The 55389-nt window shown below is 69.4% G+C and carries 55 protein-coding genes (1 of these 55 only partly in view); 30 read left to right on the forward strand and 25 right to left on the reverse strand.

Going from position 1 to position 55389, the window contains the following annotated elements:
* Positions 1–1161: 1161 nt before the first annotated feature.
* The 5 genes from C5E07_RS00005 to C5E07_RS00025 form a co-directional block, all read right to left on the reverse strand.
* Positions 1162–2025 (reverse strand): Cof-type HAD-IIB family hydrolase, encoded by an 864-nt coding sequence (locus C5E07_RS00005; protein WP_104297943.1) that lies wholly within the window; start codon positions 2023–2025, stop codon positions 1162–1164.
* A 10-nt stretch (positions 2026–2035) separates the two neighbouring features.
* Positions 2036–2248 carry a DUF2945 domain-containing protein gene (locus C5E07_RS00010; protein WP_104297944.1) on the reverse strand — a complete coding sequence of 71 codons (213 nt, stop codon included), beginning with the start codon at positions 2246–2248 and terminating at the stop codon, positions 2036–2038.
* A complete protein-coding gene (locus C5E07_RS00015) occupies positions 2245–2439 on the reverse strand; it encodes a hypothetical protein (RefSeq protein ID WP_146080456.1) in 195 nt (64 codons plus the stop codon). The genes C5E07_RS00010 and C5E07_RS00015 overlap by 4 nt, the downstream gene beginning before the upstream one ends.
* A 69-nt stretch (positions 2440–2508) precedes the next feature.
* The gene (locus tag C5E07_RS00020) at positions 2509–3954 is read right to left on the reverse strand and encodes an amino acid permease (protein ID WP_104297946.1); all 1446 of its coding nucleotides are present in this window, start codon (positions 3952–3954) and stop codon (positions 2509–2511) included.
* Between the two features lie 78 nt (positions 3955–4032).
* Complete coding sequence (locus C5E07_RS00025) at positions 4033–5580, reverse strand: aminotransferase class I/II-fold pyridoxal phosphate-dependent enzyme (RefSeq protein ID WP_104297947.1); 1548 nt, start codon at positions 5578–5580, stop codon at positions 4033–4035.
* Positions 5581–5655: 75 nt separating this feature from the next.
* Here C5E07_RS00025 and C5E07_RS00030 point away from each other — a divergent pair, with 75 nt between their 5' ends.
* On the forward strand, positions 5656–6561 hold the full coding sequence (locus tag C5E07_RS00030; RefSeq protein ID WP_104297948.1) for a LysR family transcriptional regulator: 906 nt from the start codon (positions 5656–5658) through the stop codon (positions 6559–6561).
* Here the strand turns inward: C5E07_RS00030 and C5E07_RS00035 are convergent.
* From C5E07_RS00035 to C5E07_RS00050, 4 genes are all read right to left on the reverse strand, one after another.
* Positions 6527–7033 carry a GNAT family N-acetyltransferase gene (locus C5E07_RS00035; RefSeq protein ID WP_104297949.1) on the reverse strand — a complete coding sequence of 169 codons (507 nt, stop codon included), beginning with the start codon at positions 7031–7033 and terminating at the stop codon, positions 6527–6529. The two genes, C5E07_RS00030 and C5E07_RS00035, sit on opposite strands and share 35 nt — an antisense overlap.
* 28 nt (positions 7034–7061) lie before the next feature.
* Positions 7062–8087 (reverse strand): beta-propeller fold lactonase family protein, encoded by a 1026-nt coding sequence (locus C5E07_RS00040; RefSeq protein ID WP_104297950.1) that lies wholly within the window; start codon positions 8085–8087, stop codon positions 7062–7064.
* Entirely contained in the window at positions 8084–9049 is a 966-nt protein-coding gene (locus C5E07_RS00045) for a Gfo/Idh/MocA family protein (RefSeq protein WP_104297951.1), read from the reverse strand. The genes C5E07_RS00040 and C5E07_RS00045 overlap by 4 nt, the downstream gene beginning before the upstream one ends.
* 121 nt (positions 9050–9170) lie before the next feature.
* A complete protein-coding gene (locus C5E07_RS00050; RefSeq protein WP_104297952.1) occupies positions 9171–10085 on the reverse strand; it encodes a helix-turn-helix transcriptional regulator in 915 nt (304 codons plus the stop codon).
* Between the two features lie 140 nt (positions 10086–10225).
* Here C5E07_RS00050 and C5E07_RS00055 point away from each other — a divergent pair, with 140 nt between their 5' ends.
* The 4 genes from C5E07_RS00055 (at position 10226) to C5E07_RS00070 (ending at position 13122) form a co-directional block, all read left to right on the forward strand.
* Positions 10226–10780, forward strand: a complete 555-nt coding sequence (locus C5E07_RS00055) for a cyclophilin-like fold protein (RefSeq protein ID WP_104297953.1) — start codon at positions 10226–10228, stop codon at positions 10778–10780.
* Positions 10777–12012 (forward strand): MFS transporter, encoded by a 1236-nt coding sequence (locus C5E07_RS00060; protein WP_181057659.1) that lies wholly within the window; start codon positions 10777–10779, stop codon positions 12010–12012. The genes C5E07_RS00055 and C5E07_RS00060 overlap by 4 nt, the downstream gene beginning before the upstream one ends.
* The gene (locus tag C5E07_RS00065) at positions 12009–12662 is read left to right on the forward strand and encodes a GNAT family N-acetyltransferase (protein WP_104297954.1); all 654 of its coding nucleotides are present in this window, start codon (positions 12009–12011) and stop codon (positions 12660–12662) included. Before C5E07_RS00060 ends, C5E07_RS00065 begins: the two co-directional genes overlap by 4 nt.
* Before the next feature lie 235 nt (positions 12663–12897).
* Positions 12898–13122, forward strand: coding sequence for a hypothetical protein (locus C5E07_RS00070; RefSeq protein WP_104244826.1), 225 nt, complete (start codon positions 12898–12900; stop codon positions 13120–13122).
* 1017 nt (positions 13123–14139) lie between these two features.
* Here the strand turns inward: C5E07_RS00070 and C5E07_RS00075 are convergent.
* On the reverse strand, positions 14140–15636 hold the full coding sequence (locus C5E07_RS00075; RefSeq protein ID WP_104297955.1) for an RNB domain-containing ribonuclease: 1497 nt from the start codon (positions 15634–15636) through the stop codon (positions 14140–14142).
* Between the two features lie 61 nt (positions 15637–15697).
* The gene (locus C5E07_RS00080) at positions 15698–16306 is read right to left on the reverse strand and encodes a hypothetical protein (protein WP_104297956.1); all 609 of its coding nucleotides are present in this window, start codon (positions 16304–16306) and stop codon (positions 15698–15700) included.
* Positions 16307–16475: 169 nt separating this feature from the next.
* On the opposite strand from C5E07_RS00080, the gene C5E07_RS00085 reads away from it, so the two are divergent.
* On the forward strand, positions 16476–17513 hold the full coding sequence (locus C5E07_RS00085) for a hypothetical protein (protein ID WP_104297957.1): 1038 nt from the start codon (positions 16476–16478) through the stop codon (positions 17511–17513).
* 51 nt (positions 17514–17564) lie between these two features.
* Here the strand turns inward: C5E07_RS00085 and C5E07_RS00090 are convergent, their stop codons facing one another.
* Positions 17565–18317: an IclR family transcriptional regulator gene (locus tag C5E07_RS00090; protein WP_219820040.1), complete on the reverse strand. Its 753-nt coding sequence runs from the start codon at positions 18315–18317 to the stop codon at positions 17565–17567.
* 165 nt (positions 18318–18482) lie between these two features.
* Here C5E07_RS00090 and C5E07_RS00095 point away from each other — a divergent pair, with 165 nt between their 5' ends.
* The 7 genes from C5E07_RS00095 (at position 18483) to C5E07_RS00125 (ending at position 25012) form a co-directional block, all read left to right on the forward strand.
* A complete protein-coding gene (locus C5E07_RS00095; RefSeq protein ID WP_104298244.1) occupies positions 18483–19838 on the forward strand; it encodes an NAD(P)-binding domain-containing protein in 1356 nt (451 codons plus the stop codon).
* Positions 19839–19925: 87 nt separating this feature from the next.
* Positions 19926–21275, forward strand: a complete 1350-nt coding sequence (locus C5E07_RS00100) for a TRAP transporter large permease subunit (RefSeq protein ID WP_104297959.1) — start codon at positions 19926–19928, stop codon at positions 21273–21275.
* A 12-nt stretch (positions 21276–21287) separates the two neighbouring features.
* Positions 21288–21551: a hypothetical protein gene (locus C5E07_RS00105; RefSeq protein WP_104244816.1), complete on the forward strand. Its 264-nt coding sequence runs from the start codon at positions 21288–21290 to the stop codon at positions 21549–21551.
* Positions 21552–21630: 79 nt separating this feature from the next.
* On the forward strand, positions 21631–22716 hold the full coding sequence (locus C5E07_RS00110) for a DUF4870 domain-containing protein (RefSeq protein WP_104308679.1): 1086 nt from the start codon (positions 21631–21633) through the stop codon (positions 22714–22716).
* A 145-nt stretch (positions 22717–22861) separates the two neighbouring features.
* Positions 22862–23653, forward strand: coding sequence for a FadR/GntR family transcriptional regulator (locus tag C5E07_RS00115; protein ID WP_181057661.1), 792 nt, complete (start codon positions 22862–22864; stop codon positions 23651–23653).
* Positions 23654–23715: 62 nt separating this feature from the next.
* A complete protein-coding gene (locus C5E07_RS00120) occupies positions 23716–24219 on the forward strand; it encodes a DUF5956 family protein (RefSeq protein ID WP_104297962.1) in 504 nt (167 codons plus the stop codon).
* Positions 24220–24316: 97 nt separating this feature from the next.
* The gene (locus tag C5E07_RS00125) at positions 24317–25012 is read left to right on the forward strand and encodes a cache domain-containing protein (RefSeq protein ID WP_104297963.1); all 696 of its coding nucleotides are present in this window, start codon (positions 24317–24319) and stop codon (positions 25010–25012) included.
* Between the two features lie 68 nt (positions 25013–25080).
* Here the strand turns inward: C5E07_RS00125 and C5E07_RS00130 are convergent, their stop codons facing one another.
* A complete protein-coding gene (locus C5E07_RS00130) occupies positions 25081–25263 on the reverse strand; it encodes a hypothetical protein (RefSeq protein WP_104297964.1) in 183 nt (60 codons plus the stop codon).
* Positions 25264–25385: 122 nt separating this feature from the next.
* Here C5E07_RS00130 and C5E07_RS00135 point away from each other — a divergent pair, with 122 nt between their 5' ends.
* Positions 25386–25826 (forward strand): VOC family protein, encoded by a 441-nt coding sequence (locus tag C5E07_RS00135; protein ID WP_104298245.1) that lies wholly within the window; start codon positions 25386–25388, stop codon positions 25824–25826.
* Here C5E07_RS00135 and C5E07_RS00140 read toward each other — a convergent pair.
* The 4 genes from C5E07_RS00140 to C5E07_RS00155 all read right to left on the reverse strand — a co-directional run bounded on the left by C5E07_RS00140 (position 25823) and on the right by C5E07_RS00155 (position 28656).
* Positions 25823–26206: a hypothetical protein gene (locus tag C5E07_RS00140; protein ID WP_104244804.1), complete on the reverse strand. Its 384-nt coding sequence runs from the start codon at positions 26204–26206 to the stop codon at positions 25823–25825. The genes C5E07_RS00135 and C5E07_RS00140 overlap by 4 nt on opposite strands.
* Positions 26207–26381: 175 nt before the next feature.
* On the reverse strand, positions 26382–26639 hold the full coding sequence (locus C5E07_RS00145; protein WP_104244802.1) for a hypothetical protein: 258 nt from the start codon (positions 26637–26639) through the stop codon (positions 26382–26384).
* 97 nt (positions 26640–26736) lie between these two features.
* Positions 26737–27549 carry a 3-oxoacyl-ACP reductase FabG gene (fabG, locus tag C5E07_RS00150; protein ID WP_219819681.1) on the reverse strand — a complete coding sequence of 271 codons (813 nt, stop codon included), beginning with the start codon at positions 27547–27549 and terminating at the stop codon, positions 26737–26739.
* Between the two features lie 138 nt (positions 27550–27687).
* A complete protein-coding gene (locus tag C5E07_RS00155; protein ID WP_104297965.1) occupies positions 27688–28656 on the reverse strand; it encodes an aldo/keto reductase in 969 nt (322 codons plus the stop codon).
* A gap of 949 nt (positions 28657–29605) precedes the next feature.
* Between C5E07_RS00155 and C5E07_RS00160 the strand changes: the two genes are divergently transcribed.
* From C5E07_RS00160 to C5E07_RS00175, 4 genes are read left to right on the forward strand one after another with little or no spacing between them, the layout of a single operon-like run.
* Positions 29606–31078 carry a type III glutamate--ammonia ligase gene (locus C5E07_RS00160; RefSeq protein WP_258063713.1) on the forward strand — a complete coding sequence of 491 codons (1473 nt, stop codon included), beginning with the start codon at positions 29606–29608 and terminating at the stop codon, positions 31076–31078.
* 51 nt (positions 31079–31129) lie between these two features.
* On the forward strand, positions 31130–32038 hold the full coding sequence (locus C5E07_RS00165; protein ID WP_104244798.1) for a glutamine amidotransferase: 909 nt from the start codon (positions 31130–31132) through the stop codon (positions 32036–32038).
* The gene (locus C5E07_RS00170) at positions 32026–32808 is read left to right on the forward strand and encodes a protein glxC (RefSeq protein WP_104297966.1); all 783 of its coding nucleotides are present in this window, start codon (positions 32026–32028) and stop codon (positions 32806–32808) included. The genes C5E07_RS00165 and C5E07_RS00170 overlap by 13 nt, the downstream gene beginning before the upstream one ends.
* A 21-nt stretch (positions 32809–32829) precedes the next feature.
* A complete protein-coding gene (locus C5E07_RS00175) occupies positions 32830–34200 on the forward strand; it encodes an FMN-binding glutamate synthase family protein (protein WP_219820041.1) in 1371 nt (456 codons plus the stop codon).
* A gap of 109 nt (positions 34201–34309) precedes the next feature.
* Here the strand turns inward: C5E07_RS00175 and C5E07_RS00180 are convergent, their stop codons facing one another.
* A complete protein-coding gene (locus tag C5E07_RS00180) occupies positions 34310–34852 on the reverse strand; it encodes an AAA family ATPase (protein ID WP_104297967.1) in 543 nt (180 codons plus the stop codon).
* A gap of 321 nt (positions 34853–35173) precedes the next feature.
* On the opposite strand from C5E07_RS00180, the gene C5E07_RS00185 reads away from it, so the two are divergent.
* The 3 genes from C5E07_RS00185 (at position 35174) to C5E07_RS00195 (ending at position 39876) form a co-directional block, all read left to right on the forward strand.
* On the forward strand, positions 35174–36418 hold the full coding sequence (locus C5E07_RS00185) for an FAD-binding protein (RefSeq protein WP_219820042.1): 1245 nt from the start codon (positions 35174–35176) through the stop codon (positions 36416–36418).
* Positions 36419–36694: 276 nt separating this feature from the next.
* Positions 36695–37381 (forward strand): TetR/AcrR family transcriptional regulator, encoded by a 687-nt coding sequence (locus tag C5E07_RS00190; protein ID WP_104297969.1) that lies wholly within the window; start codon positions 36695–36697, stop codon positions 37379–37381.
* Between the two features lie 14 nt (positions 37382–37395).
* On the forward strand, positions 37396–39876 hold the full coding sequence (locus tag C5E07_RS00195) for a YhgE/Pip domain-containing protein (RefSeq protein ID WP_104297970.1): 2481 nt from the start codon (positions 37396–37398) through the stop codon (positions 39874–39876).
* 644 nt (positions 39877–40520) lie between these two features.
* Here C5E07_RS00195 and C5E07_RS00200 read toward each other — a convergent pair.
* Together C5E07_RS00200 and C5E07_RS00205 are read right to left on the reverse strand one after the other, a co-directional pair.
* Positions 40521–41246, reverse strand: a complete 726-nt coding sequence (locus tag C5E07_RS00200; RefSeq protein ID WP_104297971.1) for a GPP34 family phosphoprotein — start codon at positions 41244–41246, stop codon at positions 40521–40523.
* A gap of 56 nt (positions 41247–41302) precedes the next feature.
* Positions 41303–41962, reverse strand: a complete 660-nt coding sequence (locus C5E07_RS00205) for an XRE family transcriptional regulator (protein WP_104239973.1) — start codon at positions 41960–41962, stop codon at positions 41303–41305.
* A gap of 93 nt (positions 41963–42055) precedes the next feature.
* On the opposite strand from C5E07_RS00205, the gene C5E07_RS00210 reads away from it, so the two are divergent.
* Positions 42056–42610, forward strand: coding sequence for a hypothetical protein (locus tag C5E07_RS00210; protein WP_104297972.1), 555 nt, complete (start codon positions 42056–42058; stop codon positions 42608–42610).
* Positions 42607–43140: a ferritin gene (locus tag C5E07_RS00215; RefSeq protein WP_104239975.1), complete on the forward strand. Its 534-nt coding sequence runs from the start codon at positions 42607–42609 to the stop codon at positions 43138–43140. The genes C5E07_RS00210 and C5E07_RS00215 overlap by 4 nt, the downstream gene beginning before the upstream one ends.
* Before the next feature lie 18 nt (positions 43141–43158).
* On the opposite strand, the gene C5E07_RS00220 is transcribed toward C5E07_RS00215, so the two are convergent.
* Positions 43159–43812: a class II aldolase/adducin family protein gene (locus C5E07_RS00220; RefSeq protein ID WP_104239976.1), complete on the reverse strand. Its 654-nt coding sequence runs from the start codon at positions 43810–43812 to the stop codon at positions 43159–43161.
* On the reverse strand, positions 43809–45062 hold the full coding sequence (gene otnK, locus C5E07_RS00225; RefSeq protein ID WP_219820043.1) for a 3-oxo-tetronate kinase: 1254 nt from the start codon (positions 45060–45062) through the stop codon (positions 43809–43811). Before otnK ends, C5E07_RS00220 begins: the two co-directional genes overlap by 4 nt.
* Positions 45063–45202: 140 nt before the next feature.
* Between otnK and C5E07_RS00230 the strand changes: the two genes are divergently transcribed.
* From C5E07_RS00230 to C5E07_RS00245, 4 genes are read left to right on the forward strand one after another with little or no spacing between them, the layout of a single operon-like run.
* The gene (locus tag C5E07_RS00230) at positions 45203–46591 is read left to right on the forward strand and encodes a homoserine dehydrogenase (protein WP_104297974.1); all 1389 of its coding nucleotides are present in this window, start codon (positions 45203–45205) and stop codon (positions 46589–46591) included.
* On the forward strand, positions 46584–48014 hold the full coding sequence (locus C5E07_RS00235; protein ID WP_104298248.1) for a GntP family permease: 1431 nt from the start codon (positions 46584–46586) through the stop codon (positions 48012–48014). The genes C5E07_RS00230 and C5E07_RS00235 overlap by 8 nt, the downstream gene beginning before the upstream one ends.
* 7 nt (positions 48015–48021) lie before the next feature.
* On the forward strand, positions 48022–48822 hold the full coding sequence (locus C5E07_RS00240; RefSeq protein ID WP_104297975.1) for a DeoR/GlpR family DNA-binding transcription regulator: 801 nt from the start codon (positions 48022–48024) through the stop codon (positions 48820–48822).
* 28 nt (positions 48823–48850) lie between these two features.
* Positions 48851–49570 (forward strand): CoA pyrophosphatase, encoded by a 720-nt coding sequence (locus C5E07_RS00245; RefSeq protein WP_104297976.1) that lies wholly within the window; start codon positions 48851–48853, stop codon positions 49568–49570.
* Between the two features lie 57 nt (positions 49571–49627).
* On the opposite strand, the gene C5E07_RS00250 is transcribed toward C5E07_RS00245, so the two are convergent.
* Both C5E07_RS00250 and C5E07_RS00255 read right to left on the reverse strand, forming a co-directional pair.
* On the reverse strand, positions 49628–50608 hold the full coding sequence (locus C5E07_RS00250) for a LacI family DNA-binding transcriptional regulator (protein WP_104297977.1): 981 nt from the start codon (positions 50606–50608) through the stop codon (positions 49628–49630).
* Between the two features lie 86 nt (positions 50609–50694).
* Positions 50695–51930 (reverse strand): Gfo/Idh/MocA family protein, encoded by a 1236-nt coding sequence (locus C5E07_RS00255; RefSeq protein WP_104239983.1) that lies wholly within the window; start codon positions 51928–51930, stop codon positions 50695–50697.
* A gap of 225 nt (positions 51931–52155) precedes the next feature.
* Here C5E07_RS00255 and C5E07_RS00260 point away from each other — a divergent pair, with 225 nt between their 5' ends.
* The 3 genes from C5E07_RS00260 (at position 52156) to C5E07_RS00270 (ending at position 55319) form a co-directional block, all read left to right on the forward strand.
* Positions 52156–53412 (forward strand): ABC transporter substrate-binding protein, encoded by a 1257-nt coding sequence (locus tag C5E07_RS00260; protein ID WP_181057668.1) that lies wholly within the window; start codon positions 52156–52158, stop codon positions 53410–53412.
* 129 nt (positions 53413–53541) lie between these two features.
* A complete protein-coding gene (locus C5E07_RS00265) occupies positions 53542–54393 on the forward strand; it encodes a carbohydrate ABC transporter permease (protein ID WP_201297692.1) in 852 nt (283 codons plus the stop codon).
* A complete protein-coding gene (locus tag C5E07_RS00270; RefSeq protein ID WP_104239986.1) occupies positions 54390–55319 on the forward strand; it encodes a carbohydrate ABC transporter permease in 930 nt (309 codons plus the stop codon). The genes C5E07_RS00265 and C5E07_RS00270 overlap by 4 nt, the downstream gene beginning before the upstream one ends.
* A gap of 24 nt (positions 55320–55343) precedes the next feature.
* Here the strand turns inward: C5E07_RS00270 and C5E07_RS00275 are convergent, their stop codons facing one another.
* A protein-coding gene (locus C5E07_RS00275) for an exodeoxyribonuclease III (protein ID WP_104297979.1) crosses the window boundary here: on the reverse strand, positions 55344–55389 show its end. Its footprint extends 791 nt past the window's final position; only the last 46 of its 837 coding nucleotides appear in the window; the start codon falls outside the window, past its right edge; its stop codon occupies positions 55344–55346.

Below are 55389 nucleotides of genomic sequence, written 5' to 3' on the forward strand. Positions count from 1 at the left end.
TGCTCGGTGCTCACTCGCTTGAGGAGCTGAACCCGTCGCACGTCACGCAGCTGAAGCGCTACGTGCCGACGACGTTCATCGAAGCGGCCCCCGACCGCGTGTAGCCCGCGCGGGTCTGCCCCGCCAGGCTGCGCGTGCTCACGCCCGCGCCCGCGCCCGCGCCCGCGAGGGCTGAGGCTGGCGGGGCCTCGCGCGGCCGGCGGATGCGCCCGCCGGCCGCGCGCATCCACGCGGCAGAGTTGTGGCCTGCTGCCGTTCCCTCTCCGTGGAACAGCACTAGGCCACAACTGTCTGCGGCAGCGTCGGCCCACGCGGCAGTGTCAGCCCACCACTCCGCGCGACACTGTCGGCCCACGACTTCGCGCGACAGTGCCAGCCCACCACTCCGCGGCAGAGTTGTGGCCTGATGCCGTTCCCTCTCCGTGGAACAGCGTCAGCCCACAACTGTCCGCGACTCCACGAGCCCACTTCTCCGCGCGACACTGCCGGCCCACGACTTCGCGCGACAGCCCCGGCCCACTCCTCCGCGGCAGAGTTGTGGCCTGGTGCCGTTCCCCCTCCGTGGAATAGCGTCAGCCCACAACTGTCCGCGACTCCACGAGCCCACTTCTCCGCGCGACACTGCCGGCCCACGACTTTGCGCGGCAGTGCCAGCCCACCACTCCGCGGCAGAGTTGTGGCCTGATGTCGTTCCCTCTCCGTGGAACAGCGTCAGCCCACAACTGTCTGCGACAGCGTCGGCCCGCCACCGCGCGGCAGCACCAGCCCACCACTCACCGGCAGAGTTGTGGCCTGATGTCGTTCCCTCTCCGTGGAACAGCGTCAGCCCACAACTGTCCGCGGCAGCGTCGGCCCGCGCGGCAGCGTCGGCCCGCCACCGCGCGGCAGCGTCGGCCCACAACTGTCTGTGGCGCCGACCTTGCCTGTGGAGCCCCTCGCGCGGGCCCTTGGGTGCTCTGCCGGTGCCCCGAGCGGTGGCCGTGATGGGTTTCGGTGACCGTGATGGGAATTAACCCATCACCAGTCACGAAAACCCATCACGAGCCCGCGCGAAAACCCATCTCGGTCACGGAAACCCATCACGGTCACGGAAACCCATCTCGGTCGCCGAAACCCGGCCCAGACGCATCCCGCGGCTCGGGGAACGACTGGTCCGGAGCGCTACGCCTGCGCGTCGAGGAGCGCGCTCACGACGGTGACGACGCCCTGCTCCTGGTTGGAGGGGGCGAGGTACTTTGCGAGTTCCTTGACCTCGGGATGCGCGCCAACCATCGCGTAGGAGCGCTCGGCCTCGGCGAACATCTCGACGTCGTTGAAGAAGTCGCCGAAGACCGCTGTCTGCGCCGCAGTCACTCCGAGGCGCTCCTGCAGCTGTCGCACAGCGAGGCCCTTGTTGGCCTCAGGCGGCATGATGTCCATCCAGTGGTGGCCCGACACGACGACCCGGTGGGACTCGCGCAGCTCGTCCACCTCGGCGGCCGCCCCAGTCTCGACCTCGGCGAAGTCGTAGACGGCGATCTTCACGTACTCGTCATCGGTGTCGAGCATGTCGTCGACGACCGTGAGCGCCTCGTAGTAGTTGCGGGCCTCGGCGATGAACACGTCGTCGCCGCGTTCGATGTACGCCGACTTCTTGCCGCACAACACGACCCCGAGGTCGTGACCTCTCTCGATGAGGCCGCGCAGCAGCGCGATCGCCTGCCGGATGAACGACTCATCGAGCGTCAGCGAGCTGACCTCCTGGCCATCGCGGACCACGAACGTGCCGTTCTCGGCGATGAACGACATGCCGTCGGAGTCGCGTTCGAAGAGCTTCGCGAGGGTCGCGTACTGTCGGCCGCTCGCGGGGGTGAACTCGACGCCGGCCTCGCGCATCCGCTGCAGGAGAGCCCAGAACGCGTCGGGAACCGTGTGGTCGTCGAGCAGCAGCGTGCCGTCCATGTCGGCGACGACGAGGCGCACGTCGTTGCCCTCGAGCGAGGACTCGTAGTGGCGGTCGGCGGTCTCGAGAACGGTATCTGCCATGCGCTCCAGCCTACGAGAGCTTGCGCAGCGCTGATCCCTTGTGCGCGGCCCTCGCCCCAGACTTGTCCGACTCGATGATGTACGCCGGCTCGTCCTCTGAGGCGGTGAACTTCTGCTTGTCGAACTGGAAGTCCTTCGTCTTCTTCTCGACGACCTCGCCCTGCGTGCGGCCCTGCGGGGTGTTCCAGCTCACGCGGTCGCCCTTGCTCAGATCTGCGGTCACGGTCTCTCCTCCTGCTCGGCGGTCTCGGGGTGAGGCTCGGCCTTCGGCCTCCGGAAGGCGATGATCGTGAACACCACGCCGAGGGCGAACCAGACGATCCAGATGCTGCCGTCGTTCGCGAGATCGGCGAGGGCGACGACGTAGAAGGCGACCGCCACCCACAGGTACGTGTTCAGCATCAGCTTCCTCATGCGCAGAGCATGCCCGGCCGTCCTGGGCGGAGGGTGGAGGTGCGACGCGCATGCCGCACCTCCACCCGGTCAGTCCCGCTCGTCGAGCGGATGCGGGATGGTCGGGATCGGGGCGGTCAGCGGACGCCCCTCCTGCTGCAGCTTCCGCTTCCGCAGCTGCCACAGGACGGTGAGGATGATGAACCAGACCGGGGCCGCGAGGAACGGCAGCCGGGTGTCGTCGCCGTACAGCAGCGTGCCGGCGATGAAGACGAAGAAGGCGAGCACGAGCCAGGGGGCGACGCGCGCCATCGGCATCTTGAACTTCGACGCTCGGTGCTTCTCGGGGAAGCGGCGCAGGTACACGATGTAGCTGACCACGATGGAGCCCCAGGTGAAGAGGATGAGGGTCGCGCACATCGAGGAGACGAACGTGAAGGCGGCGATGACCTCGTCGCCCGCGAAGAGCAGCGGGATGGCGGAGAACAGGAAGACGCAGGTGAAGAAGACGGCCTTCGTCGGCACGCCCTGGCTGCTGGTCATCGCGAACGCCTTCGGGGCGTGGCCGTCCTTCGAGAGCCCGAACAGCATCCGCGTGCCCGAGTACAGGCCGGAGTTGGCGCTCGACGCGGCCGAGCTGAGCACCACCAGCTGGATCGCGAACGCGGCAAGGCCGAACCCGGCGATCGCGAGCGTCGACACGAACGGGCTCTTGCCGGGCTCGATCTTGTCCCACGGCGTGACGCTCATGATGACGATGAGGGCGCCCACGTAGAAGATGAGGATGCGAGCGACGATCGAGTTGATGGCCTTCGGCAGGGTCTTGCGCGGGTTCTCGGTCTCTGCGGCGGCCGTGCCGACGAGCTCGACGCCGATGAACGAGAAGATGCCCATCTGGAAGCCGAGCACGAACCCGCTCGCGCCCATGGGGAACATCCCGCCGTGCTCCCAGAGGTTCGCGAGTGTGGCGGTGTCACCGTCTGGGCTCTGGAACCGGGTGAGGATGAGCACGATGCCCACGGCGATGAGGCCGAGGATGGCGACGATCTTGATGATCGCGAACCAGAACTCGGTCTCCCCGAACCACTTCACGGGCTGGAGGTTCAGGACGGTGAGCACGACGACCGCGATGAGCGCGGGCAGCCAGTTGGGGATGTCGGCGTTGAACCACTGCACGTAGGCGGTGATGGCGACGATGTCGGCGACGCACGCGATCACCCACGAGAACCAGTAGTTCCAGGAGACGAAGAAGCCCGCCCACGGCCCGAGCATGTCCTTCGCGATGTCGCCGAAGGTCTTGTAGTGCAGGTTCGAGAGCAGCAGCTCGCCGAGGGCGCGCATGATGAAGAAGACGAAGAACCCGATCACCATGTAGACGAAGATGATCGACGGCCCGGCGACGCTGATGAGCTTGCCGGAGCCGAGGAACAGCCCCGTTCCGATGGCGCCGCCGATGGCGATGAGCTGCAGGTGGCGGTTCTTGAGGCCGCGCTGCATCTCGCCTTGAGGCGGATGCGCGGTGGTTGTCGTGGACATGACACTCCCTTGTGCTGATGTCGTGGTGCTGAGGCGGGGCGCCGCGTGCGCGCTGGTGGTTGTGGGCAGAACTGAGGGTCAGGCGACGACGCGGAACGTGGAGAGCTCTGGGTCGTTCGCGCCGCGCACGTAGCCGGACGGCGCTGCGCCCGTGTGCCGCAGGAAGTCGACGACCTCCTGGCTGAGCACCTCGCCTGGCAGCACGTTGGGCACACCCGGCGGGTAGGCGGCGAGCGAGTCGGCGGAGATGCGGCCAACCGCCTCCGTGTGCGGCACCGTCTCGACGGGGCTGAAGAACGCGTCCGAGAGGCCCATCGCGCGCTCGCAGCTCGCTGGGAGCGAGACGGGGCGAATCGGCTCGACCTCCGCCTCGGGCAGCGCCTGCAGTGCGCCCCACAGGCGCTCGACGTCCACCCGAGCCGTCGCGCCGACCAGCACCAGCAACGCGGAGGGGGTCGACAGCTCGCAGTAGACACGATGGTCGCGGAGCAGCTGGTAGTGCGCATCCGTGCCGGTGATGCCGGCGCCTCGAGTGTCGATGGCGATCTTGAAGGGGTCGTTCGCGATGGCATCGGGGCTGGCGAGGATGTCGGGAGTCGCGTCGCGGTACCTGCGGTCGTCGTGCACGAGTCGGCGGATGCGCTGCGCTGATGCCAGGGCCTCTTCGACCGCGTCTGGCCGCGTCACGAGATGCCTCCTCGCCTCGTCGAGCGAGGCGAGCAACAGGGCGCTGCAGCTCGTCGACTGGTAGGAGCGGACGACCCGGTCGACGAGCGACTCCAGGTGCCGGGCGTGGGGCCCGTGGCCGAGTTGCAGCATGGCCGACTGCGTGAGCGAGCCCGCGCCCTTGTGGGTGCTGGAGATGACGAGGTCTGCGCCGAGGCGTGCCGCGTTCGTGGGGAGCGCCGGGTGCATCCCGAAGTGCGAACCCCACGCCTCGTCGACGATGAGCGGCACCCCGTGCCCGTGGGCGACGGCCGCGATCGCCGCGACATCGGCCACCGCCCCGAAGTAGCTCGGCGAGACGATGTAGACGGCAGCGGACCGGGGATGCTCGGCGAGGGTCGCCGCGACCTGCTCCGCAGTCACCCCGTGCGCGGCACCCAGGCCGGAGTCGACGGCGCCGTGCACGAAGTGCGGGGTCAGGTTGGCGTGCGTGATGCCGTCGATGACGCTCGAGTGCACGCTGCGCTGCACGGCGAACTCGGTGCCGAGGCCACGCACGACGGTCGTCGCGACGTGGTTGCCGCCGGAGGCTCCGTTGGTCGTGAACCAGACGCGGCTCGCTCCCCACGCGTCGGCGGCGAGGTCCTGCGCCCGCATGAGCGGGGTGACTCGGCCCGGCGTCGTGAGGCGCCACGTTTCCTGGTCGACGCCGCTGAACAGCATCGGGAAGTCGAGGCTCAGCGCGTCGGCCCCGACGATGCTCGCGACGCCGGGCGCATTCACCGCCTTCGCGTGATGTGCCGGCACGTGCATCCGCTGCCAGTCGTGGGTGGCGAGGGAGCGGAGAGCGTCGGCGTACGGGGTCTCGAACTGTGCTCGCGGGATGCGGTGCCCGGCGGGGGTCGTGATGCCGTCGACCTGAGCTGCGCTGCTCGGGACGGGTGCGTGGAGGATGGACATGCGTTCAGGTTAGGAACGAACTGACGACGGCGATATAGCAGGATCCTGCCGTCAGTGACATACGGTCTAGGGGTGATGAACCTCCAGCAGTTCCGCGTGCTCCTCGCCGTCCAGGAGCACGGAAGCCTCACGGGGGCTGCGAAGGCGCTGCAGTACGGGGTGCCGACGGTGACGCACCATCTGCGCAGCCTCGAGTCGCACCTCGGCGCCCGCCTCGTCGACCGCGGGCGGCGGGGCACGTCGCTGACCCCGCTCGGAGTGTCGTTCGCCGCCGAGATCGAGCAGGCGATCGCGCGTGTCGACCGGGCCGAGCAGCTGGTCGCCGATCAGCGCGACGCGGGCGTTGTCACCCTGCGCGTGGGCACGTTCGCCTCGATGGGCTCACGCTTGCTTCCCTCGGCGATCGCCAGCCTGCAGAAGCGCACGTCGGTGCGGGTCGAGGTGGTCGAAGGGGAGCCGACGGAGATCGTGCGGATGCTCAGGAGCGGCGAGGTGCACGCGGGGCTCATCTTCGACGTGTCCGTCGAGCCCGCCTTCGCCGTCCCGGACCTCATGCTGCAGCGTCTCCTCACCGAGCCATACGGCGTGATGGTCGCGCGCGACAGCGAATGGGCGAGCCGCGACAGCATCGACTTCGCCGACCTGCGGGAGGTGCCGTGGGTCTTCAGCCGCAGCAACGACGAGGCCTCAGACCGCGTGCTGCGCCGCGTCGGCCAATCGCTCGGCTACCCGGTGCGTGAGCTCATGCGCACGGACGACCTCTACATGATCCACGGCCTCGTCGCCGAGGGGCTCGGCTTCGCCCTCTCGACGGGCGCCGCCATCGACCACGACTTCGACGTCGTGCTTCGGCCTGCCGTGCAGGATCTGGGGGAGCGGCACGTGTCGTATGTCACCCGTCGGGGCGCCGTGCCACCCGCCGCCGCCTGGCTCGGCGAGATCCTGCTCAGCCGCCCAGCGCCTGCAGCGGATCGCCCGTGAGCCGGAACGTGTCCCACTCGTCCATGGGGAACGCGCCGAGGCTCCTGTAGAAGCCGATGGACGGCTCGTTCCACTTGAGGACCGACCACTCGAGGCGCCGGTAGCCCTTCGCGACGCACTCCTGCGCGAGCGAGCGGAGGAGTGCCGTCCCGAGGCCGCTGCCGCGCGTAGCCTCGCGCACGTAGAGATCCTCGAGCCAGATGCCGTGCTCGCCCTCCCACGTCGAGTAGCTCAGGAACCAGAGCGCCATGCCGTCGAGGCGAGGGGCACCGGACGCGCTCGTGCTCGCTCCCGCCGCCTCGGCGACGGTCGCGAACACCGCAGGCCGCTCGCCGAAGAAGCTCCTGTGCAGCTGCGCCTCGGTCGTCTTCACCGCATCCGGTTCGCGCTCGTACACGGCGAGGCCGCGGATGAGGTCGAGGATCTGCGGGACATCGGAGGGAACGGCGGGGCGGATGATCGGCTCGGTCACGGCACGACGCTCACAGCCAGGCCGGGCGTCACGCCCACCGCACCCAGTTCGCGCCGGCGCCGGTCTCGACCTGCTGCAGCTCGGCGAGGTGGTCGCCGCGCACTTCGTAGAGCGACACCTGCGCCCCGCCTTCGCCCGCGGCGACGAGGAAGCGGCCGTCGGGGCTGAGCGCGAACCCGCGGGGATGCTGCTGGGTGACGGTGAACGACCGCGCATCCTCGAGGGAGCCGTCCTCGGCGACCTCGAGCGGCGCGAGGGTGCTCGTCGTGCGCTCCGAGGTCCACAGGAACCGCTCATCCGCGCCCCAGTGCACGTCGGCACCCCAGATCGAGCGGGGCTCCAGCGGATTCGCGCCGAGGGTTCCGCGCTGCAGGCCCTGCAGCGCGTCCGCGTAGCTCGCCGAATCGAGGAGCGAGAGCACACCGGTGCTCGAGTCGCGTGCGAAGCGCAGCACCTCGCCGCTGAACTCGGTGATCACGTAGGCCTGCGTCTGGGCACCGTTGAGCACGATGTGGCGCGGGCCGCTGCCGGTCGGCGCGGTCGCACCCACCGGGTGGAGCGCCTCGAGCTCGAGGTCATCGGTGATGGCGTACTGCCCGACGAGATCGTCGCCGAGCGACACGAAGTACGCGAACCGGCCGTCCTTGCTCGCCACGACCGAGTGCAGGTGCAGATGCTCCACGATCGTCGTCGGCTCGCCGACCGTGCCCTCGTCGATCGGCGCGATGAGGCCGTAGCTGGCGGAGTAGGCCGCGCCGAGCAGCGCGGATCCGTCCCGCGTGAGCGCGACGTAGTTCAGTCCGCCGCGGGGCGTCTCGCGACGCGAGATCGGGGTGAGCTCGCCCGCTTCGCGGTCGAGGCGCAGCGTGACGATCGCCGCGGGGCTGCCCTTCACCGCGGCGTAGACGAGGTCGCGGCTGGCGTCGACGACGAAGTTCGAGCATCCCTGCAGGTCCGTCGCGACCGAGGTCCGCTCGAGGGAGGCGCCGTCGAAGCGGAAGACCGAGATCGAGCCTTCGCCTGCGTTCGCGACGAGGATGAGTGGTGTGGTCATGCGAGCCCCTCTCGGGCGATGGTGAGGACGGAGAGCACGTCGGCGCTGTGGTCGAGGCGCCGGTCGCGTTCGTTGGTGTCGTGCTCGCGGATGATGCGCTCGAACTCGCGGAACTCCTCAACCATGCGGTGCGGGTACTTCGTGAGGTCGAGCTGCTCGGCCTCGCCGCCGCGGGTCGCGTAGCTCAGCGATGGCAGGACATTCGGGGATCCGTCGGCCACGATCCACCCGTCCTCGCCCTGGATCTTGCTGCGGATGGGGCCGTCCGAGTCCTTCGCGCACACGCAGACCGCCGTGGTCTCGCCGTAGTCGAGGATCAGGACGCCGGACGTGTCGACGCCGCGCTGCACGTTCGCGGTGTAGCTGACCCGCTTCGGCCGGCCGAGCAACCCCACGACGAAGTGGATGGCGTAGATGCCGAGGTCCATGAGCGCACCGCCGCCCTGCGCGGGGTCGAATGCCGGCAGCACCGTGCCCTCGCGGAAGGCGTCGTAGCGGGACGAGTACTGGGAGTAGTCCGACTGGACGACCTTGATCCTGCCGACGAGGTCGAGATGCTCCTTGATCCACCGGTAGTTCGCGAGGTACTGCGTCGTGATCGCCTCGATGAGGATCAGCTCACGCGCCGTCGCGAGTCTGCGCAGCTCCTGCAGCTCCCGTTCTTGGAGCACGAACGGCTTCTCGCAGATGACGTGCTTCCCCGCCTCGAGCGCCTTGCGCGACACCTCGAAGTGCAGCGAGTTCGGGACGGCGACCCAGACCGTGTCGACGCTCGGGTCGGCGAGGCACTCGTCGAGGTCGGTGAAGACGCGCTCGATGCCGAACCGCTCCTGCAGTTCCTCCAGGTGCTGGAGACGCGGCGGGCGACCGTAGATCGCCGCCAGCTCCAGCCCGGGTACGTTCGCGACGTGCGGCAGGAAGTCTGCGACGATCTGGCCGGCACCGATGACGGCGAGCCTCATCGGATCGACCTCGACTGCGTGACGGCGCCTGCCTGCTTGGGGGAGCTCGAGAAATGCACGCTGTCGATCGTAGTCGGAGCTCGACGGACCCGGCAGGTAGCCCTCGACCTGTGCGACGCTGCTAGGCGTCAGCGCGGTCAGCCTGCGCGATGCTCCGCGCCGTTCCTTCGCGGGCGATGGCCGCGATGTTCTCCGTGGCGGCCCAGGACGAGAGCAGACGCAGGCCTTCCTCGGAAGAGCTGCCTGGCACGGCGGTGTAGACCGTCATGGTGTGGCCGGGGTCGTCTTCGAGGTCCATCGCGTGGTACACCAGCTCGAGTGCGCCGACCGTCGAGTGTCGGAAATGCTTCGCGCCGGAGCAATGTCGGCGGACATCGTGGGCTGCCCATCGGATGCGGAACTCGTCGCTGCGCACAGACAGCTCTCCGACCAGGTCCGTGAGCTGCCTGTCGAACGGCGAACGGCCGGCCTCCCGCCGGAGGATCTCGACGTTGACGTTGGCTGCCCGCTCCCAGTCAGGGTAGAAGTCGCGCGCACGAGGGTCGAGGAAGATGAATCGGGAGTGGTTCGCGGGCCGCGCAGTGCCCCGGTACATCTCCGAATAGAGCGCGAAGCCGAGCTCGTTCGCGGCCACGATATCCATGCGGTTGTTCCCGATGATCGCGGCACCGCCCGTGATCGAGTCGAGCAGATGCTGCGCGGTCGGGCGCAGCCCGGACGCCCGCGTCTTGGGAGAGCGGACCTTCGCGCCCAGGTTGGCCGTCCGAGCGAGATCCCTCAGATGGTCGTGCTCCGCCTGGGTGAGCTGCAGCGCCCGAGCCACAGCATCGAGCACGTTCTCAGAGACACCCGTCAGGTTGCCCCGGTCCACGCGGGTGTAGTACTCCACGCTCACCCCCGCGAGCCGTGCCACCTTATCCCGTCGGAGGCCGGTCACACGCCGTCGGGTCGTGCCCGGATCGATCCCCGCCTGCTCTGGGGTCAGCCTGCCTCTGCGGGAGCTGATGAATGCTCGCACTTCGCCCCGGTTGTCCATGGATCCACGGTACGACCAGTGCCCGCCTTCTGGGGTGCCTCTGCTGGAACCCCTTTAGCGGGACTCTCCCTCCTACCTCACGTGAGGCGTTGACTGCTGGACGACACAGGGACGACGACCGCTCCCTCGGAGAGGACAACATGAGCAGCATCGCAATCGACTGCGCAGGGAAGGTGCGCGCTGCCGCCGCGGGCCTGCTCGCGGCAGGACTCCTGCTGGCGGGCTGCACGGGTGTGGATGCCTCCGGAGAGAGCGCGAGCGAGGCGGCACCGCACGCTACTGGCGCCACGAGCTCGACACCACCATCGGCGGCGAGCGAAACGGAGGGCGAAGACCTGATGCCCGACACGACGAACATCACGATCAGCATGGGGGACGTCACCGTCCGCGGCGTGCTGAACCAGTCCGCGACCTCCGCCGATCTCCTCACGCAGCTGCCCCTCGAGCTGTCGTTCGAGGACTTCGGCGGTCAGGAGAAGATCGCGACCCTCCCCAGGGCGCTCTCCCTCGAGGGCATGCCGTCCGGAAGCGCCGCCGAAGCGGGGACGATCGGCTACTACGCACCCAATGAGGGGCTCGTCCTCTACTACGACTCCGTCGGTCACTTCCCCGGGATCATCCCGATTGGCACGTTCGAAGACGTCGAGGCAGTGCGTGCTGCTGTGCCTGCGACTGGAACGGTGTCCGCCGAATGACCTCACCCTCATCGCGCACATCCGAAGCGCCGGCGTCCACTGGAGGCGCGAGGGCTCCGCAGTTGCGCCTCGCACCGCTCATCGTCCTCGCACTCATGGGATTCATCCTGGTCGCGATGGAGACCATGCCCGCCGGTCTTCTGCCGGAGATCGCCGACGGGCTGAAAGCCGCGGAGGGCACCGTGGGGCTCTTCGTCAGCGCCTACGCACTTGGCACGGTCATCGTCACGATTCCCGCCATCTCGCTAACGCGCCGCCTCCGTCGAAAGCCCCTGCTGCTCGTCAGCATCGCGGGGTTGGTTGCGGCCAACACCGTGACCGCGTTCTCGTCTGACATCGCGCTGTCACTCGTCACGAGGTTCATCGCCGGGGCATTCTCTGGAGTGATCTGGGGGATGCTCGCGCCCTACGCCGTGCGAATCAGTCCGCCCTCGCGGCTGGGGGCCGCGATCGCGATCGTCGCGATCGGCGCGCCCCTCGGGTTCGCGTTCGGGACGCCACTTGGGGCTTGGATCGGAGCCGTGTCCGACTGGAGGTGGTCGTTCGCCGGTCTCTCCGCGCTCGCAGCACTGGTCGCCATAGCGGTTGTCCTTGTCGTCCCGGACGCGCCAGGCCGTCCCGCGCTCGCGGGCCTGCCCATGGCGCGGGTGCTCCGCCTGCGAGGGGTCCCCGTCGTGCTCGCGGTGATCTTCGTCTGGATGCTCGCGCACAGCACGATCTACACGTACGTCGCGCCCTACCTCCGTGAGACGGGCACCGCGATAACCCCGGACCTGATGCTGCTCGCCTACGGGATCGCTTCTCTACTCGGCGTGGCGGTGACCGGCCTGCTCCTCGATAGGTATCCGAGCCTGCTGCTCCACCTCAGCGTGCTGGCCTTCATCGTCGCTGCGGTCGTGCTGCTGGCAGGGCAGGGCTCGCCCGTCGCGCTCCTGGCTGCTGCGGCGCTGTGGGGCGTGAGCTTCGGAGGGGCTTCGCCGCAGCTGCAGAACGCGCTCACGCGAGCCGGGGGCGAGAATTCGGACGTCGCGAACTCATTCCTTCCCGTCGCGTTCAATCTCGCGATCTTCGGCGCCGGCATTCTCGGCGCAGGGCTTCTCGAAGTCTTCGATGGCCTTGTCCTGCCCGTTGCCATGATGCTGCTCGGGGCGGTGGCGCTGCTGCTGACCTTCGTCGGCCGGCGGTCTGCGTTCCGGCGGAGGGAGACGGGACCAGGTGATGGGGAAGCATGAGCGTCCTTGCATTCCTGAGGGAGAGCGTGGGGCGGCTCCGGGGGAGAGGCATCGGCGAAGCGGTCTCCGCTCCGACGCTCGAGACTCGACGTCTCCTGCTGCGCGCCCACTCTCTGGCGAGCGCTGAGGAGTGGTTCCTCCTCCACGAGGAAGCGCGAGTTCGTGAGTTCCTGAACTGGCCACCGCGGAGTCGCGGCCAGGCGCTGCGCCACCTCCGTGTCCGTACGCAGTCCACGAGGCTCCGCAGGGCCGAGGACTTCATGGCGCTGGCCGTCGAACTCGAGGGGCGGCTCGTCGGCGATATCTCCTTGCACCTGCGGGCCGTTGCCAGCGAAGTGCGCAGCGTCGAGATCGGGTGGGTGCTGCATCCCGATGCTCAGGGCAATGGATACGCGCGGGAGGCAGCGGGGGCCGTCATCCAGTTCGCGTTCGAGGCTGTGCATGCCCGGATGGTCCTCGCGGTCGTGCATCCGCGCAACATCGGATCGCTCAGGCTTGCGGAGCGTCTGGGATTCCACGAGCTGAGCCGACGCGAGAGCGAACGGCTGCTCGTCTTGACCCGAGATGACGTCGCCTTGGCCGACCGCGGTGCCGAGCGGGATCCGAACATAGCGCTTCCTCGACCGGCGAGTGGGGGCAGGCTCTGCTGAGCTGCTCACATCGTCCGGGTGATCCTGTTTCTCCTCCGGGTGGATAGCACTCTCTGCTCCAAGACCCGGCGAGATCGCCAAGGAAACGCCCAGCTCGGCGCCGCTTCGCCCGCTGATTCGGGGGAGGGGAGTTCTCCCCGTCCCATCTCGGAGCGCGTATCCACCAGCCCGCCCCAATCCGCGGGACTACGCTCGCCGACACCCCGGACCAGCCGGGCCTGTCGAAGGAGTCAACATGCGTCGCATCGTCTCGACCGTCACCGCAGCCCTCTTCGCCGTCGGCATCGCCGTCTCAGCACCCGCGATAGCAAGCGCCGGCACCACGCAGTCGTACTGGACCGGCGGATCGCTCGCCGACTGCCAGGCCGTGCAGCGCACCTACATCAGCTCGTGGACCAAGATCACCGAGGCCTGCCACCGCAACGGCAACGGCTACTCGTTCACCTGGACCTCGCTCTAAGGCGTCTCCGGCGAGGTCGTGGATGCTCCGTTCGGCCTGATTGGTTCGTCCTGATAGCTCTGTCCTGACCGGTTTGGCCTGATTGGTTCGCCCTGGTCGGCTTCTCCTGACCGCGCCTTCTGCGCGCGTCGCCTGCGCACCGCCGGGCAACGCATCTGCGGCAAGAAGGTCACTTTCGCCCCACCCGGGCTCCCGGAGCGGGCACAAAGTGGCCTACTCGGCGGCGGCGGATACGCGGCGCGGCGTCGCGCGGTTCAAGCGGGCTCATGCCGCTCAGCCGGGCTCAAGCGGATCCGGCAAGCTCACGCGGCTCAAGCGGGTCACTTTCGCCCCACCCGGGCCCCGCAACGGGATGAAAGTGGCCTACTCGGCGCCGGCAGCGGCAGCGGTGTAAGGGGCGGCGCCGCGGCGTCGCGCAGGTAGAGCGGGCTCACGCGGTTCAGATGGGCCACTTTCGCCCCACCTGGGCTCCCGAGATGGGCTGAAAGTGGCCTTCTTGGCAGCGGCAGCGGCGGCGGCAGCGGCAGCGCGGCGCCCGCGGCGCTGCGCGGTTCAGCGGGCTCGCGCAGGCCAGGCGGGCTCATGCGGCTCAGGCGGGTCACTTTCGCCCCACTCGGGCTGCCGGGATGGGCTGAAAGTGGCCTACTTGGCGGCGGCGGCGGCGGCAGCGGCGTCGCGCGGGCCAGGCGGGCCACTTTCGCCCCACTTGGGCTGCCGGGATGGGCTGAAAGTGGCCTTCTTGGCGGCGGTAGCGCGGCCCCCGCGGCGCTGCGCGGTTCGGCGGGCTCGCGCAGGCCAGGCGGGCTCATCCGGTCCAGATGGGCCACTTTCGTCCCACTTGGGCTCCCGGGATGGGCTGAAGGTGGCCTACTTGGAGGCGGCGGCGGGGGTGGCAGCGCGGCGTCGCGCGGTTCAGGCGAGCTCGCGCGGCTCAAGCGGGTCACTTTCGCCCCACCTGGGCCCCCGCGACGGGCTGAAAGTGGCCTAAACGGCGGCGGGAGGGGGAGTGGGGGCGGATCACGCGACGCTCAGCGTGACCGCGCGCTTCTCCGGATCAGCCGAGTCGACGCGGACTCTCACGGCGGCGCCCAGCTCCAGGGCCGCGGCGCCGCCGACGACCCTCGCCCGCACTGCGGGGTCGCACAGCAGCACGGTCGCCTTCGCCTGACCCGCATCGGCGGCCCCGGTGGGCGACGAATCGACGACGATCCCGTCGAGCTCCTCGCCGACACGGGGCGCGAGCAGGACCGCCTCGAGCAGATCGACCGCCGCCCGCTCGTACGCGTTCGCACGGCGTGAGCCCTCGGCCATCTCGCCGGGCAGTGCCTCGAGCGCATCCACGACCCACGACGGCACGGGTTCTCCGGCGCAGAACGCCAGCGCGATCTCGGTGCCGTAGCGGTCGACGAGGCGCCGCAGCGGGGCGGTCACGTGCGCGTACTCGGCGGCGATGGCGCTGTGGGATGCGGCGCTCGGCACGTCCGGATGCTCGGGCGTGCCGAAGGCCGCGTACCCGGCTCCGCGGAACAGGCGGGTGGCTTCGGTCGCGAACGCCGCGTACTCGGGCCGGGCCACGTCGATGGTCCTGACGAACTGGGCGTACGAGACGTCCGGTGCCCAGTCGAAGCCGAGGGAGGCGGCGACGCGACGCAGGCGCTCGACGTCTTCGTCGCGGGCGGGATCCAAGGTGCGCCAGATGCCCACTCCCGCCCGCCGCTGCAGGGTCGCGGCTGCGATTCCCGTGAGCAGCGACAGCTGCGCGTTGAACTCCTCGCAGGCGAGCGGCTCACGCAGCACGAGCCGGTAGCGCTTGTCGTCGTCGCTGCGCTCGATCTCCTGGTCGGGCACCTCGAGCGTCGCGCCGCCGCGCGCGAACTGGGCGTCGATGCGCAGCCGGCCGATCTCCGCCAGCAGCCCGAGCAGCTCGTCGGCGGTTCCGGCGTCGAGCCGTGCCTGAACCGAGGGGTAGTCGAGTTGCGCCCGGGAACGCACCATGGATCGACGCACCTCGATGTCATCGAGCAGCGCGCCCGAGCTGTCGAGACGCATCCGCCACACGACGGCGGGCCGATCGACCCCGGGGAGCAGGCTCGCGACGCCCTCGCTGAGCACGGCCGGGTGCAGGCCGAATCGGCCGTCCGGCCCGTAGACGGTGAGGGCGCGGCGGTGCGTCTCCGCGTCCAGCGCCCCACCGGGCTCGACGAAGGATGCGACGTCCGCGATCGCGTAGAACACCTCGAAGCCGTCAGCGTCCTCGCCGGTGGCCTCGACGCGGCGAAGGAAGAATGCCTGGTCGAGGTCACGCGAGCCGACAGGGTCAAGGGTCACGAACGGCAGCTCGCGGAGATCGTGTCGCCCGGAGTCCGAGCCGAACTCGTGGGCTGCGGCGACCTCGGCCTCGGCTCGCGCGTCGGCTGGGTAGTCGGCCGGGATCTCGAGCTCGGTGCGGAGCCGCTCCAGATACGGGCCGAGCACCTCCGCGGCCGCACCGGCCTGCACAGCACGCGTGCTCATCGGCGGGGGACGGATGCAGGTTCGACGGTGAACTTCATGGCGTCACGCTACCCGCACCAGATCAGGGGGCGCCGATGCCGTCAGTGCCGTAGGTCATCGTCCACGCCGTCTGCACGTTGTCGGCGACGGCTTTCGCCGACTCGACCTCGATGGTGTGGCTGGTCTCCGTGAGCAGGTACTGTCCGCCGGTGTCGACCGTGATCCCGGAATTCGTGTCCGACTGCAGGTAGCCGCGGATGCCGACGGAGCCCTCCATGTAGCCCGAGTAGGTGACGCGCAGCTTGGTGCCCTCCTGCGCGTAGCTCCATTGCCCGGTCGTCTCCGGGTCGGTGGTGATCGGGCCGAACGCGGAGAGGGTGGCGATCACCGTATCCGTCTCGCGGGAGGGGGAGATGAGGATCGACACGGTGCCCGTGTAGTCGACGCCGGAGGTCTCGATGAAGGCGATGACCGCCTCCGTGCTCTGGCCGACTGCCAGCTCGGTGTCGAAGGGCGTGAAGTTGCCTTCGATCGTGGAGAGGGCCGTGGATGCGGCGGCGAGGGGAGTGGCCAGGGCGGCGGCGAAGACAGGGGTGGTCCAGGCCGCGGTCGAGAGCAGTGCTCGGCGGGACGGGCGGCCAGGCGCAGGCCGTTCTGCGGTCGTGTGGCTCGAGGGGAGGAAGGAAGGCATGATGCTCCGGTCTGCGGCGTGGGGGCGCCGCTCTGCGAACGATACGGCCTGCGGGCGTCGGGCAGAAGAGGTCGGTTGTCGGACTCTGCCGGATGCTGCCGAAGACGCTCTGAGCGGACGCGCACGCGCTCCATACGTTCTCCATAGATCGATAGGTGACGATAAGCGCATGGTTGACTTCAACAAGATCCTCGGCGCGGCCTCGAAGGCCCTCGGCAACTCCGGCAATTCCGGGGGCAACCGGGGCGGCAAGAGCGGCTCCGGGGACTGGAAGGACATGGTCCGCAAGGTCGCCGATCAGGTGACGGGGGATGGGCAGCAGCCACGCGGCCAGCAGGGCTACCCCGCCCGGGACGCCGCGCAGCAGCGTGACCAGCACCAGCAGCGCGACCAGTACCAGCAGCCTGACCAGTACACCGCCCGCGACTCCGGCCCACGGTCCGGGCAGCAGCCGCCGAGCGCTCCGAGCTATGGCTCGCGCCCGGCCTCTAATCCGAGCTCAGGGACTGCCGCGGACAAGGCGGCCATCGCGAAGTACGACTACCTCCTCAAGACCGCGGCGCCTGACCAGCTCGAGCAGGCGCACCGTGAGGCGTTCCAGCGACTCACGCCGGAGCAGCGCGACCAGGTGCGTGAGCGCCTGAGCGCGGAGTCCGGTCCGTACGACCGCCCGCAGTCGAGCTCCCCTGACGACCTGGCGCGGGCGGCGACGCGCGGCGAGGTGCAGCGACCCGGGTTCATGGCGAAGGTGCTCGGGGCGGGCAAGCGCATCGCGGGCTCCCGCGGTGGCTCCAACTTCACGCCCGGCTCGAGTCGTGGCGGGTCCGCTCGCTTCGGCCGTGGCGCGGGCGTCGCCGGTGCAGCTGCGGCGGGTGTCGGGGCTGGTGCGCTCGGCGGCATCGCGCTCGGCGTCGTCGGCGGTGCCGTCGCCAGCTCCGTCGCGCTTCCGCTGATCGGCGACGCGATGGCATCCGGAATCGACTTCGACGGCATCGCCGCGTCCGGGATCGAGGGCTTCGAGGGGCTCACGGCCGACCTCGGCGAGTTCGGCGGGATCGGTGAGGCCGTCTCGGGGCTCGGCGACCAGGTCAGCGGATTCGGCGACCAGTTCGCGGGCGCGGGCGACCAGTTCCTCGGCGGCGTCGAGGAGCAGGCAGGCAACTTCGGCTTCGACATCCCCGGCCTCGGAGACCTGTTCGGCAAGTGATGCACGCCTTGGCGCACCCGGGAGAAGGGCCGGCGCTGGGAGCCTGATCCGTCAGAGCTGCTCGCCGATGACGCGAGCTGCCTGGATGACGCGGGACCTGAACCTCGCGAGCCCGTCCTCGCTGATCGTCTCTTCCGTCGTCACGAGATTCACGACGCCGATGACGGTGCCGCGCGAGTCCGTGATGGCGGCGGTGAGGCTCACCGTTCCCGGGTAGCGCTCTGAATGGCTCTCGTAGGTGCCCGTCGCCGCGGCTTCGGCGAGCTCAGATCGAAGCGAGTCGGCGGTCTGCTGCCGTCCGCTGGCGAGTGCGAGCCCCGAGTAGTCCTTCAGGAACTCGTCGAGTTCTTCCGGTGCGACGGCCGCGAGCAGCACCTTGCCGCCACCGACGTCGAGGTCGAGGCGCTGCCCGATCGGGAACCGGTAGCGGAGCGACTCGGGTGGCTCGACGCGCGCGACGAGGATGCGCGACCAGCCCGAGCGCACGTAGACGGACGACGTGAATCCGGTCGTTTCGGTGAGGTTCTGCAGCACCGGATGCGAGACGGAGGCGAGCCGATCCTGGAGCATGAACGCGTGCGCGTGCGCGAGGACGACGGGACCGAGCGTGTAGCCGGCCTCGGTCGAGTTGAGGTACCCGCGCCGCGCGAGGGTCGTGGTGATGCGCTGCGTGGTCGTGATGTGCAGGCCGGTGGCCTTGGAGATCTGCGTCAGCTTCAGCGGCGTCCGTGATGCCTCGACGCACTCGATGACGTCGAGCGCTCGTTCGAGCGTCCGGCCTTGATTGACGCGCTCAACGCTCACTGCGTTTTCCCCTCCGTGCCAGGTGATTCCTCAACGTACCACCGGGTGCAACGAGACCCCGCTTGGTCCCGTCCCTGGCCGCGAACGTGGACGCCTGCTATCGTTACGCGAAATCAACTTGCGCAGAGTGATAAAAAACTCTGCCTGATGACAACGGAGTCGTTCATGAGAATCGCTGTCCTCGGCCTCGGTGAAGCCGGAAGCATGTACGCGAAGGCGTTCGTCGAAGCCTCCTGGGAGGTCGTCGGCTTCGACCCCAGGAGCGTCGAGATCCCCGGGATGACCAGCGCCACCTCGATCGCCGAGGCGGTCGCCGGCGCCGACGCGGTGCTCGGCCTCACCACGGCGGCCCACGCCGCAGGGGCAGCGCGAGACGCGGCACCGCACCTCGAGCCGACTGCGGTGTTCCTCGACCTCAACGCCGGATCCCCGCAGCTGAAGCGGGCCGTCGCCGACGAGATCGGCGAACGCGCCAAGGTCGTCGACGGGGCCGTGATCGGCTCGGTGAAGAAGTTCGGCGCGCAGGTGCGCGTCATCCTCTCCGGCCCCGACGCGGAGTCGGCCGCCGACGTACTGCGCTCCATCGGTGCCACGGCGGACGTCGTCAGCGACACCATCGGGGACGCATCCGGCCGCAAGCTCCTGCGCAGCGTGTACATGAAGGGACTCGGCGCGCTCATCAGCGAGGCCATGTCCGCCGGCCGTGCTGCTGGCGAGGAAGCGTGGATGCGCGCCCAGATCGTCGAGACCCTGGTCGACGGAGAGGCCGCCGTCACGCGTCTCGACGAGGGCACGCGCATCCACGCAGACCGGCGAAGCCACGAGCTCGGCGACAGCCTGGAGCTGCTGAGCGCGCTTCCGGGGAACTGGCCCGTCACCGAAGGCGCCAGGCGCCGACACGTCGACCTCGCCTTCGAGGCGAAGCCCGACTTCGCGGCGGAACTCGAGTCGGTGCCGACGGCGGCGCTCGGCGATGGCGGGGACCGGCTCGGATTCGCGCACTCGAGCATCAAGCCCATCTGGCCCTCCGGCCCGATCGCCGGACGCGCACGCACCGTGCTCGTCAATCCAGGCGACAACCGGGCCCTGCACGAGGCGCTCAAGGTGGTCCGGCCCGGCGAGGTGCTCGTCATCGCGGGCGGCGGGTACGCCGAGCGTGCGCTGCTCGGCGAGCTCATCGCGGAGCGCGCGGTCAACGCGGGGGTGCGCGGCATCATCGTCGACGGCGCGGTGCGCGACGTCTCCGCCATCGCCGAGATCGGACTACCCGTCTGGGCCGTCGCAGTCTCCCCGGCGGGCCCCTACAAGTCCGGCCCCGGGCGGGTCGGCGAGACCATCTCGCTCGGAGGCGCCATCTGCTCGACCGGCGACTACGTGGTCGCCGACGAGGATGGCGTGCTCGTCCTCCCGATCGACCGCGCGGCTGCCGCGCTCAGGGCAGGCCGGGCGGTGCTCGCCGATGAGGCGGGCCGCCGTGTCGACATCCTGCGCCAGCGCGCCGAAGCGAATCCCAGCGCCTGATCCGGCGCACCAGACCATAGACAGCAAAGGAGCTGCCATGAGCATCACCGACCAGGGGCACCCGCCCCGCCGACGTAGGGGAGGGTCATGCCTGTCGCACTGATCGCCCTCGTCGCCTTCATCGCGACGATCGTCACCTGGAACGTCGTCGTCAAGCGGAACATGGCGGAAGCCATGATCCTCGGCTTCCTCGTCACGCTCGCCTTCGCCGGGTTCAACGCCCCCGAGTACGCCGTGACCGCCGTCGTCGAAGCATCTGAGAACCAGGTCCTCTACGCCGCCGTCGCGTTCGTCTTCATGACGCATTTCGTCGAGCGCACCGGCGTCATCGATCGCCTCATCGCCATCCTCTCCTCGCTCTTCGGCAAGCTGCCGGGCGGCCCCGCGATCGTCGACACACTCGCGTCCGGTGCCATGGGAGCCGTCGCGGGTGGCTCCAACACGGGGAACGCGGCCTCCTCCGGATCGATCACCGGTCCGTGGATGGTGCGCACCGGATGGAAGCGCTCGCGCGCCGCGACCGTCATCGCCGGCAACGCGGGCCTCGGCACCGCGCTTCCTCCGAGCGCGTCCATGGTCATCATGATCGGCTTCGCCGGCACGCTCGTGACGACCAGCGAGGTCTACCTGGCGCTGCTCGTCGCCGGCATCTACCAGTTCGTGTTCCGGATGGGCCTCATCGGCTGGTTCGTGAAGCGCGACAAGATCACGGCAGCCTCGGGACCCGAACTCCTCCCGTGGCGGACCGCGATGAAGCGCGGCGGATCGTCGACCCTCATCTTCCTTGGCGCGATCATCCCGATCGCCATCTCCGTCGGGCCCCTCGCCGATGTGCTCAAAGCGTCGCCGGTGCTCTCCGAAGCCATGGGATCGATCTCGCTCATCGTGTGGATCCCCGTCCTCATCATGTTCTTCGCCGCGCTCGTCGCCTGGAAGGACCTGCCGCGCTCGCCGCGCGGATGGTGGGAGCTCATCACGAGCGGGGCGCCGAAGTTCTCCACGATCGTCGCGCTCCTCTTCTTCGCCGTCGTCGCGAGCGAGGTGCTCGCCGAGCTCGGCCTCGCGGAGGACGTCGACAACCTGCTGAGCGGAGTCGACATCCCGCTGTGGCTGCTCGTGACGTTCATCGGGCTGCTGATCGTGCTGGTCGCGGGCCCGCTGTCGTCGACGGCAACCCTCACCGCCGTCGGTCAGGTGTCGCTGTTCACGCTCATCGCCGCGGGCATCGACCCGCTGCTCGCCGTCATCGCGATCCTCGTGTTCGCCTCGACGGAGGGCGCCTCCCCGCCCGCCTCCGGCGCCATCTTCGTCGCGAGTGGCCTCACGGGAGCCAAACCGGAGTCCACGTTCGTGCCGCTCATCATCTACTACGTCGTGCCGTTCTTCGCGCTCGGCGTCCTGATCGCGCTCGGGATCGTCCCGGTCCCCGGCGGATAGGAGTCTGAAATCATGCGCACCTCACTGCACCGCATCCTGCATCCGCTCTTCGGCATCGCGATGATCGTCTTCCTGCTGCTGGCGTTCGTGCTCGTCTTCGCCCAGGTCATCGGGCTCATCTTCGCGCAGCCCTGGCTCATCGAGGGAGCCTCGGAGACGCTCCTCCATCCGGCCATCATCTCGGCCATCGTCGTCGGCCTCATCGGCTACGCCCTCTTCAACTGCCTCCCGAAGGTGGAGAAGAAGGCCGAGCTGGAGGACGAGGACGAAGACTGACCGGGTCGATCTCGACGCCCGCACCCCGGATCGCCGCGAGCGATCTCGGCGTGCGGGCGTCTCCCGTTAGGCTCGCGTGATGGCGAACCGCAGCTATCTCTACGTTGTCGACGAGGTTCCGGGGCAGGGGGCTCCGCTCACTCGTGTCTCCGGGCTGTCGGAGTGGAACTGGGATGTGCCGCTCGTGCACGAGCTGCTCGTCTCGGGGTCTGGTCGGCTGGTGCCGTCGACGATCTGGGATGCGCCGGCCGCAGCGATCCTCGGCGACTACGACCAGGGCGTCGCCAACCTCGAGCGCCTCTTCGCTCGGCTCCCGCAGGACCAGGAGACGCAGCGGCAGATCGCCGAGGCGCGCAGCGTGCTGCGCGACCCCGCGAACCGTGGACGCTACCTGCTGCTCGAGGTCGCGGAGATTCACGTGCTCAGCGCCACGGATGACGAGAACCCGCACCCCGAGATGCTCCGGGAGGCGCAGGGGATGGTCTGCGACACCGAGCAGCACGTGGACGCGCTCATCCGCACAGCACTCGAGCTGCCGCCGGAGCGGCTGCAGGAGCTGACGGGCTCCGGGGCGTGGGCGAGCAACCTCTACTTCGAGCCGTCCGGAGAGCCGCAGCCATCGGCCCAGGCGGCGCCGGTCCAGGCGGCGCCGAATATCCCTGCGACGAGCCTGCCCTCCCAGAGCGCCCCGCCGACGAGCCCGAACGCGCCGCAGTTCGCCCCGCCCACCGGGGCGGCGGCTTCGCCGGTCTTCCTGACGCGGCCGCTGGCGAACGGCGCGACGCAGTGGAGCCTCGGGCTGATCGCGGTCATCCCGTTCCCGTTCGTGACCGCCATCACGGCAGGCATCGTGATGATCGCGGCTGGCAGGTCGCGCGCGCCCGCCACCGAGGAAGGCGAGCGAAACCGCACCAACGCCGCCAACTGGGGGCTCACCTACCTGCTCTCCTCGATCATCCTCATCGCCCTGCACATCGCGTTCCTCTTCGTCCTCGACGACACCTACTCGGGGTCGTTCTTCCCCATCGGCATACCCATCACGCTCTGGTTCGCCGTCTCCGTGACGCACATCGTGTTCTCGATCGTGGGCAGCGTGAAGGCCTCGCGCGGCGTGGTGTTCGCCCCCATCGCGCTGCCGTTCTTCAGTCCGCGCCTGCGGGGCTGACCATCTTCAGTGCAGACTCGTCGCCTCTGGACGTCACTGGCGATTCAGGGGCCGATTCTGCACTCATGTTGGACAGGGGCCGCCGCGCCCGCCGCGTCTGATCTGCACCCTGCCAGTACAGGGGTGGATGGGCCACAATGGCGGGGTGCCAACGCCCCAGCGGACAAACCCCGAAGCCGGGGTTCCGTCGCGCCTGCGCAACGCGGTGTTCCGAGCCGTCGCCGACCAGGGCAAGGCCGCGCTCGTCGAGCGTCGCCTGAGCGTCGCCATCAACCGCGGCGTTCTGCAAGCAGGGGAGCGCCTGCCCCCAGAGAGCGAGCTCGCCAAGTCGCTCGGGGTCTCGCCGGTCACCGTCCGCGAAGCGCTGGTCCTCCTGCGGCAACGCGGCCTCGTCACGACGAAACGAGGACGCGGAGGCGGCAGCTTCGTCACCGCGGGCGCCGACCCCGCCTCACACGCCGCCGCCGAGCTCGCATCCATCTCCCGCACGGCGCTTCGCGACCTCGCCGCCCATTACTTCGCCGTCACCGCTGGCTGCCTCGAACTCGCAGCCTCCAGGGCTGCGCCGAGCGAGGTCGACGCGATCCGCGCCCGGCTCACGGCGTTCGGCGACGCCGCGATCTCCGGGCGGCAGGCTCAGCCGACGCCCGCGCTGTGGCGACACGTCGCCGACGACATCGTCGTCGAACTGTGCGCGCTCGGGCAGTCGGTGCGGCTCACCAAGGAGCAGATGCGCGTGCAATCCGAGCTCTCCCCGCTGCTCGGGCTGCTCGCTGTGGACGACGCCGAGCGGGAGGCGCAACGAGGCGAGATACTTGGACTCGTCGATGATGTCGCTCGGGGGGACACCGCTGGCGCGCGCGAGACTCTGCGCGCGACCGTGAGCGACGTCGTCGAACGGCTCGAGGCAAAGCGCAGGTCGCTGCTCGAGCGGTAGGCGCGCCGGCGCCGTGATGGTGCCGGGTGCCGGGGGAACGACTATGGCTGGGGGGCCAACGTATGCCGATCAACGACAACGAGGTGAGGATCGCCGCACTCGCGGGGCTGCCGAACTGGTCTTGGAGCGACTTCACGGAGAACGTGATGCAGACCACCAACCTCATGAGGCTGGAGCCGAACGGGTCGCTGGCGCTCATCGCCTACCTCGCCGGCCCCAGCTGGGTGTATCAGGAGCCGGCGCGGTACGACCCCGTCGTCGAGACGGACGGCGGCGGCCAGCGTGTCGGCGGGCCAGCCGACGGCACCTTCTCAAGTGAGGAGGACATCAGCGAGATCCACGACGACATGGTCCAGTACCTCGCAGATGCCGGGGTGCCGGCGCCCCCGCGGGCGGTGCAGTGGATGCTGTGCCTCCCAGACGGGGTCACGGAACGAGACCTCGAGGGAGTGTGCCTCCGTGCGGCGCGGGACGTCGCACCCGACGACCACCGAAGGAACGCGCTCGAGGTGCACGCGGCGCTGCGGGTGCTGTTGAATGGTCGCATGTCGCCGCTCGCCTGGTGACGCGGAACGGGCTCTCGCCGATCTTCGCCGGTCGACCCAGTGAAAGCGGCCCTCCGCTGTGTACCATCGGCCAACACCGAGGCAGAGGAGCCGCTCCATGACGATCGACGCCACCGCGGTTCGACGCGGCCCAGCTGCGCTCCTCGACGACTACTTCCGATCGACACTCGACGTGCTCGAAACGCTCAGCCGCGACCTCGGTGCCGTGCTCGGCGACCTCGAGTCGCGGGGCGAACTCAGCGACCGTCGCCTCGACGAGCTGGTCGAGCCGCTCGCGCTCTCGGTCTTCACTCGTACCTGGCCGGCCGCGTTCGGGGCCGGATTCGTCGCATCCCTCGACCTTCGCGGCCCGTCCCGCGGCCACCTGTCCTGGTGGCAGGGCCCGATGCGCTCGCAGCTGCGGCTCGCAGCGCAGACGCCAAGCCGAGAGCACATCGACTACAGCGGATTCGAATGGTTCCGCGTGCCCCGGGAGACCGGCGAGGGGCATGTCGCGGGCCCGCACGTCGACTACCTGTGCAGCGACGAGTACACGCTCACCGTCAGCATGCCCGTCTGGAACGGGCGGCGATTCCTCGGCGTCGTCGCCATGGACCTCCTCGTCGACGACGTCGAACGAGAGCTGCTCCCGCCGCTGCGTGAGTTCGGCGACGTGAGCGTCGTGAACGCAGCCCAGCGCGTGCTCGCATCCACCGAATCGCGGCTCGCGCCGGGAGATTCGGTGCGCGACCTCGACGGCTACGGGAGCACCGACTGCGCGATCGCCGGGCTCCGCGTGCTCACCCGGGTCTAGGCCTCGACGCGCGGGACCTCGGGGCAGGTCGGAGTCCCGAGTCCGGGTTCAGTCGATCTCAGTCGATCTCAGTCGATCTCGGGCGGAGTTGGCGGCTGCAGCCGCTGCTGCTGCGCATCCGGGGTGCGCAGGTACTTGCGAAGGGCTTTGATGGCGAGGATCAGTGCCCAGATGGTGAGGACCAGGATCGCAAGGATGACCGCGAAGTAGGCGACCATCACGACGGTGTGCATTGGGTTGAGTCCGATCATCGATCGACGGTACGTCGCGAGACTGGGCGTCGGGTCAGTGGAAGCGGGCGGCGGATGCGGGTCACGCCGTAGCTCGGCGACACGACGGGAACATGGCTGCATCGACGTGCGACGATGCGGACATGAGTGCTCTCGCCCCATCCGAGTATCTGCCCGACCTCGTACCCGAGCTGCTCGTCACCGACGTCCGAATCAGCCTTGCGTTCTGGGTCGATGGATGCGGTTTCGAGGTGAAGTATGACCGACCCGAGGAGGGGTTCGCGTATCTGACCCGTGGCAACGCTCATCTCATGCTCGAACAGCGCGGCGTCGGCCGGAACTGGGTAACCGGGCCGCTCGAGCCGCCGCTCGGGAGGGGCATCAACTTCCAGATCTCCGTGGCCGATGCTGACGAGGTCGCGGCGGCTGTCCTCGCGACCGGTCGGGAGCTCTTCATGCCGCCGGAAACGAAGTGGTACCGGGTGGGTGGGGACGAAGTCGGGGTCCGCCAATTCCTTGTGACGGACCCCGACGGGTACTTGATCCGCTTCCAGGCGAGCCTGGGGCGGGGAGCTGCCAGCTAGCTCGTGACGGCTGACGTCTGACGGCTGCGGCGGGCGGCGATGAACGAGCGCACGCCGGCCGTGATGAGGGCGACGAGCAGGACCAGCATGACGGTGCTGCTGATGACCGCGCCGGGGCGCTCGGCGGTGCCGGCGAAGAGGTCTCCCAGCTGGGCGACGTTCATGAGCGACCCGAGCGCGCCGAGGAGCGCGACGGCGAGCGCGCCGTGGATGGCGTGCTTGCGGAGCTTCGGGTTGCGGGCGATGAGGCCGGCGATGACGAGCAGGAGGCCGACGGCGGCCGGGATGAGGGCCGTGAGGCTGCCGGTGTCGCTGACGAAGTAGGCGACCGCGCCCGTCACGACGAGGGCGGCACCGATGAGGATGGTGAGGAGAGGCATGCGGGATGGGATCCAATCTCGCGGTAGGCCAGCAGCGTCCTCGGCGGACCGCTTCGCGCGGGCTCAGCCCTGGCGCGTGACGGCCGGCGACGGAAGCGTCGCTGGTCGTTGGTGTCTGGTGGACCCAACTTTACCAGCTGGTCGGTTCCGGCCTCCGGCCGCCCGGTGCGCCTGTTCAGCTGCGGACTGCGCCCTCGATGGCGTCTCGCCCGGCCTCGCGGGTCGCGAAGGCGCCGAGGAAGGTGCCCTGCCCGTCGTGTGCGCGAAACTCTCCGTGCACGAGCTCCACGAACCCGGCGAAGTCGTCGCCGGAGGCCGTCTCCCGCATCGCGACCCAGAGTCCGTTCGCGGGGGAGAGCCAGCGGAGCTGTCGAGGAGCGGAATCGACGACCGCTCGGGTCGTGGACTCGCGGGGGATCTCGAGCAGGCTCATGGGGTTCCTCGGTTCAAGAGTGGATGATCGGATAGTTAGGTTAGCTAGCTAATCCTGAGAGTCGCCACAGGGTTCGCTGGACGCGGTGCTGCTCGGGTCAGCCCAGTGCATCCGGAGACTCGGGGAGCGTCTGGCCGCCGTCGACGACGATCGTCTGACCCGTGATGTACCCCGCCTCGCGGCTCGCGAGAAACGCCGCGGCGTAGCCGATCTCCTCGGCTCGGCCCAGTCTCCGCAGCGGGACGGCGGAGGTCATCGACGCGAGGTAGTCTTCGCCCATCTCGTCGAGTCCAGCGGATTCGACATTGCCGGGCAGGACTGCGTTCACGGTGATGGCGTGCTTCGCGAGCTCGATCGCGGCCGTGCGCATGAAGCCCAGCTGCGCGGCCTTGGAGGCCCCGTAGTGCGACCAGCCCGGGTAGCCGGTCGTCGGGCCCGTGATGGATGAGGTCAGCACGACCCGGCCGCGGCCTGATTCCTGTAGGGCGGGCAGGCAGGCCTGCACGGCGTAGATGGTGCCCTTCACGTTCGTGTCGAGCACTTCGTCGAGCTGTGCCGGCGTCATCGTCGCGAGGTCGGCCTGCGGGAAGATCCCCGCGTTGGCGCAGAGCACGTCGATGCCGCCGAACGCCGCCGCGGTCGACGCCGCAAGCGCGCGGCACGACTCGGGGTCGGTGACGTCGACCGTGAACCCCGAGATCTGAGCTCGAGTGTCCGCGTTCGCGTCCGCGTCGGCGACGAGCGAGAGCGCGGCGACGGCCGTATCCACCCCCGCCTGCGAGCGACCAGCGACGGCGACCCGTGCGCCCGCCTGCGCGAACACGCTGGCGATGCCGAAGCCGATGCCCTTCGTGCCGCCGGTGACGACGACGCGAGTGTCGGAGAGGTCGAACAGGGGAGCAGCTGGCATGGTGCGCCTTTCGCGAATGGGGTGGATGCGCCCATTCCATCGCCCCGGAAGGGCGCGATGCCCCTCCGGAAACCTGCCTGCGACCGCTCTTAACGCAGTGTTTACGCCCGCCGCTCGATCACCGCCAGGGGCGTCGGGTCACCACCAGAATGGAGGCTGGGTCACGTACGGCGCCTCGAGTCGCGCGACCTCGTCCTCGGTGAGCGTCAGCTCGAGGGCCGCGACGGCGTCATCGAGGTGCTTCGCCTTGGTCGCCCCGACGATGGGTGCTGCGACCGTCGGGTTGCGCAGCACCCACGCCAGTGCGACTCGTGCCATCGGGACCTCGCGCTCGGCCGCGATCTGCTCGACGACGTCGATGATGGGGCCGTCGGCATCGGCATCGAACGCCTTCGCGACCGAGTCGAGCTCGGCGCGTGCCGTCGATTCGCCGCGCGGCCGGGTCAGGCGCCCCTTGCCGTTCGGCGAGTACGGGACGAGGCCGACGCCCATGTCGGCGCACATGGGGATCATCTCCCGCTCCTCCTCGCGCTTCAGCAGGTTGTACTGGTCCTGCATGGCGACGAACGGGGTCCATCCGCCTACCGCGGCGGCCTGCTGCAGCTTCGCGAACTGCCACGCGTACATCGACGATGCGCCGAGATAGCGCACCTTGCCGGCACGCACGAGGTCGTCGAGCGCCTGCATGGTCTCCTCGACGGGGGTGCTGTCGTCGAAGCGGTGGATGTAGAGCACATCGATGTGGTCGGTGCCGAGTCGCTCGAGGGACGCGTTCGCCTGTTCGAGGATCGCCGTTCGGGACAGGCCGGAGCCGCCGGGGCCGTCGTGCATCTTGCCGGAGAGCTTCGTCGCGAGCACGATCTCCTCCCGGCGGCTGAAGCGACGCATCGCGCGCCCGATGATCTCCTCGCTCGTGCCCTGCTGGTACACGTTCGCCGTGTCCCAGAAGGTGACGCCGAGCTCGACCGCCTGGCGGAGCAGCGGTGCTGCCGCGTCGTCGTCGAGGGTCCAGCTGTGCAAGCCGCGCTCCGGGTCGCCGAAGCTCATGCAGCCGAGTGCGAGGCGGCTGACGCGGAGGCCGGTGCGGCCGAGGTTCGTGTACTCCATGCCAGGAGCGTATGTCGCACCACCGACACCAGGGAGGCCCTGGCAGTGCCCCCTGCGCCGCGTCCGCTCTGCGCCGCGTCCGCCGTCAGCCCTGCCCAGCCCAGCCCGCACCAGTCCGGCTGCAGACCTGGGGCTAGGGCACCAGGATGCGCCAGCTGAGGTGCGCAGGCGCGAGGTCTGCGGGTGGGGCTTCGCGAGGCCTGGGGGTTGTGCACGTCTGTTGGTGCGCTGGGGTGCGCAAGTGCGGGGTCTGCGCATGCGCGAGGTCTGCGGACGCGGCTCCGCCAGGCCTGGGGGTTGTGCACGCTTGTTGGTGCGGAGGGGTGCGGATGCGCGAGGTCTGTGGACGTGGCTTTGCGAGACCTGGGGCTTGCGCACGCCTGGCGGTGCGTTGGGGTGCGCATGCGCGAGGTCTGCGGATGTGCGGGGTCTGCGGGTGGGGCTTTGCGAGACCTGGGGGTTGCGCACGTCTGGCGGTGCGGAGGGGTGCGGATGTGCGGGGTCTGCGGGTGGGTCTCCGCCAGACGTGGGGGTTGTGCATGTCTGTTGGTGCGCTGGGGTGCGGATGCGCGAGGTCTGCGGATGTGGCTTCGCGAGACCTGGGGTTTGTTCACGCCTTTTGGTGCGCTGGGGTGCGCAAGTGCGAGGTCTGCGGGTGGGGCTTCGCTAGACGTGGGGGTTGTGCATGCCTGTCGGTGCGTAGGGGTGTGCAAGTGCGAGGTCTGCGGATGCGGCTTCGCCATACATGGGGGTTGTGCACGTCTGTTGGTGCGCTGGGGTGCGGATGCGCGGGGTCTGCGGATGAGCGACGTCTGTGGATGCGGATGCGGATGCGGATGCGGATGCGGACGCGGATGGGCGGCCCTTACCCCGGTTCCCGTAACCCAGTGTTTACAGGGGCGAACGCCGCGGAAACATCCGTCTGTCTACTATTGGCGAACAAGGTTTCATGTCAGGTAACATCAACACCATGCGGGAGACGACCATGACACAACTAGCCCCCAAGCTGGTCGAAGGAGAGCTCGCGGCAGGCGACCGCATCACGCTCCGCGACCTCGCCCAGGCGCACGGCGTGCAGTTCATCCTCGCCACGTTCGTCGACCTCAACGGCAAGCCGTGCGCGAAGCTCGTGCCGACCTCGGCCGCCGACGAGCTCGAGGCGGGCGCCCTCGGCTTCGCGGGCTTCGCCGCCGGCCTCATCGGCCAGGAGCAGCACGACCCCGACCTCATCGCGATCCCCGACCTCGACTCGTTCACCCCTCTGCCGTTCGTCCGCGAGGGCCTCGCGCTCGTGCACTGCGACCCGCACGTCAGCGGGGAGCCGTGGCCGTACGCGCCCCGCAACATCCTGAAGCGCGCCATCGCCGAGCTCGCCACGCGCGGCATGACCGCCAAGGTCGGCGCCGAGGTCGAGTACTTCCTCGTCGACCGCGCCGAAGACGGCACCCTCGCCCCCGCCGACAAGCGCGACAACGGCCCTCGCCCCTGCTACGACGCCCGCGGCGTGACTCGCATGTACGACCACCTCGCCTCCGTCTCGACCGCCATCAACTCGCTCGGCTGGGGCAACTACGCCAACGACCACGAAGACGGCGCCGGCCAGTTTGAGCAGAACTTCGACTACGCCGACGCGCTCACGACCGCCGACCGCGTCATCACGCTCCGCTACATCCTGAACGTGCTCGCCGAAGAGCGCGGCATGACGGCGACGTTCATGCCGAAGCCCTTCACGAACCGCACGGGCACGGGCCTGCACCTCCACCTGTCGCTGTGGAGCGAGCAGGACGAGCCGCTCTTCCCGGCGGGCCCGAGCGCGAGCGGCGCCGCCGCATCCGCCGCCGCCGCATCCAGCGATGACGCCGCGAGCGAGTCGGCACCGGATACGCGGGGCCTCGGCCTCTCGCCCGTCGCGTACGGCTTCGTGGCGGGGCTCCTCGAGCACGCGCCCGCCCTGCAGGCGTTCCTCGCTCCCTCGGTGAACTCGTACAAGCGGATCGGCACGGCCACGTCCAGCTCGGGCGCGACCTGGTCGCCGCGGAAGGCGTCGTACGGCGGCAACGACCGCACGCACATGGTGCGGGTCCCGGACAACAAGCGCGTCGAGCTCCGCTCGGGGGACGGTGCAGCGAACCCCTACCTGGCGGTCGCGACCTCGATCATGGCCGGCCTCGATGGCATCGACAACAGCATCGACCCAGGCAACCCCTCCGGCCCAGGCCAGGCGCCCGAAGGCGCGGCCGTGCTGCCCGCGACGCTCCTCCACGCCGTCGAGGCGCTGCGCCGCGATCCCGTGATCCTCGCCAGCCTCAGCGGCGACGAGGCCACCGGCCGCTACTTCGCCGACGCGAAGGAGACCGAGTTCCTCACCTGGCACGCGCAGGTCAGCGACTGGGAGCTCGACACCTACCTCACCGCCTTCTGACCCACCCGCATCCAGAGACCAGACAAGACCCCCCCCGAAAGGACCACGCCCGTGTGTGGAATCGCCGCGCTGCAGTTGCGCAACCCCCAGCTCAGGCCGCAGATGGGCGACCTGCTCCAGACCATGCTCTGCGAGATGGTCGACCGCGGACCCGACTCCGCGGGCCTCGCCGTGTACGACAACCCCGACCTCACGGGCAGCGCCGCGTCGACGCTCAGCCTCCTCGGCGGCACGCAGCTGCTCACCGTGGAGGAGCTCACCGCCGAACTCGAGCGCACCCTCCCAGCCGGGGCGGCGCCGAAGGTGTCCGTCGTGGGCGACACGACGCTCGTGAGCGGCGAGCTGTCGACGAGCATCCTCGCGGATGCGGTCAGCGCGGCCCTCCCCACCGCCACGATCATCGGCCGCGGCGGCCACCTCGCCGTCATGAAGAGCGTCGGCAATCCCATGGACGTCGCCTCCAACCACGGCCTCGAGTCCATGTCGGGGAGCCAGGGCGTCTCGCACACCCGCATGGCCACCGAATCGGCCGTGACCGCGGGCGGCACGCACCCCTTCGCCGTCGCCGACGACCTCTGCCTCGTGCACAACGGATCCTTCTCGAACCACGCCTCCATCCGTCGCGAGCTGAAGCGCACGGGCGTGCAGTTCGACTCCGAGAACGACACCGAGGTCGGCGCGCGCTACATCGCCTCCCGCCTCGAGCAGGGCGACACCCTCGAGGAGGCGCTCATCAACCTCGGCGATGTCTTCGACGGCTTCTACACGCTTGTCGTCACGACCGCCGACAGCATGGCCATCGTGCGCGACCCCATCGCCTGCAAGCCCGCCATCGTGGCCGTCACCGACGACTACGTGGCCATGGCCTCCGAGTACCGCGCCCTCGCGCAGCTCCCCGGCATCGAGTCCGCCGACATCTTCGAACCAGTCCCCGGAAAGGTCTACACGTGGTCACTCTAGACAGCACCCAGTACGCGGCAGCCCCAGCACCCGCAGCCCCAGCTCCTCGCGCCGCTGCTCCCGCGGCAGCCCCCTCCTCGTCCGCGACTGCTGAGGCCAGCCCCACCACGATCGACCTCGCCGGCCAGGATGTGCGAGTCGTGAACGCAGCCGTCCAGGCCGCGGAAGACGGAACCAGGTGGAGCATCCAGCACCCCGCCGGCAAGCACAACGTGGCCGTCGGCATCAGCTCGGCCATCGACGTCACGATCGACGGGCACGTCGGCTACTACGCCGCCGGAATGCACCAACGGGGCGCCGTCACCATCAACGGCAACGCCGGAGTCGGGCTCGCCGAGAACATCATGAGCGGCAGCGTGCACGTCACGGGCGACGCCTCCCAGTCCGCCGCCGCGACCGGCCACGGCGGCCTCGTCGTCATCGACGGCAACGCCGGAGCCCGCTGCGGCATCTCCATGAAGGGCGTCGACATCGTCGTGGGTGGCAGCATCGGGCACATGTCGGCGTTCATGGCGCAGGCCGGACGCCTCGTCGTGTGCGGCGACGCCGGGGAGGCGCTCGGCGACTCCATCTACGAGACCCGCATCTACGTGCAGGGTGCCGTCGAATCGCTCGGCGCCGACTGCATCGAGAAGCCCATGCGCGAGGAGCACCTCGCCGAGCTCGCCGAGCTGCTCATCGCAGCCGGCCGCGACGACGACCCGGCCGCGTTCAAGCGCTACGGCTCGGCCCGCAAGCTCTACCACTTCAACGTCGACAACGCCTACTAGGCCGAGCAGGAAGCGCCACTCATGACTCTCATCGACCAGCCCACGTCCACCGTCGGCGCACCGCAGTCACCCGCTCGCCTCGCCGAGCTCGGCCTCCGCGAGTCCGCGACGTTCGACCGCGCGACGATCTCCGACATCCAGCGCGCCGCCCGCACGGGCATCTACGACATCCGCGGGTGGGGCGCGAAGCGGCAGCTGCCGCACTTCGACGACCTGCTGTTCCTCGGCGCATCCATGTCGCGCTACCCGCTCGAGGGGTACCGCGAGCGCTGCGGCACCGACGTCGTGCTCGGCGATCGCTTCGCCTCGAAGCCCCTGCACCTCGACATTCCGGTCACGATCGCCGGGATGAGCTTCGGCGCTCTCTCCGCGAACGCCAAGGAGGCCCTCGGGCGCGGCGCCTCCGAAGTCGGCACCTCGACGACGACGGGCGACGGCGGCATGACGCCGGAGGAGCGTGGACAGTCGAAGCACCTCGTCTACCAGTACCTGCCCTCCCGGTACGGCATGAACCCCGACGATCTGCGCAAGGCGGATGCGATCGAGATCGTCCTCGGCCAGGGCGCGAAGCCTGGCGGCGGCGGCATGTTGCTCGGGCAGAAGATCACCGAGCGCGTCGCCGGGATGCGGACCCTGCCGATCGGCATCGACCAGCGATCCGCGAGCCGCCACCCCGACTGGACGGGCCCGGACGACCTGACCATCAAGATCGCCGAGCTTCGCGAGATCACCGGCTGGGAGAGGCCGATCTACGTGAAGATCGGGGCATCCCGCCCCTACTACGACACGGCGCTCGCCGTGAAGGCCGGTGCCGACGTGGTGGTGCTCGACGGCATGCAGGGAGGCACGGCTGCGACGCAGCAGGTGTTCATCGAGAACGTCGGCATCCCGACGCTCGCCGCGATCCCGCAGGCCGTCGCGGCGCTCCAGGAGCTCGGCATGCACCGCAAGGTGCAGCTCATCGTGTCCGGCGGCATCCGCACGGGAGCCGACGTCGCGAAGGCCATGGCGCTCGGCGCCGACGCCGTCGCGATCGGCACGGCCGCGCTCATCGCGCTCGGCGACAACGACCCCCGCTACCAGCAGGAGTACGCCGACATCGGCTCGGCCGCCGGCTTCTACGACGACTTCCAGGACGGGCGCGACCCGGCCGGCATCTCGACGCAGGACCCGGAGCTCGCCTCCCGCCTCAACCCCGTCGAGGGAGGGCGTCGCCTCGCGAACTACCTGCGCGTGCTCACCATGGAGGCGCAGACCATCGCCCGCGCGTGCGGCAAGTCGCACATCCGCAACCTCGAGCCGGAGGACCTCGTCGCGCTGACCGTCGAGTCGGCCGCGATGGCGAACGTGCCGCTCGCCGGCACGAGCTGGATCCCCGGCAGGCAGTACTAGGGCGACGGCCGGTCTGCGGCCACCGACGCCGTCTGACCGACATCCGTGACGAGACCCCCACCTCCCGGCTTTGAAGCCCCGGAGCTGGGGGTCTTGTCACGGAGGCTGGTCAGCGCTCCAGGCCGGCCGCCTCGAGCCCCGCGAGGCGCTCGGCTCGGTCGCCCGTGAGCTCCACGACGCGTGGGCCGCTGAGCTCCGGCTCGGCGGCGAGGTCCAGGAGCGCGTCGTTCATGGCATCCCGGAGTTCGAGGTCCTCGTCATCGCTCACCGAGATCTGGTCGCGGTAGGCGAGGGGGAGCAGCACCAGGAGATCCACCCACTCGGCCGCGTGCCGGGTGAGCGCTGCACCGCGCCGGATCGCCGCGCGCGAGCGCCCGGGCCTGCCGAGCGCCTCGAGCGCGTGCAGGTAGGCAAGGAAATCGACCGGCCCGCGCTCCGCGATGACGTCCGAGCCTTCCGGCAGCTCGGCAAGCCGGTGGGCGGCGACGTCGAGCTGGCGGCTGAAGAGGGCCGCGTCGAGGTCATCGAAGCGGTCGTCGAGGAGCTCCTCGAACGGGTCGGGGAGGACACGGTATTGCGGATGCGAGGCCACGAAGTCGCCGATGAGCGTGCTCTTGCCGCTTGCGTGGGTTCCCGACACGACGATCCGCATGGCAGGCGAGCCTAGGTGGTGCGCGGCTTCACCGCCAGGGGGCGGGTCCGCGAGCTCGCGCTCGGCTGGCCAACATCAGTGCGAAGACAGCGCGTTGCCGGTGTCCGGCGGCGATTCGGCACGAAATCGCACTCATGTTGGTCAGGCGGGCCAGCGTGTTGCCCGAGTCGGACGTGCGGGTTTCGTCGCGGAAGTCTGCCAGCGACTGATCAACCCGCCTTGCCCCCGTATGGTGGTCGGCGGTGGAGCTTCGGGCCTGACTCTCTGGCCTGGCTCCGCCGGGTGCATCCACTTCGCAACGTCGCAGAAAGCAGGACCGCAGTGACCTCCAACTGGGCCGGGAACATCACCTTCGAGGCGGAGCAGATCGCCACCCCCACGAGCACGGCCGAGGTCAGCGAGGTGGTGCGGGCTGCGGTGGCCGGCGGGCACTCGGTGCGCGCGCTCGGCAGTGGGCACTCGTTCAACCGCATAGCGGACACGGGCGGCGTGCAGGTCTCGACGCGGGGCCTGCGCAGCCCGCTCCGCATCGACGAGGACCGGCGGTGGGTGTCCATCGGAGCGGGCACCCGCTACGGCGAGCTCGCGATCGACCTCGCCGAACACGGCCTGGCGCTCGCGAACCTCGCCTCCCTCCCGCACATCTCCATCGCCGGCGCGGTCGCCACGGGAACGCACGGCTCCGGCAACACCAACCGGAGCCTCGCGGCAGCCGTCGCCGCCATCGAGTTCGTCGCCGGCGATGGGGATGTCGTCGTGCTCGAGCGGGGAGACGAGGGGTTCGACGGGGCCGTCGTGTCGCTTGGCGCTCTCGGCGTCGTCACGCGCATCCGCCTCGACGTCGTGCCCCACTTCGAGGTGCGGCAGCGCGTCTTCGAGAACCTGCCGTTCGCGGCGCTGCTCGAGAACTTCGACGAGATCACGGGCGCCGGGTACAGCGTGAGCGCCTTCACGACGTGGGCGGAGCCCGAGCTCATCGACCAGGTGTGGGTGAAGCAGCTCGCGAGCGAGGTGGCACCTGGCGACTTCTTCGGCGCAACACCTGCCACCGAGGCGATGCACCCCATCCGCGGCGTCTCCGCCGTGGCCTGCAGCGAGCAGTTCGGCGTCGCCGGCCCCTGGTACGAGCGCCTGCCGCACTTCAAGCTCGAGTTCCAGCCCTCCAACGGCGCCGAGCTGCAGAGCGAGTACCTCATCCCACGGCTTCGGGCGCAGGATGCGCTGCTCGCGCTCGCGGGCATCGCCGACCGCATCCGCCCCCACCTGCTGGTCAACGAGGTGCGGACGGTCGCGCGCGACTCGCTGTGGCTGAGCCCCATGCACGGCAACGACGCCGTCGGCCTGCACTTCACGTGGAAGCAGGACCCGGAGGTCGCCGAGCTGCTGCCCCTGCTCGACGAGATCTTCGCGCCGCTCGGCGGGCGCCCCCACTGGGGCAAGGTGTTCGACGAGCGCGTGAAGGCCTCGGAACTGTACCCGCGCTTCGCCGACTTCCGGAAGCTCGTCGAACGCTACGACCCCAGCGGCGTCTTCGCGAACGACTTCACGCGGCGCGTGCTGCGGTAGCGCGGCGGCCCGCGCGCTGGCGGTGCGCCGGGGGCCGCTCGCCGCGACGCCTGACCAACTTCAGTGCAATTCGGCTTCGTTTCGCGGCCCCGCGCCCGAATCTGCAGGTTTCTGCACTGATGTTGGTCAGGGCTTGCGGGCATCTGGCGTCCGTCCCTGGTTCGACCCCGGTCCGCTCTGGCCTGGCCTTACCCTGGCCATCTCCGGTCTGGCCCTTGCGTTCTCACTCGATCGTGCTAATTTACATTTGTAAATTAGATCTGATCGAGGAGTGCCGTGACCCAGGAAGATGCGAGGTTCGTCCGTTCGCGGGCGGCGCTCGTCGCAGCCGTCGTCGAACTGCTGGATGAGGGGACGGATGCGGCGCAGCTCAGCATCACCGACATCGTCGGTCGCGCAGGAGTGAGCCGCCCCACCTTCTACAAGCACTTCGACGACACCGCCGCCCTCATCCGCGAGGCTGCGCTGCGGCGTCTGCAGTCGGCGTTCGACCGCATCCCGAGCGTCGGCGACGACCCGTCGTGGCCGACCTTCGTGCGGGGCACGCTGCGCGCCCTGCTCGGCGAGCTCGCCGCCGACGCGCCCTTCTACCGGGCGGCGCTCGAGAGCAGCTTCGGCCTCCTGACGGGCGACATCATCGCCTACCTCGCGACGCGCCTGCTCGAGTCGTCGCCGCTCGGCCCCGTCATCCGCCGCCGCCGCGGTCCCGACACCCCGCAGGATCGCGCCGAGTTCCTCGCGGCCGGCGCGATGTGGCACGTCACGAGGTGGCTCTTCGCCGCCGCTGAGGTCGCGACCCCGGCCGATGCCCCGGCCGAGGCGGCCACGGCAGCCGGCACGGCAGCGGATGCACGCGCATCCATCGACGAGCTCGTCGAACGCCTCTCCTCCCTGCTTCTCGCATCCTCCGGCGCGACTGTCGCCGAGCTTGACGCCCTCCGCGTCGAGCACGCTCGCTCATAGGACTCCCCACGCCCATGCGTTCCTTCTCCCTCCCCGACTTCGTGCGCACGCACCGGCGGACGCTCGTCGTCATCGTCGGCATCATGCTCATCCCCCTCATCTACGCGGGCTCGCTGATCTGGTCGAACGAGGACCCGACGCACCGCCTCGACCACATCAACGCCGCGATCGTGAACAGCGACCAGGCCGCGACGCCCGCAACGACGACCGACGGCGAGCCCGCCGAGCCCGTCGACCTCGGCGCGACGCTCACCGAGAAGCTCGTCGACAGCACCGAGTCGAACAACTTCAGCTGGCACGAGATGTCGGCGGATGAGGCGCAGAGCGCGCTCGAGTCCGGCCAGGTGCTCGCCGTGCTCGACATTCCGGCGGGCTTCTCGGCGGCAGCTGTCTCGGCGGGCGGCGACGACCCGCTGGATGCGGCGATCGCCCGCCTCTCCATCACCACCAACGACGGCGCGAACATCATCGTCGGCAACATCGCGTCGACGGTCGGCACCACGGTCGCCGACGAGCTCGCCGCCGAGGTCTCCGACGAGTACCTCCGCAACGTCTACGTGGGCTTCACCGACATCCACGAGAACGTCTCGGAGGCTGCCGACGGCGCGACCGAGCTCAACGACGGCGCCGAGCAGGCGCGCACGGGGTCCGGCGAGCTGGTTGTGGGTCTCGGGCAGCTGCGGGAAGGCGGCCTCGCGCTCGCCGACGGCAGCGCGACCCTCGCCGATGGGGCGACCCAGGTGGATGCGGGGGTGCAGCAGCTCAACACCGGCCTCGTCACCGCCAACTCGGGTGCCCAGCAGCTCAGCTCCGGCGCCGCTGACGCGAACACGGGCGCGCAGCAGCTCAGCGCGGGCGCGGCCAGCGCGAACGGCGGCGCGCAGGAACTCAGCACGGGGCTGGGCACGGCGAGCTCCGGCGCGCAGCTCCTCAGCGATGGACTCGCGGAGCTGTCCACGGCCGCCACCGACCTGCCAGGGAAGGTCACCGCCCTCACATCCGGTGCCACGGCGCTCGACACAGGGGCGACAGCTCTTGCCGGTGGAGCGGACACCGCCTTGACCGGAGCCGAGACACTCAACGGCGGGGCGTCGCAGCTGGCGTCGAGCACCAGCGAGCTCTCGGGCGACGTCGACTCGCTGCTCTCGAGCTGGGACACGCTCTCGGACGAGCAGCGCAAGGAGCAGATCACGCAGCTCTCCGAATCCGCACAAGCCGCCGACACGCAAGCCGCGGGGCTCAGCGCCGGCATGACGGGCCTGGTCGGCGACGCGGCGGCCGGTACGGGGCTCAGCTTCCTCCAGTCGAAGTCGGCAGACCTCGCGGCCGGTGCAACCCAGCTCTCCGAATCCGTCGCGCCGCTCAGCGGCAAGGCCGACGAGCTCGTCGCGGCTATCTCGACGGCTTCGACGAAGTCCGCAGAACTCGCGGCTGGCGCTTCGCAGCTCTCAACCGGCGCGTCGACGCTCGCGACAGGTACGCAGTCGCTCGCCGACGGCGCAGCCACGTTGGCGACGGGCACGCAGTCCCTCGCCGATGGCGCATCCACGCTTTCGACGGGCACGCAGACGCTCTCGGCTGGTGCATCCACCCTCGCGCAGTCGACGCCGCAGCTTGCCTCCGGCGCGACGCAGCTCGAGCAGGGCGCGACGACGCTCGCCGACGGGACGGCCGACGCGGAGTCGGGCGGCACCGAGCTGAACGACGGCATCACGCAGCTCGCGGACGGCAGCAAGACCCTCGCCGACGGCCTCGACGACGGGGTCTCCGACATCCCCAGCTACACGGATGCGCAGGCCGACCACCTCGCCGGCGTCACGTCGACGCCCGTGGAGATCACGAAGACCCGCCTCAACGAGGTGCCGGCATACGGCTACGGTCTCGCGCCGTACTTCATGACGCTCGGCCTCTGGGTCGGCGCGCTCGCCTTCTACCTGATGTTCCCGCCGCTGCGGGAGCGGCTCGTGCTCGGCCGCCAGCCAGCGATCGTCGTGGCACTGCGCAGCTTCGCACCCGGTGCGATGCTCGGCGCGGCCCAGAGCCTCCTCATGCTCACGATCGTGCGGTTCGGTCTCGGCCTCGAGCCGGCGAACATGCTCGGGCTCGTCGCGCTCGCGCTGCTCACGAGCGTCACGTTCGTCGCCGTCAACCAGGCCTTCAACGCGCTGCTCGGCCCTCCCGGTCGATTCCTCGCGCTCGTCATGATCGTGCTCCAGCTCTCTTCGGCCGGCGGCACCTACCCGGTCGAGACGGCGCCCGCGTTCTTCCAGCTGATCCACTCCTGGCTGCCGCTGAACTACGCCGTCACGGCGTTCCGCTCACTCGTGGCCGGCGGGTCGATCGGCATCGGCGAGGCATACGGGATGCTCACCGTCTGGCTCGTCGCCGCCCTCGCGCTCACCACCCTGTCGATCGCGCTCAAGCGGCGCCGGGAGCGGCTCAAGCCAGCGGCGGCTCCGTCGGCGGCGGTTTCGGAGCCGGTTGCGGTTCGGTAGTCGTCGGCGGGCGAGCGTCTCGTCCGCGCTCCTGCCGTGTTCGGGATGGCTTTGACGCTTCGGGATGGGGTACAAGCCATCCCGAGGCGTGGAACCCACCCGGAGACTGCTCGCGGGGTTCGTGGGGCCGGTCGGACCAGCGGGGCCCGCGGGGCTCGGTCGGGGCCGCGGGGTTCGGTCGGGCTCGCGTTGCGTGCGCTCTCCTGCCGTGTTCGGGATGGCTTTGACGCTTCGGGATGGGGTACAAGCCATCCCGAGGCGTGGAACCCACCCGGAGACTGCGCGCGGTGGCCGCAGGGCTCGGTCGGGTCCGCGTGGGTTCCGGCGGGCGGGCGCGCGTCTCGTGCGCTCTCCTACCGTGTTCGGGATGGCTTTGACGCTTCGGGATGGGGTGCAAGCCATCCGGAGGCGTGGAACCCATCCGGAGACTGCGCGCGGTGGCCGCGGGGTTCGCCGGGTTCGGTCGGGGCCGCGGGGTTCTGTCGGGTCCGCGTGGGTTCCGGCGGGCGGGCGCGCGTCTCGTGCGCTCTCTTACCATGTTCGGGATGGCTTTGACGCTTCGGGATGGGGTGCAAGCCATCCCGAAGCGTAGAACCCACCCGGAGACTGCTCGCGGGGTTCGCGCGGCCCGGGGCAGCGCAGGGCTAGCTGTTCGCGGCGTTCGCGTTGGCGGCGACGCTCGCGGCGACGGCGGCGTTGATGGTGATCGCGTTCATGGTGCGCGAGACCGCCGAGCTCGCGGCGGCAGCTCCCCAGTCGCCGGCCTCGAGTGCCTTCGCTCGGTTGATCACTTCCGTCTCCCACGGGAGCTCTCGGTGCAGGGTGGGCAGCGAGCCGCTCGCGGAGAGCAGCGCCGCGAGGGCGGCGGTGCGGGCGTCGGGCTCGGCGCCGTCGATGAGCACGGCTTGGACTCGGCTCATGAGTGCGGCTCGTCGGCCCGTGTCGCCCAGGCTGATGGTGGTCTTGGGGATGAAGCCGAACGTCTTGCCCTGCTCGCGGTGCAGGTCGCCACGGAAGATCAGGCTCTCCAGCAGCTGGCCGCGCAGCTTGGGGCCGATGGACGCGAGCATGCCCTGCACCTCGCGCCGCTTCCCGTCGGAGTACTCCCACGCGGCCCGGAGGATCTCGTCGTCCGGCGCCGTGTCACCCACGGAGAGCACCAGGGTCCCGCGCAGGCCGGCCTTCTCGATCGCGACCTGGTCGTCCAGGGCCAGCTCGGTGAGCACGGCACCGGCGAGCACGTAGAAGAGGGTGCCTTCGCCGCCGATCGTTCCGTCGTCTGGATTGAAGAGCAGGAGCAGCAGATCTTCGGCGAGCAGCGGCTGCGCTTCGTCGGGGCCGGTGGTCGGGATGTGGTCGGGCTGTTCCATGGTTCCCCCCTGGCAGGTGCGCGAGTCGTCGTGCCGGCCAAGGTACCAGCCGAGGCTCAGCCCTCCGCGCGGTCTCCGTACGCCGTGACGGAGAGGAAACGCGCCGGGAGCTCGATGAGCTCCTCCGGGCCATGCGGGCCCTCGCCGTCGAACTGCAGGGTGTCGCCGGGGCCCATCTCGTAGCGCGCATCCCCGTGCCCGTAGGCCATGCGGCCCTCGAGCATGTAGAGCAGCTCGGTGCCCGGATGCTGGAAGAGGGGGAACACCTCGCTTGCCTCGGTCAGCGTCACGAGCACCGCCTCCATGCGCTTGTGCTGGCCGCGCAGGGCGCCGAGGAGCTCGTAGAGGTGGCCGGATCGGGAGCCGCGGCGCACGATCTGCGCCCCGTGGCCTGCCGGCACGTAGACGGCCTCCCTGTCGGAGTCGACGCCGCGGAAGAGGGCGGTGACGGGCACGTCGAGGCCGTGCGCGAGGCGGCCGAGGGTGGTGAGGCTGCAGGAGGTGAGGGCGTTCTCGATCTTCGAGAGCATGGCCTTGGAGATGCCGACCTTGTCGGCCATCTCGGCGACCGACATCCCGGTCGCGAGGCGGTACGCGCGCACCTGGATGGCGATGGCACGCTCGAGGTCGCCCGGCTGCGGTCCGACCGTGGCCGGGTCGACCTCGCGGTGCACGGAGCCCACGCCGATCTCGTCGTGGTCGTGTGCGTCGCTCATGCAGCCTCCGGGGTTCCGTTCAAGCCTAGCTTTCGCCGACCGGCCCGCCCGCGTCGTTTGGTGTTGGGCGCGCCTGGCTCTAGCGTTGCGGTCATGAGCGAGACGAGCGCTGGTGCTGACCGTGGCTGGGTCGCGCGCGCCGTGATCAGGGCGGTGCTGCTCGTCATCATCGCCGGGTACCTGGCGTACATGCTGCTGGTGTTCCCGAACGCGGCTGCCGGATCCGACGTTGATCGCGACTCCGCGGAGGGTGCGCGCCTCGCCGGCACGCTCATCCCGATCGCGTACGCGAGCATCGCGGCAGCGGTGGTGCTGGGCGTGTGGCTGGCGCTCGATGTGACGAGGGCCATCGCGATGAGCCTGCGAGCGTCGCTGCTGTGGCTTGCCTCGGTCGCCGTCCTGGCTGCATCCGCCTGCGCAGCGCTGAGCGTCGCCGTCATCGTGGACAGCATCGTCGCGGGGATCGGCGTGGATGCGGACCAGACCAGGTACTGGGGGAGCACGGGGGCGATCATCGGGGATGCCTTCGGCCTGACCTGCCTCCCCTTCGTGGCGGCGACCGGTGTCGCCCTGCTGCTGTGGACGTTTCGCACCGCGACGAAACTTGACCGCCACGCGAAACCTGCCAGGAGTAGCGTTGCGGCGTGACTTCATCTACGTTCAATGACCTTCTGACCGCCCAGATCGGCAACGAGTTCTCGGCCTCGCAGCAGTACATCGCGATCGCCGTCTGGTTCGACAACCACGACCTCCCGCAGCTCGCGGCGCACTTCTACCAGCAGTCGGTCGAGGAGCGGAACCACGCGATGATGCTCGTGCAGTACCGCCTCGACCGCGACCTCGGCGTCACGATCCCCGGCGTCGCCGCGCCGAAGACCGAGTTCGCCGATGTGGTCGAGCCCATCGCGCTTGCCCTCGCGCAGGAGCAGGAGGTGACCTCGCAGATCGAGGCGCTGTTCCGCGCTGCGCGTGCTGACGGCGACGCGATCGGCGAGCAGGCGATGCTCTGGTTCCTCAAGGAGCAGGTCGAGGAGGTCGCCTCCATGTCGACGCTCGTCACGATCGCGAAGCGCGCGGGCGACAACCTGTTCGACATCGAGAACTTCATCGCCCGCGAGACCATCGGCGACAGCGGCCAGGACGCGGACGCGCCTGCGGCGGCAGGCGGCGCGCTCTAGCAGCCGGCTCGGCCCGGGTCAGTCCCAGTTCCGCCCGTACTGCAGCGCGAGTTCCTGCGCCTGCGTCTGGGTGAGCTGGGCGACCCGGTGCCCTCGGGTGATGAGGGCTATCTTGCTGACCTCTTCGAGTTCGATCGCGGCCTGGATCGCGGCGTCCATGCTGGCGCCGCTCGTCACTGGCCCGTGGTTCTGGATGAGCACGGCGTCGAACGCGAAGTCGAGAGCGCGGATGCCGTCGGCCTGGTCGTGATCGCCGGGGTGCGCGTAGGGCACAAGCGGGGTCTGCCCCACGCGCATGACGAAGTACGGGGTGAGCGGCGGGAGCGCCGACCTCGTGGTCCACGGGTCGAGCAGGGACACGGCGACGGCGTGCATGGAGTGCAGGTGGATGACGGCGTGCGTGTCCGGGTTGCGCTCGTAGAACGCCCGGTGCAGCGGATGCTCCTTCGACGGTCGGGGCCCGGCGAGGTGCGCCCCGTCCGCCAGGGAGACCTCGGAGAGCTGGTCGGCCTGGAGGCGTCCGAGCTCCGTGCCGGTCGGGCTCATGAGCATCCGCTCGCCCAGTCGCATGGAGATGTTGCCTGAGGTGCCGGGGCTGAGTCCGAGGTCGGAGAGCCGGCGTCCGGCGTCGAGGAGCTCGGTGGCCTGGTCGAGGGTGGCGGTCGGGGTCACGCGAGCTCGTCCCAGGCCTCGACGAAGAACTCGGTGGAGCCGAAGTTCCCGGATTTGAGGGCCAGGTTGATCACGTGGCCGGCTGCGGTCGTCGCTCGGGCCCAACTCACGCCAGGGCAGATCGGCTGTCCGAGCTTGAGGCTGCTGATCCGCAGCTCGGTCACGATGCGGCCAGAGGTCTCGCCGCCTGCCGAGATGACCTCGACGGCGCCGGCGTCGATGAGTGCGATTGCGGCCTCGGCGAGCGTGTGCTCGATGCGATCGGCGGCCTCGGCGTGCGCTGACGCGTCGTCGGTGGCGACGTCGTCGGGGGAGCCGGTCGCGTAGACGAGGACGGGCACGTCTGGGCGCTCCGCCCAGGATTCGCGCGCCCACCTGACGATGGACACGGTCTGCTCGGTGCCAGCGCGCGGATCGACCTGCAGGCTGAGGAATCCCGCCTGCTTGGCTGCCTGGACCTGCTCCTGGGTCCGCTTGGAGGCGCTGCCGCAGAGGATGACGCGGTGGCCGTCGAGCGCCGCGAGTCGGGGCGCCTCGGCTGCGCGACGTTCGGGCACTGGGATGCCGAGCGCGAGTCCGGATCCGCCTGTGACGAGCCTCAGCCCTGCGGCGGCGGCCGCGATGGTGGCGAGGTCGGCGTCCGTGACGGCGTCGATGACCACGGCGCTGGGAGTCGAGGCGCGCTCGAGCGCCCCGCGAAGCGCCTCCGCGCCGTCGCGAACCGTCGCGAGGTCGATGAAGCCGACCGGGGTCTGCGCCTGACGGCTGAGCAGCAGGCGCACGTCGGATTCGGTCATGGGCGTGAGCGGGTGGTGGCGCATCGAGCTGTGCTCGAGCAGCTCGCCCCAGACGGAGAGCTGGCCGTCGCGCACGGTGCGCCCGTTGCCGGGGAACGATGGGACGACGATCGTCGTCGTGAGGTCGAGCTCGGCGAGCATGGCGTCGATGACGGGGCCGATGTTGCCGTGCTCGGTCGAGTCGAAGGTCGAGCAGTACTTGAAGTACAGCTGGCGTGCGCCTGCCTCGGTCAGCCGGCGGAACGCATCCACGCTCTGGCGGACAGCTGCGTCGGGCGACGCGGTTCTCGTCTTGAGGGCGATGATGACCGCCTCGGTGTCGCCGGGGAGCTCGTGCAGCGCTGCGTCGGGCTCGGTGATGACGACTGCGTTCAGCCCTCGTGCCGCGAAGTTTCCCGCGAGGTCGACTGCTCCGGTGAAGTCGTCGGCCACGCAGCCGTGAAGAATCGTCAAGTTGGGTTCCCTCCTGCTGCAGCACTCGAACGAGACAGTGTGAATATCTGTGAGTGTTTGCACATGATCTGTGAATCCTTTATACATGATGTCAGCACGACGACCTGCCGGTCGTTGGCAACGACGCCAAACGGAGACCAATGAACATCGAGTATCTTCTCGCCGCGCATCGAGGAACCCGCGTGCAGTACGCGCTCACCGGGGCCAAGGGCGGATTCGCTCGCACCCTGCTCGCGCAGACCACGCAGATCGAGGACCTGCACGCCAGCGTGCTCTGCGACCTCGACCCGGAGGGTGCGCGTGCGCTCGCCCTCGAGGTCGGCTTTACGGCCGAGTCCCTCGTCGTCTGCGGTACACCAGGTGAAGTGCTCGAGGTCGTGACGGCCGGCAAGACCGCTGTGGTCGCGAGTCGCGAGCTCCTCCTTCCCGACGCCTTCGACATCCTCGTCGAGGCAACCGGGGACCCGGGGTTCGGCTACCGGGTGGCCGCGGATGCGCTGCGCGCGTCGAGGCCGGTCGCCATGGTCTCGAAGGAGGTCGACTCGGTCGCCGGCGTCGAGCTCGCCTCGATCGCCCGCGAGAACGGCGTCGTCTACACGCCCGCGAGCGGAGACCAGCCCGCGAACCTCATCGCCCTGGTCTCCTGGGTGCGGACGCTCGGACTCGACATCGTCGCCATCGGCAAGTCCAGCGAGTACGACCTCGTCTTCGACCCGTCCGCCGGCACCGTCACCCACCTCGACAAGCAGATCCACGCACCGCAGCTCGGCGAGCACCTGACGCTCGGCGACGACATCCCCGCGACGCTGCGCGCTCGCGCCGAAGCCGTCGCGGCGCTCCCCACCGGCGCTACGGCCGACTACTGCGAGATGGCGGTCGTCGCCAACCACACCGGCTTCGTCGTCGACGACGAGCTCATGCACTACCCGGTGGCCCGCATCAGTGAGCTCGCCGACATCTACGCGCCGAAGTCCTCCGGCGGAGTCCTCGAGCGCAGCGGAGTCGTCGACGTGTTCTCCGTGCTGCGAACCCCGGACGAGGCATCGTTCGGCGGCGGCGTCTTCGTCGTCGTGCGCACCTACGACGCGCAGACCTGGGAGGTGCTGCGCGGCAAGGGCCACGTCGTCAGTCGCTCCGGCGAGTACGCCTGCATCTACCTGCCGTATCACTTCATGGGCGTCGAGACGCCGATGACGCTGCTGCTCGCCGTGCACCTCGGGGCGCCGTACGGCAGCCCGGAGCCGACGAGGAGCATCCTCATGGCAGGTCGAGCGAAAGCGGACCTGGCCGCGGGGACGCTCCTCGAGATGGGTGGACACCACCACGACGTGACCGGCGTGCAGGCAGTGCTGCTCGAGGCGGGTCCCGAGTCCGAGAAGGTGGCCCCGCTCTACGTCGCGTCGCGCGCGACGCTCGCCCGGGACGTGCGTGCCGGCGAGCTCATCCTCATCGATGACCTCGCCGACCATGACGCCGAGCTCCTCGCCGCGTGGGCTGGCGACGGCGTCCGGGAGGGCAGCCATGTCTGACGTCTTCATCCTCCTCTCCTTCGCGTTCGCGATCGTGGGCCTCGTGCTCATGATCGGACGGTTCAAGGTGCATCCCGTGTTCGTGCTCTTCGTGGTGGTCGCCGTGCTGAGCCTCATGTTCGGGCAGGGCGGTGCCGGCACCGTCTCCCTCATCAACGAGGGGTTCGGGAACACGCTCGCGAACGTCGGCCTCCTCATCGTGTTCGGCTGCGTGCTCGGCAAGGCGCTCGAGATCAGCGGCGGGGCGCTGCGCATCACGCAGTCCGTCGAGAAGATGCTCGGAACGAAGCGCAAGATGCCATGGGGCATCGCCCTCGCCTCGACCATCATCGGCATCCCCCTGATCGCCGACACGACCGTCATCATGCTCATCCCGATCGTCTCCGCCATGGCCTACCGGTCGAAGGAGTCGATGATGAAGTTCGGTCCGATCCTCTACATCGGCGCCTACGTGATGACCTCGCTGGTCGTGCCAGGGGCCGGCCCCCTCGCTGCGGCGGGGGTCCTCGGCCTCGACTTCGGCGTGTCCATCATGTACGGGCTCCTCGTCGGGCTGCCCGGCATCGCGGTCGCCACGTTCTACCTGACGCGCATCAAGATCTACGTGGCCCCGAAGGCGGAGTTCATCGAGTCGATCGCCAAGGCAGAGCAGGCCGAGCATGAGCAGCGCGAAGGCGGCTCCGGCACCACCAAGACGCTCACGGCTCAGAACGGCGGCGTCGGCCGCACGCTCGCGCTCAGCCCCTTCACGGGGCTCCCCGTCCGGCTCGGCTTCGCCCTGCTCCCCATCTACCTGCCGATCTCGCTCATCATGATCGACTCGCTGCTGGGGCCGACCCTTCCGGAGGGTTCGTTCATCCAGGAGCTCGTGGGCTTCGTCGGAGCGCCCATCATGGCGCTCGCGATCGGCGTGCTGTCGACCCTCCCCCTCTTCGGTGGCGCGTGGCGTCGCAAGGAGATCGTCAACGGCATGTTCGAGGACGGCCTGCGCACGGCCGCCATGCCGCTCGCCCTGACCGGAGTCGGCGGCGCGCTCGCTCTCCTCATCCGCGAGACCGGGGTGGCCGAGCGCATGTCGGTGGTCATCCAGGACGTCGGCATCCCGCCCCTCGTCGTGCCTTTCCTCGTCGCGGCGGCGATCTGCACCATCACGGGCTCCAACATCCTCGGGATGCTCACCGCGTCGGCGATCATGGCTCCCCTCATCGACGACCTCGGTGTGTCCGCGCTCGCCGTCTACCTCGCCTGCGGCACGGGCGCGCAGATCTTCAAGCACGCCAACTCGTCCGGGTTCTGGGTGACGACGACCCTGTCGAATATGACGGTCGGCCAGGGGATCAGGTCGATCGGCGTCGCCTCGATCATCTCGGGCGTGACGGGATTCGCTATCGTTCTCGTGCTGTACTACGCAGGACTGATCTAGAGGTCGCATGAGAAGCCACACCGAGGAGCCGCCGTTGATTCCGGACCAGCGACGTCAGAAGATCCTCGAGCTGCTGAGCGCCCACGAGGTGCTCAGCGTGCATCAGCTCACGGAGCTGCTCGGGGTGTCGCACATGACGGTGCGCCGGGACATCGGGGAGCTCGTGAGCCAGGGTGTCGCCGCGGTGGTGCCAGGGGGAGTGCGCTCGGCGCGCTCCGTCGCGGTCGAGCCCAGCTTCGACGCGAAGGCCAGCTCGGAGCGGGCGCAGAAGGCGGCCATCGGCCTCGCCGCGGGGAAGCTGCTCCGCGACGACGGCGTCTACTACCTGGATGCGGGGACGACGACCTCGTCGTTGCTCCCCGCGATCCGGGCGCTGGCAGCGCCCACGGTGGTCACGAACGACTTCACGATCGTGAGCTCCCTCATCGGCGACGCTCACGTCGAGGTCGTGCACATCGGCGGCAAGCTCGACCACGCGAACCGCTCCAGCGTGGGGCACCTCGCGGCAGGCGTGCTGCGCCAGCTCGCGGTGGACATCGCGTTCGTGAGCGCCAGCTCGTGGGACGCCCAGCGTGGAGTCACCACGCCGAGCGCTGAGAAGGTGGATGTGAAGCTGGCCGCCATGGAGGTGGCGAGCAGCGCGGTGCTGCTGGCCACGAGCAGCAAGCTCGGCAGCTACTCGATCTACCGCGTCTGCGGGCTCGATCGGTTCTCGACCGTCATCACCGACGAGGGCATCTCCGAGGCCGACGCGGCGGCTGTGCGCGAGATCGGTGTCGAGCTGGTGACCGCCGCGGTGCAGGGCTGAGCCAGCGGGCGCCGCGTACGCTGAAGCCGTGCATCCTGAACCCGTGACGAAGGCGGCGCGAGCGCAGCTGACCGAGCTCGCCGAGTGCGCGGCTGCTGGGCGAGAGCCTGCCGTGCACCTGTCGGCCGTCGATGAGCGCCTCGTGCGCGTCTCCCGTTCGGCTGCGGTGCTCATCCTCTTCGGCGTCCTCGACTCGCTTCCCAGCGATCGCGAAGCACAGGCCGGCGCCGTCTCCCGTGACCTCGATGTGCTGCTGCTCGCGCGAGCTTCGACGCTGCGCTCGCACCCGGGCCAGGTCGCGTTCCCGGGCGGCCGGGTCGACGCGGAGGACAGGGATGCGGTCGCGGCCGCGCTGCGCGAGGCGGTGGAGGAGACGGGGCTCGATGCCGATGGCATCGACGTGCTCGGCCCCCTTGAGCCCGTGCCCCTCACCTACTCGCGGCATCTCGTGACGCCCGTGCTCGCCTGGTGGCGGCGTGCGTCCGAGGTCGGTGTCGTCGATGAGGCGGAGTCGGCGGCCGTGTTCCGTGCCCCCGTCGCCGAGCTGCTGGACCCCATGAATCGGGGCACCACGGTGCTGCGCCGCGACGGCGAGGAATGGCGTGGGCCGGCGTTCCTGGTGCGGAACGAATCGGGCGAGCACCTCGTCTGGGGCTTCACGGCGATGCTGCTCGACGGCATCTTCGACCGCCTCGGCTGGACCGAGCCCTGGGACCAGGCGCGGGAGTTCGAGCTCCCCGACGCCTGAGCTCGCCATTCGCCCGAATCAGCGTGGCGCGAGGCCGCGACCGCCGAGTCGGTGGGCTCACTCGCAGCCGCAGGACCTCCGGATGATGAGCTCGCCCCGAGGCCGCTCGTCCGGGATGCTCCCGACGCCGAGCAGCCGGAAGACGGCCTGCTCGGCGAGCTCGGCGATGGGCTGGGCGAGCGTCGTGAGCCCTGGCCAGGCGTACTCGGCGTCGTCCGTGCCGTCGAACGAGACGACGGCGACGTCGCCCGGCATGTCGACGCCGGCCTCGTGGAGCGCCCGCATCGCTCCGATCGCGAGCTGGTCGGAGCTCATGAAGACCGCGTCGACCTGGGCGCTCGCGGCGGCGAGGTTGCGGCCGGCGAGGTACCCGGATCGGCGTTCGAAGTCGGCGGGGAACACGAGCCCGGGCTCGAGGCCGGCGGAGGCGAGCTCGGCCGTCCACCCGCCGTAGCGGGCATCCTTCGTCGAGCCGACGAAGGCGATCCTGCGGTAGCCGTGATCGATGAGGTGGCGCGTGGCGTCGCGTGCGCCCTGATCGAGGTCGACGCCGACACCCATGGTGCCTGCGATGGGGTGGGGGTTGTTGAGGGTGGCCCAGCGGATGCCGAGCGCGTTGAAGGCGGTGACCTCGTTCGGGTGCACGATGGAGGCGACGAGGAATCCGTCGACCTGCCGGGAGGCGAGGGACCGGGCGAGTGCGATGGCCCGGTTGTCGTCGTCGCGCGAGTTCACGACGAGCACGGCGTAGCCCTCACGCGCCGCCACGTTCTCGACCTGCTGGCACAGCTCCGACCAGAAGGGGTTCGTGGTGTCCGGCACGATGATGCCGATGAGCCGCGAGGACCCCATCTTCAGCGCGCGGGCCGCCGCGTTCGGCGTGTAGCCGAGGATGCGAATCGATTCGCGCACGCGCGCCGCGGTCGCCGGCGCGACGGGGGCGCGGCCGTTGAGGGTGTACGTGACGACGGCATCGCTGACACCTGCGTGGCGCGCAACGTCCCGGCGCGTGACCTTCCGGGGTGCACCTTCGGGCATCACTACTCCTCGTTCACTCGAGTCGATCTTACGGTCGATGCGGGCGCCCGAATCCTCGGACGCCCGCATCTTCATCGCTCGCTCCGTCAGGCGTGTGCGGCGTCGGCGCTCACTGCACCGAGCGCCGCCGGTGCGTCGCCGAAGTCGTTGATCGGGAGTCGCTCTCCACCCGCCAGGGCAGAGCGGTGCGCGACGATGCCTGGCAGCGTGAAGCGCGCGGCGACCCAGGCGTTGACGGGCGGGAGGGTGCGGTTGTTGACGGCGGTGACGAAGTCGTCGACGAGGAAGTGGTGGCTGCCCTCGTGCCCGTTGTGGACGCCCGAGAACTCCGCGGGGAGCCGCGAGGTGTCGTGCACCTTCGAGTGTCCGGACACGAACGCGTCGCGCAGCGCGGGGGCGACGTGCGCGAGCGACGGGTCGTCGGCATCCGCAGTCGCATCCGTCGCGATCAGGTCGGAGACATCCGTGACGCCCTGCTTGTCCTGCCACACGGCGACCTCGGCGAGCTGCTCGAAGCTGCCCTCCGTGCCGAAGTAGCGGAACCGGCTCTCGCGGATGTGCGAGGGGTAGCCGACGCGACGCATCTCGTTGATCCGCATGGACCCGCCCTCGGAGAGCTCGAAGAGCGCCGTCGCGTTCGAGAAGTTGTTGTCGAACATGCTGATCTCGCGGTCGAAGACGCCGTCCTGGCGGTCGTCGACCACGCCGATGCAGCTCACGCTGGTGGCGTGGCCCGGGATGGCGCCGAGGACGCCGCCGATGGAGTGGGTCGGGTAGAGCATGGGCGGGTAGCTCGCGGTGCGCTTCCACTCGGCGCCTCCCGAGTAGGCGTAGGCATCGTAGAAGCCCAGGTCCATGTCGTGGACGTAGTCGCCCTCGGCGTAGAAGATGCGCCCGAACTTCCCGTCGGCGAGCTGGTTGCGCGCGTAGATCGTCGCCGGGTTGTAGTAGCTGGTCTCGCCCATCATGTAGGTGAGGCCGGTCTCGCGCACCGCCTCGATGATGGCGGCGATCTCGTCTTCCGAGATGGCCATGGGCACAGCCGAGTACACGTGCTTGCCAGCCTGCAGCGCGCGGAGCACCAGCGGACCGTGCGTCCAGCGCTGGGTGAAGAGGGCGATCGCGTCGATCGAGTCGTCGGCGAGGAGGGCCTCGAAGCTCTCGGCGGTTCCGTCGAGGTCGGCGGATGCGTTGAGCGCCTCCGCGCGCTCGGACAGCACGTCGGTCACGAGGATCCGGTCGACGCCGGGGTGGAGTTTGAAGAGGGTGGCGAACTGGCCGGCGAACTGACCGGCTCCGACGATTCCCAGGGACAGCGACATTGGTGACCTTTCAAGGTGACAGGAAAACCCTGGCTCCACCACGGTGGGGAGTCGGGCGCGGACCTCGAGCATCGCATGACTATTTACTCGCGTCAACACAATATGTGTCTGAATTATTGGCCCTTGCGGTTAAATATTTACTCGCATAAATTGTCGGCAGATAGCGATGGAGCCATCCGCGTCCTTGCGGTCGGCCGGATCCATCGCCCACACGAAGGAATGACAATGAAGTCTCGCGCTACCACCGTCGCGGCAGCCTCCGTCGCAGCGACGCTCCTCCTCGCCCTCACCGGCTGCAGTGGAGGCTCCGCCGAATCCGGCAGCACCATCGAGTTCCAGACCAACGCCTCCGTCGACTCCAAGCTCATGATCGCCCTCGAGGAAGTGACAGCCGCGTTCGAAGAGGCCAACCCGGGCGTCACGATCGACCTCGTCGCGCCCAGCTCGCAGTACGAGGCCGACATGAAGGTCAGGCTCGCAGCAGGCGACGCCCCGGACATCTTCGCCACCCACGGATGGTCGCTCCTCCGCTACAGCGAGTTCCTCGAGCCCCTCCAGAACGAGGCCTGGGCCGCCAACTTCAACCCAGCCCTCGACTCGGCCATGCGCAACGACGCCGGCGAGTTCTTCGCCCTCCCCATCGACACCGACGTCGCAGGCATCATCTACAACGCCGACGTGCTCACCGCGGCCGGCGTCGACCCCGCCTCCATCTCCACCTGGGACGACTTCGCCGAAGCCGCCGCGGCCGTCGACGCGAGCGGCATCGCCCCGATCGCCGTGTCCGGCAAGGACGGTGGCCCCGCCGGCAACCTCGCCGACTGGATCGTCGCCGGCGCCTACACGCCCGAGCAGCTCGACGAGCTCAGCGCCGGTTCCTTCGTCGACGCGCCCTACGCGACGACGCTCGACCTCATCGACGGGTGGCGCACCTCCGGCTACTTCAACCCCGACTACTCCTCGGCGACCTCCGACGATGTGTCGCGCGCGCTCGCCGACGGCAACACCGCCTTCGTCTTCAGCCAGAACCAGGCAGCCAACAACGCCCTGCAGTACAACCCAGACGCCAACCTCGGCTTCATGCCCGTCCCCTCCCTCACGGACGAAGACCCGTACCTGGTCGGCGGAGAGTTCAACGCCTTCGGCATCTCGAAGACGAGCGAGCACCTCGACGACGCGAAGGCCTACCTGGCGTTCCTCGCGCAGCCGGAGAACATCACCGTGCTCGCCGAATCCGTCGGCAACCTCCCCGGACTCACCGACGCCTCGGCCGACCTCGGCCCGCTGCAGGAGTCGTTCGACACCCACGTCATCTCCGGCTCAGCGCCGCTCGTGCCGTACTTCGACCGCGTCTACCTGCCCAACGGCATGTGGAACACGATGGTGACCACCACCGACTCGATCATCACCGGCCAGTCCAGCGTCGACCAGGCCGTGACCCAGGTCGACGCCGACTTCACCAGCCTCTGGGGCCAGAGCTGAACGGCGAGCGGATGCTGAGAGGAGATCCCCATGAGCTCGCTTGACACTGCAAGAACGCCACAGAAGCTGCCAGCCAGAGCACCAAGGGCGCGGCGGAGCAGGGGGTCCTCTCCTCTTGCCGGAGCAGGGATGAACCTGCTCTACGTGCCGGCCCTCCTGCTGTTCGCCGTCTTCACCATCTACCCGCTCGTGACGGGCGCCGCCATCTCCTTCACGAACTGGAACGGGTACAGCGCCGACCGCAGCGACGTCGGCTTCGCGAACTACACCCGCCTCTTCCAGGACGAGACGTTCCGGCTCGTGCTCATCAACACGTTCATCTACGGCTTCGGGTCGACCATCATCCAGCAGGCCCTCGGGCTCGGGCTCGCGCTCGCCCTCGACCAGAAGGTGCGCGGCCGCAACCTGGCCAGGGCGATCATCTACCTGCCGGTGCTCGTCTCGCCCGTGGTCATGGGCACCATGTACTACCTGCTCTTCCAGTACAACAACGGCGCCTTCAACGACATCGTCGTCGGGCTCGGCGGCGAGCGCGTCGCCTGGCTCAGCGACTCGGGCGCCGCGATCGCCATCATCGTGCTCGTCAACTCGCTGCAGTTCGTGGGCGTCTCCATGATCATCTACCTCGCCGGGCTGCAATCGATCCCCACCGAGCTCTACGAGGCATCCACCCTCGACGGTGCCGGGTACTGGAAGCAGTTCTGGCACATCACGCTGCCCCTCCTGCAGCCGGCGTTCGCGACGAGCATCGTGCTCAACCTCATCGGCGGGCTGAAGCTCTTCGACGTCATCGTCGTGCTCACCGGTGGAGGCCCCGGCTACTCGACCAACTCGGTCTCGACGCTCATCGGCGTCGCCTACTTCGACAACCAGAGCGCCGGCTACGCCTCGGGGATGGGCATCGTGCTGTTCCTCGTGATCGTGCTCTTCACCCTCGGGCTCAACACCCTGCTCAACCGACGACGACTGGACCGCGCATGACTGCAACGACCGTGACCGAATCGAAGGTGGAGCATCCAGCCCCACCGACCAAGCCGCCTCGCAGCGGCGGACGTGCGCGCAGCACCGGCCGCCCGAAGCGAACGAGCCGAGCCACGGGGACGGCCCTCGGGCTCGGCGCCGTCCTCATCGTCGCCTCCGCCGTGCAGCTGCTCCCGTTCTTCATCGCCGTCACCACGGCCTTCAAGGAGCGCACCGACCGCTCCTCCCAATGGCTGTTCCCGACGACGGACATCTTCTTCGGCAACTTCGCCATCGCCGTCGAGAGCGGCAACATCCTGCGCGCCATCGGCAACAGCGTCATCGTCACCGGAGTCTCGACGGTGCTCGTGTGCGTGCTGGGAGCACTGGCCGCGTATCCGCTGGCCCGACGCGCCTCGACGCTCAACAGCATCGTCTCGTTCGGCATCCTCGGCCTGATCATGGTGCCGCCGCTGTCGATCCTCGTTCCGCTCTACACGCTGCTCAACCAGATGGGAGCGCTCAACACGTACTGGGGCGCGATCCTCGTCATGGTCACCCACCAGCTGCCGCTGAGCATCTTCCTCTACACGGCGTTCATGAGGTCGCTGCCGCAATCGGTGGAGGAGGCGGCCACCATCGACGGCGCGAACCGACTGCAGATCCTCTTCCTCGTCGTGTTCCCCATGCTCAAGCCGGTCACCGCGACCGTCGTGATCCTCACCGGCGTCGCCGTGTGGAACGAGTTCGCGATCTCCGGGTACATCCTCACCTCGCCCGAGATGCAGACCATCGCCCCCGCGATCGCCTCGTTCTTCTCGGTGCAGAGCAGCAACCTCCCGGCCGCCGCGGCGGCGTCGCTGCTCGCCGTCCTGCCGGTGTTCGTGGCCTACCTCTTCCTGCAGAAGTACTTCATCAAGGGCATGGTCGCCGGCTCCGAGAAGTAGCCGGCGTCCCGTCCCGGGGCGGCTCTAGAAGATCATCGGGCGGTCGTCGTCGAGGGAGGTCTCGAGGTCG

The organism is Pseudoclavibacter sp. RFBJ3, assembly GCF_002931375.1.
In the GTDB taxonomy this organism is placed as follows: Bacteria; Actinomycetota; Actinomycetes; order Actinomycetales; family Microbacteriaceae; genus Pseudoclavibacter.

Bases quoted from the DNA above. Each gene is read 5' to 3' on its own strand.
- C5E07_RS00070 (WP_104244826.1), top strand. From the start codon at position 12,898: ATGCGTCGCATCGTCTCGACCGTCACCGCAGCCCTCTTCGCCGTCGGC.
- C5E07_RS00100 (WP_104297959.1), top strand. From the start codon at position 19,926: ATGCCTGTCGCACTGATCGCCCTCGTCGCCTTCATCGCGACGATCGTC.
- C5E07_RS00015 (WP_146080456.1), bottom strand. From the start codon at position 2,439: ATGAGGAAGCTGATGCTGAACACGTACCTGTGGGTGGCGGTCGCCTTC.
- C5E07_RS00040 (WP_104297950.1), bottom strand. From the start codon at position 8,087: ATGACCACACCACTCATCCTCGTCGCGAACGCAGGCGAAGGCTCGATC.
- C5E07_RS00205 (WP_104239973.1), bottom strand. From the start codon at position 41,962: ATGAGCGACGCACACGACCACGACGAGATCGGCGTGGGCTCCGTGCAC.
- C5E07_RS00055 (WP_104297953.1), top strand. From the start codon at position 10,226: ATGAGCAGCATCGCAATCGACTGCGCAGGGAAGGTGCGCGCTGCCGCC.
- C5E07_RS00005 (WP_104297943.1), bottom strand. From the start codon at position 2,025: ATGGCAGATACCGTTCTCGAGACCGCCGACCGCCACTACGAGTCCTCG.
- C5E07_RS00265 (WP_201297692.1), top strand. From the start codon at position 53,542: ATGAACCTGCTCTACGTGCCGGCCCTCCTGCTGTTCGCCGTCTTCACC.
- C5E07_RS00020 (WP_104297946.1), bottom strand. From the start codon at position 3,954: ATGTCCACGACAACCACCGCGCATCCGCCTCAAGGCGAGATGCAGCGC.
- C5E07_RS00155 (WP_104297965.1), bottom strand. From the start codon at position 28,656: ATGGAGTACACGAACCTCGGCCGCACCGGCCTCCGCGTCAGCCGCCTC.
- C5E07_RS00145 (WP_104244802.1), bottom strand. From the start codon at position 26,639: ATGAGCCTGCTCGAGATCCCCCGCGAGTCCACGACCCGAGCGGTCGTC.
- C5E07_RS00080 (WP_104297956.1), bottom strand. From the start codon at position 16,306: ATGCCTTCCTTCCTCCCCTCGAGCCACACGACCGCAGAACGGCCTGCG.
- C5E07_RS00085 (WP_104297957.1), top strand. From the start codon at position 16,476: ATGGTTGACTTCAACAAGATCCTCGGCGCGGCCTCGAAGGCCCTCGGC.
- C5E07_RS00160 (WP_258063713.1), top strand. From the start codon at position 29,606: ATGTCAGGTAACATCAACACCATGCGGGAGACGACCATGACACAACTA.
- C5E07_RS00030 (WP_104297948.1), top strand. From the start codon at position 5,656: ATGAACCTCCAGCAGTTCCGCGTGCTCCTCGCCGTCCAGGAGCACGGA.
- C5E07_RS00270 (WP_104239986.1), top strand. From the start codon at position 54,390: ATGACTGCAACGACCGTGACCGAATCGAAGGTGGAGCATCCAGCCCCA.
- C5E07_RS00120 (WP_104297962.1), top strand. From the start codon at position 23,716: ATGCCGATCAACGACAACGAGGTGAGGATCGCCGCACTCGCGGGGCTG.
- C5E07_RS00260 (WP_181057668.1), top strand. From the start codon at position 52,156: ATGAAGTCTCGCGCTACCACCGTCGCGGCAGCCTCCGTCGCAGCGACG.
- C5E07_RS00075 (WP_104297955.1), bottom strand. From the start codon at position 15,636: ATGAGCACGCGTGCTGTGCAGGCCGGTGCGGCCGCGGAGGTGCTCGGC.
- C5E07_RS00175 (WP_219820041.1), top strand. From the start codon at position 32,830: ATGACTCTCATCGACCAGCCCACGTCCACCGTCGGCGCACCGCAGTCA.
- C5E07_RS00045 (WP_104297951.1), bottom strand. From the start codon at position 9,049: ATGAGGCTCGCCGTCATCGGTGCCGGCCAGATCGTCGCAGACTTCCTG.
- C5E07_RS00135 (WP_104298245.1), top strand. From the start codon at position 25,386: ATGAGTGCTCTCGCCCCATCCGAGTATCTGCCCGACCTCGTACCCGAG.
- fabG (WP_219819681.1), bottom strand. From the start codon at position 27,549: ATGCCAGCTGCTCCCCTGTTCGACCTCTCCGACACTCGCGTCGTCGTC.
- C5E07_RS00255 (WP_104239983.1), bottom strand. From the start codon at position 51,930: ATGTCGCTGTCCCTGGGAATCGTCGGAGCCGGTCAGTTCGCCGGCCAG.
- C5E07_RS00235 (WP_104298248.1), top strand. From the start codon at position 46,584: ATGTCTGACGTCTTCATCCTCCTCTCCTTCGCGTTCGCGATCGTGGGC.
- C5E07_RS00060 (WP_181057659.1), top strand. From the start codon at position 10,777: ATGACCTCACCCTCATCGCGCACATCCGAAGCGCCGGCGTCCACTGGA.
- C5E07_RS00050 (WP_104297952.1), bottom strand. From the start codon at position 10,085: ATGGACAACCGGGGCGAAGTGCGAGCATTCATCAGCTCCCGCAGAGGC.
- C5E07_RS00180 (WP_104297967.1), bottom strand. From the start codon at position 34,852: ATGCGGATCGTCGTGTCGGGAACCCACGCAAGCGGCAAGAGCACGCTC.
- C5E07_RS00140 (WP_104244804.1), bottom strand. From the start codon at position 26,206: ATGCCTCTCCTCACCATCCTCATCGGTGCCGCCCTCGTCGTGACGGGC.
- C5E07_RS00025 (WP_104297947.1), bottom strand. From the start codon at position 5,580: ATGTCCATCCTCCACGCACCCGTCCCGAGCAGCGCAGCTCAGGTCGAC.
- C5E07_RS00130 (WP_104297964.1), bottom strand. From the start codon at position 25,263: ATGATCGGACTCAACCCAATGCACACCGTCGTGATGGTCGCCTACTTC.
- C5E07_RS00110 (WP_104308679.1), top strand. From the start codon at position 21,631: ATGGCGAACCGCAGCTATCTCTACGTTGTCGACGAGGTTCCGGGGCAG.
- C5E07_RS00250 (WP_104297977.1), bottom strand. From the start codon at position 50,608: ATGCCCGAAGGTGCACCCCGGAAGGTCACGCGCCGGGACGTTGCGCGC.
- C5E07_RS00210 (WP_104297972.1), top strand. From the start codon at position 42,056: ATGAGCGAGACGAGCGCTGGTGCTGACCGTGGCTGGGTCGCGCGCGCC.
- C5E07_RS00095 (WP_104298244.1), top strand. From the start codon at position 18,483: ATGAGAATCGCTGTCCTCGGCCTCGGTGAAGCCGGAAGCATGTACGCG.
- C5E07_RS00065 (WP_104297954.1), top strand. From the start codon at position 12,009: ATGAGCGTCCTTGCATTCCTGAGGGAGAGCGTGGGGCGGCTCCGGGGG.
- C5E07_RS00240 (WP_104297975.1), top strand. From the start codon at position 48,022: ATGAGAAGCCACACCGAGGAGCCGCCGTTGATTCCGGACCAGCGACGT.
- C5E07_RS00125 (WP_104297963.1), top strand. From the start codon at position 24,317: ATGACGATCGACGCCACCGCGGTTCGACGCGGCCCAGCTGCGCTCCTC.
- C5E07_RS00200 (WP_104297971.1), bottom strand. From the start codon at position 41,246: ATGGAACAGCCCGACCACATCCCGACCACCGGCCCCGACGAAGCGCAG.
- C5E07_RS00230 (WP_104297974.1), top strand. From the start codon at position 45,203: ATGAACATCGAGTATCTTCTCGCCGCGCATCGAGGAACCCGCGTGCAG.
- C5E07_RS00195 (WP_104297970.1), top strand. From the start codon at position 37,396: ATGCGTTCCTTCTCCCTCCCCGACTTCGTGCGCACGCACCGGCGGACG.
- C5E07_RS00105 (WP_104244816.1), top strand. From the start codon at position 21,288: ATGCGCACCTCACTGCACCGCATCCTGCATCCGCTCTTCGGCATCGCG.